This is a genomic window from Enterobacteriaceae bacterium ESL0689 (genome assembly GCA_029433525.1).
GTDB lineage: Bacteria > Pseudomonadota > Gammaproteobacteria > Enterobacterales > Enterobacteriaceae > JAQTIF01.
In genome coordinates this window covers 2,191,517-2,249,187 of sequence record JAQTIF010000001.1, presented here as the reverse complement: position 1 = coordinate 2,249,187, position 57,671 = coordinate 2,191,517, and the positions used below count along the sequence as shown (strand labels likewise).

General features: G+C 49.8%; 56 protein-coding genes, 3 pseudogenes and 1 other annotated feature (2 of these 60 running past the window's edge). Of the genes and pseudogenes, 30 read left to right on the top strand and 29 right to left on the bottom strand.

The features are described from left to right. Window positions 1-326, top strand: the 3' portion of a protein-coding gene (msrB, locus tag PT300_10845) for a peptide-methionine (R)-S-oxide reductase MsrB (GenBank protein ID MDF7681050.1). Its footprint begins 88 nt before the window's first position; only the last 326 of its 414 coding nucleotides appear in the window; its start codon lies beyond the left edge, outside the window; its stop codon occupies window positions 324-326. Window positions 327-371: 45 nt separating this feature from the next. Here msrB and pncA read toward each other — a convergent pair whose 3' ends face one another. The 3 genes from pncA to sppA form a co-directional block, all read right to left on the bottom strand. After that, entirely contained in the window at window positions 372-1,010 is a 639-nt protein-coding gene (gene pncA / locus PT300_10840; GenBank protein ID MDF7681049.1) for a bifunctional nicotinamidase/pyrazinamidase, read from the bottom strand. Window positions 1,011-1,025: 15 nt separating this feature from the next. After that, window positions 1,026-2,042, bottom strand: a complete 1,017-nt coding sequence (ansA, locus tag PT300_10835) for an asparaginase (GenBank protein ID MDF7681048.1) — start codon at window positions 2,040-2,042, stop codon at window positions 1,026-1,028. A 97-nt stretch (window positions 2,043-2,139) separates the two neighbouring features. Beyond that, on the bottom strand, window positions 2,140-3,978 hold the full coding sequence (sppA, locus tag PT300_10830; protein MDF7681047.1) for a signal peptide peptidase SppA: 1,839 nt from the start codon (window positions 3,976-3,978) through the stop codon (window positions 2,140-2,142). A gap of 161 nt (window positions 3,979-4,139) precedes the next feature. Between sppA and PT300_10825 the strand changes: the two genes are divergently transcribed. From PT300_10825 to PT300_10815, 3 genes are read left to right on the top strand one after another with little or no spacing between them, the layout of a single operon-like run. Continuing rightward, window positions 4,140-4,694 carry an NAD(P)H nitroreductase gene (locus tag PT300_10825; protein ID MDF7681046.1) on the top strand — a complete coding sequence of 185 codons (555 nt, stop codon included), beginning with the start codon at window positions 4,140-4,142 and terminating at the stop codon, window positions 4,692-4,694. Window positions 4,695-4,724: 30 nt separating this feature from the next. Continuing rightward, complete coding sequence (gene selD, locus PT300_10820) at window positions 4,725-5,768, top strand: selenide, water dikinase SelD (protein MDF7681045.1); 1,044 nt, start codon at window positions 4,725-4,727, stop codon at window positions 5,766-5,768. A gap of 4 nt (window positions 5,769-5,772) precedes the next feature. Next, a complete protein-coding gene (locus PT300_10815) occupies window positions 5,773-7,719 on the top strand; it encodes a DNA topoisomerase III (GenBank protein ID MDF7681044.1) in 1,947 nt (648 codons plus the stop codon). Window positions 7,720-7,757: 38 nt separating this feature from the next. On the opposite strand, the gene gdhA is transcribed toward PT300_10815, so the two are convergent. The 3 genes from gdhA to PT300_10800 all read right to left on the bottom strand — a co-directional run bounded on the left by gdhA (window position 7,758) and on the right by PT300_10800 (window position 11,083). Beyond that, a complete protein-coding gene (gene gdhA, locus PT300_10810; protein ID MDF7681043.1) occupies window positions 7,758-9,101 on the bottom strand; it encodes an NADP-specific glutamate dehydrogenase in 1,344 nt (447 codons plus the stop codon). 387 nt (window positions 9,102-9,488) lie between these two features. After that, complete coding sequence (gene xthA, locus PT300_10805; protein MDF7681042.1) at window positions 9,489-10,301, bottom strand: exodeoxyribonuclease III; 813 nt, start codon at window positions 10,299-10,301, stop codon at window positions 9,489-9,491. A 143-nt stretch (window positions 10,302-10,444) separates the two neighbouring features. Beyond that, window positions 10,445-11,083 carry a polymer-forming cytoskeletal protein gene (locus PT300_10800; GenBank protein ID MDF7681041.1) on the bottom strand — a complete coding sequence of 213 codons (639 nt, stop codon included), beginning with the start codon at window positions 11,081-11,083 and terminating at the stop codon, window positions 10,445-10,447. A gap of 708 nt (window positions 11,084-11,791) precedes the next feature. Here PT300_10800 and spy point away from each other — a divergent pair. After that, window positions 11,792-12,265: an ATP-independent periplasmic protein-refolding chaperone Spy gene (gene spy / locus PT300_10795; protein MDF7681040.1), complete on the top strand. Its 474-nt coding sequence runs from the start codon at window positions 11,792-11,794 to the stop codon at window positions 12,263-12,265. A 115-nt stretch (window positions 12,266-12,380) separates the two neighbouring features. Here spy and nadE read toward each other — a convergent pair whose 3' ends face one another. Continuing rightward, window positions 12,381-13,208, bottom strand: a complete 828-nt coding sequence (gene nadE, locus PT300_10790; protein MDF7681039.1) for an ammonia-dependent NAD(+) synthetase — start codon at window positions 13,206-13,208, stop codon at window positions 12,381-12,383. Between the two features lie 232 nt (window positions 13,209-13,440). On the opposite strand from nadE, the gene osmE reads away from it, so the two are divergent. After that, entirely contained in the window at window positions 13,441-13,779 is a 339-nt protein-coding gene (gene osmE / locus PT300_10785; GenBank protein MDF7681038.1) for an osmotically-inducible lipoprotein OsmE, read from the top strand. A 162-nt stretch (window positions 13,780-13,941) separates the two neighbouring features. After that, complete coding sequence (gene cedA / locus PT300_10780; protein ID MDF7681037.1) at window positions 13,942-14,196, top strand: cell division activator CedA; 255 nt, start codon at window positions 13,942-13,944, stop codon at window positions 14,194-14,196. A gap of 2 nt (window positions 14,197-14,198) precedes the next feature. On the opposite strand, the gene PT300_10775 is transcribed toward cedA, so the two are convergent. Further along, a complete protein-coding gene (locus PT300_10775) occupies window positions 14,199-14,816 on the bottom strand; it encodes a metal-dependent hydrolase (GenBank protein ID MDF7681036.1) in 618 nt (205 codons plus the stop codon). Between the two features lie 119 nt (window positions 14,817-14,935). Here PT300_10775 and PT300_10770 point away from each other — a divergent pair, with 119 nt between their 5' ends. Then, a complete protein-coding gene (locus tag PT300_10770; protein ID MDF7681035.1) occupies window positions 14,936-15,472 on the top strand; it encodes a YniB family protein in 537 nt (178 codons plus the stop codon). Between the two features lie 18 nt (window positions 15,473-15,490). On the opposite strand, the gene yciA is transcribed toward PT300_10770, so the two are convergent. The 4 genes and pseudogenes from yciA to PT300_10750 all read right to left on the bottom strand — a co-directional run bounded on the left by yciA (window position 15,491) and on the right by PT300_10750 (window position 17,676). Continuing rightward, window positions 15,491-15,910, bottom strand: coding sequence for an acyl-CoA thioester hydrolase YciA (gene yciA / locus PT300_10765; protein MDF7681034.1), 420 nt, complete (start codon window positions 15,908-15,910; stop codon window positions 15,491-15,493). Further along, complete coding sequence (locus tag PT300_10760; protein ID MDF7681033.1) at window positions 15,903-16,445, bottom strand: septation protein A; 543 nt, start codon at window positions 16,443-16,445, stop codon at window positions 15,903-15,905. The genes yciA and PT300_10760 overlap by 8 nt, the downstream gene beginning before the upstream one ends. A gap of 43 nt (window positions 16,446-16,488) precedes the next feature. Beyond that, entirely contained in the window at window positions 16,489-17,250 is a 762-nt protein-coding gene (locus PT300_10755) for a YciC family protein (GenBank protein ID MDF7681032.1), read from the bottom strand. A gap of 144 nt (window positions 17,251-17,394) precedes the next feature. Further along, a pseudogene (locus PT300_10750) lies at window positions 17,395-17,676 on the bottom strand (YkgJ family cysteine cluster protein). A gap of 441 nt (window positions 17,677-18,117) precedes the next feature. Here PT300_10750 and PT300_10745 point away from each other — a divergent pair. After that, window positions 18,118-18,591, top strand: coding sequence for a hypothetical protein (locus tag PT300_10745; protein ID MDF7681031.1), 474 nt, complete (start codon window positions 18,118-18,120; stop codon window positions 18,589-18,591). Window positions 18,592-18,727: 136 nt separating this feature from the next. Here PT300_10745 and trpA read toward each other — a convergent pair whose 3' ends face one another. Genes trpA through PT300_10720 form a run of 5 tightly spaced genes read right to left on the bottom strand, consistent with a single transcriptional unit; the run spans window position 18,728 to window position 25,253 of the window. Further along, a complete protein-coding gene (gene trpA, locus PT300_10740; GenBank protein ID MDF7681030.1) occupies window positions 18,728-19,531 on the bottom strand; it encodes a tryptophan synthase subunit alpha in 804 nt (267 codons plus the stop codon). Further along, on the bottom strand, window positions 19,531-20,724 hold the full coding sequence (trpB, locus tag PT300_10735; protein MDF7681029.1) for a tryptophan synthase subunit beta: 1,194 nt from the start codon (window positions 20,722-20,724) through the stop codon (window positions 19,531-19,533). Before trpB ends, trpA begins: the two co-directional genes overlap by 1 nt. Before the next feature lie 9 nt (window positions 20,725-20,733). Then, window positions 20,734-22,092, bottom strand: coding sequence for a bifunctional indole-3-glycerol-phosphate synthase TrpC/phosphoribosylanthranilate isomerase TrpF (trpCF, locus tag PT300_10730; protein ID MDF7681028.1), 1,359 nt, complete (start codon window positions 22,090-22,092; stop codon window positions 20,734-20,736). 3 nt (window positions 22,093-22,095) lie between these two features. Beyond that, window positions 22,096-23,691 (bottom strand): bifunctional anthranilate synthase glutamate amidotransferase component TrpG/anthranilate phosphoribosyltransferase TrpD, encoded by a 1,596-nt coding sequence (trpD, locus tag PT300_10725; GenBank protein ID MDF7681027.1) that lies wholly within the window; start codon window positions 23,689-23,691, stop codon window positions 22,096-22,098. Beyond that, window positions 23,691-25,253 (bottom strand): anthranilate synthase component 1, encoded by a 1,563-nt coding sequence (locus PT300_10720; protein ID MDF7681026.1) that lies wholly within the window; start codon window positions 25,251-25,253, stop codon window positions 23,691-23,693. Before PT300_10720 ends, trpD begins: the two co-directional genes overlap by 1 nt. Window positions 25,254-25,288: 35 nt before the next feature. Beyond that, window positions 25,289-25,377, bottom strand: a sequence feature (Trp leader region). Between the two features lie 159 nt (window positions 25,378-25,536). Here PT300_10720 and PT300_10715 point away from each other — a divergent pair. The 3 genes from PT300_10715 to rluB all read left to right on the top strand — a co-directional run bounded on the left by PT300_10715 (window position 25,537) and on the right by rluB (window position 28,071). Beyond that, a complete protein-coding gene (locus tag PT300_10715; GenBank protein MDF7681025.1) occupies window positions 25,537-26,409 on the top strand; it encodes a PHP domain-containing protein in 873 nt (290 codons plus the stop codon). Beyond that, window positions 26,406-27,026: an L-threonylcarbamoyladenylate synthase gene (locus tag PT300_10710; protein MDF7681024.1), complete on the top strand. Its 621-nt coding sequence runs from the start codon at window positions 26,406-26,408 to the stop codon at window positions 27,024-27,026. The genes PT300_10715 and PT300_10710 overlap by 4 nt, the downstream gene beginning before the upstream one ends. 172 nt (window positions 27,027-27,198) lie before the next feature. Further along, complete coding sequence (gene rluB / locus PT300_10705) at window positions 27,199-28,071, top strand: 23S rRNA pseudouridine(2605) synthase RluB (protein MDF7681023.1); 873 nt, start codon at window positions 27,199-27,201, stop codon at window positions 28,069-28,071. A gap of 36 nt (window positions 28,072-28,107) precedes the next feature. On the opposite strand, the gene cobO is transcribed toward rluB, so the two are convergent. Further along, window positions 28,108-28,698: a cob(I)yrinic acid a,c-diamide adenosyltransferase gene (gene cobO, locus PT300_10700; GenBank protein ID MDF7681022.1), complete on the bottom strand. Its 591-nt coding sequence runs from the start codon at window positions 28,696-28,698 to the stop codon at window positions 28,108-28,110. A gap of 173 nt (window positions 28,699-28,871) precedes the next feature. Between cobO and sohB the strand changes: the two genes are divergently transcribed. Further along, window positions 28,872-29,918 carry a protease SohB gene (gene sohB, locus PT300_10695; GenBank protein ID MDF7681021.1) on the top strand — a complete coding sequence of 349 codons (1,047 nt, stop codon included), beginning with the start codon at window positions 28,872-28,874 and terminating at the stop codon, window positions 29,916-29,918. Between the two features lie 164 nt (window positions 29,919-30,082). On the opposite strand, the gene PT300_10690 is transcribed toward sohB, so the two are convergent. Beyond that, window positions 30,083-30,334, bottom strand: a complete 252-nt coding sequence (locus PT300_10690; protein MDF7681020.1) for a YciN family protein — start codon at window positions 30,332-30,334, stop codon at window positions 30,083-30,085. 313 nt (window positions 30,335-30,647) lie between these two features. On the opposite strand from PT300_10690, the gene topA reads away from it, so the two are divergent. The 3 genes from topA (at window position 30,648) to PT300_10675 (ending at window position 35,310) form a co-directional block, all read left to right on the top strand. Next, window positions 30,648-33,242 (top strand): type I DNA topoisomerase, encoded by a 2,595-nt coding sequence (gene topA / locus PT300_10685; protein MDF7681019.1) that lies wholly within the window; start codon window positions 30,648-30,650, stop codon window positions 33,240-33,242. A 331-nt stretch (window positions 33,243-33,573) separates the two neighbouring features. Further along, entirely contained in the window at window positions 33,574-34,548 is a 975-nt protein-coding gene (cysB, locus tag PT300_10680; protein ID MDF7681018.1) for an HTH-type transcriptional regulator CysB, read from the top strand. A gap of 48 nt (window positions 34,549-34,596) precedes the next feature. After that, complete coding sequence (locus tag PT300_10675; protein MDF7681017.1) at window positions 34,597-35,310, top strand: SDR family NAD(P)-dependent oxidoreductase; 714 nt, start codon at window positions 34,597-34,599, stop codon at window positions 35,308-35,310. Window positions 35,311-35,353: 43 nt separating this feature from the next. Here the strand turns inward: PT300_10675 and ribA are convergent, their stop codons facing one another. Next, the gene (ribA, locus tag PT300_10670; GenBank protein MDF7681016.1) at window positions 35,354-35,941 is read right to left on the bottom strand and encodes a GTP cyclohydrolase II; all 588 of its coding nucleotides are present in this window, start codon (window positions 35,939-35,941) and stop codon (window positions 35,354-35,356) included. 164 nt (window positions 35,942-36,105) lie between these two features. Here ribA and pgpB point away from each other — a divergent pair, with 164 nt between their 5' ends. The 5 genes from pgpB (at window position 36,106) to yciH (ending at window position 39,713) form a co-directional block, all read left to right on the top strand. Next, entirely contained in the window at window positions 36,106-36,861 is a 756-nt protein-coding gene (pgpB, locus tag PT300_10665; protein ID MDF7681015.1) for a phosphatidylglycerophosphatase B, read from the top strand. 134 nt (window positions 36,862-36,995) lie between these two features. Further along, on the top strand, window positions 36,996-37,310 hold the full coding sequence (locus tag PT300_10660; GenBank protein MDF7681014.1) for a LapA family protein: 315 nt from the start codon (window positions 36,996-36,998) through the stop codon (window positions 37,308-37,310). Between the two features lie 6 nt (window positions 37,311-37,316). Next, the gene (gene lapB / locus PT300_10655) at window positions 37,317-38,489 is read left to right on the top strand and encodes a lipopolysaccharide assembly protein LapB (protein MDF7681013.1); all 1,173 of its coding nucleotides are present in this window, start codon (window positions 37,317-37,319) and stop codon (window positions 38,487-38,489) included. Between the two features lie 163 nt (window positions 38,490-38,652). After that, complete coding sequence (pyrF, locus tag PT300_10650; GenBank protein MDF7681012.1) at window positions 38,653-39,390, top strand: orotidine-5'-phosphate decarboxylase; 738 nt, start codon at window positions 38,653-38,655, stop codon at window positions 39,388-39,390. Then, window positions 39,387-39,713, top strand: a complete 327-nt coding sequence (yciH, locus tag PT300_10645) for a stress response translation initiation inhibitor YciH (protein MDF7681011.1) — start codon at window positions 39,387-39,389, stop codon at window positions 39,711-39,713. The genes pyrF and yciH overlap by 4 nt, the downstream gene beginning before the upstream one ends. 668 nt (window positions 39,714-40,381) lie before the next feature. On the opposite strand, the gene pspF is transcribed toward yciH, so the two are convergent. Continuing rightward, complete coding sequence (gene pspF / locus PT300_10640; GenBank protein ID MDF7681010.1) at window positions 40,382-41,371, bottom strand: phage shock protein operon transcriptional activator; 990 nt, start codon at window positions 41,369-41,371, stop codon at window positions 40,382-40,384. A gap of 138 nt (window positions 41,372-41,509) precedes the next feature. Between pspF and pspA the strand changes: the two genes are divergently transcribed. The 6 genes from pspA to tyrR all read left to right on the top strand — a co-directional run bounded on the left by pspA (window position 41,510) and on the right by tyrR (window position 46,968). After that, window positions 41,510-42,175, top strand: a complete 666-nt coding sequence (gene pspA / locus PT300_10635) for a phage shock protein PspA (GenBank protein MDF7681009.1) — start codon at window positions 41,510-41,512, stop codon at window positions 42,173-42,175. 43 nt (window positions 42,176-42,218) lie between these two features. Then, the gene (gene pspB / locus PT300_10630; protein MDF7681008.1) at window positions 42,219-42,455 is read left to right on the top strand and encodes an envelope stress response membrane protein PspB; all 237 of its coding nucleotides are present in this window, start codon (window positions 42,219-42,221) and stop codon (window positions 42,453-42,455) included. Then, on the top strand, window positions 42,455-42,814 hold the full coding sequence (pspC, locus tag PT300_10625; GenBank protein ID MDF7681007.1) for an envelope stress response membrane protein PspC: 360 nt from the start codon (window positions 42,455-42,457) through the stop codon (window positions 42,812-42,814). The genes pspB and pspC overlap by 1 nt, the downstream gene beginning before the upstream one ends. Window positions 42,815-42,859: 45 nt before the next feature. Further along, window positions 42,860-44,257 carry a YcjX family protein gene (locus tag PT300_10620; GenBank protein MDF7681006.1) on the top strand — a complete coding sequence of 466 codons (1,398 nt, stop codon included), beginning with the start codon at window positions 42,860-42,862 and terminating at the stop codon, window positions 44,255-44,257. Further along, window positions 44,254-45,315, top strand: coding sequence for a TIGR01620 family protein (locus PT300_10615; protein ID MDF7681005.1), 1,062 nt, complete (start codon window positions 44,254-44,256; stop codon window positions 45,313-45,315). Before PT300_10620 ends, PT300_10615 begins: the two co-directional genes overlap by 4 nt. A 129-nt stretch (window positions 45,316-45,444) precedes the next feature. Next, entirely contained in the window at window positions 45,445-46,968 is a 1,524-nt protein-coding gene (tyrR, locus tag PT300_10610; GenBank protein MDF7681004.1) for a transcriptional regulator TyrR, read from the top strand. A gap of 70 nt (window positions 46,969-47,038) precedes the next feature. Here the strand turns inward: tyrR and tpx are convergent, their stop codons facing one another. After that, a complete protein-coding gene (gene tpx / locus PT300_10605; GenBank protein MDF7681003.1) occupies window positions 47,039-47,545 on the bottom strand; it encodes a thiol peroxidase in 507 nt (168 codons plus the stop codon). Between the two features lie 248 nt (window positions 47,546-47,793). Between tpx and zntB the strand changes: the two genes are divergently transcribed. Beyond that, entirely contained in the window at window positions 47,794-48,777 is a 984-nt protein-coding gene (gene zntB / locus PT300_10600; GenBank protein ID MDF7681002.1) for a zinc transporter ZntB, read from the top strand. 382 nt (window positions 48,778-49,159) lie between these two features. After that, window positions 49,160-49,666: a hypothetical protein gene (locus tag PT300_10595; GenBank protein ID MDF7681001.1), complete on the top strand. Its 507-nt coding sequence runs from the start codon at window positions 49,160-49,162 to the stop codon at window positions 49,664-49,666. Window positions 49,667-49,800: 134 nt separating this feature from the next. On the opposite strand, the pseudogene PT300_10590 reads toward PT300_10595, so the two are convergent. From PT300_10590 to nifJ, 4 genes and pseudogenes are all read right to left on the bottom strand, one after another. Continuing rightward, window positions 49,801-50,008, bottom strand: a pseudogene (locus PT300_10590) (type II toxin-antitoxin system YafQ family toxin). Continuing rightward, a pseudogene (locus PT300_10585) lies at window positions 49,995-50,263 on the bottom strand (type II toxin-antitoxin system RelB/DinJ family antitoxin). The pseudogenes PT300_10590 and PT300_10585 overlap by 14 nt, the downstream one beginning before the upstream one ends. Window positions 50,264-50,509: 246 nt before the next feature. Continuing rightward, window positions 50,510-51,436, bottom strand: a complete 927-nt coding sequence (gene ttcA, locus PT300_10580; protein MDF7681000.1) for a tRNA 2-thiocytidine(32) synthetase TtcA — start codon at window positions 51,434-51,436, stop codon at window positions 50,510-50,512. Window positions 51,437-51,563: 127 nt separating this feature from the next. Continuing rightward, window positions 51,564-55,073: a pyruvate:ferredoxin (flavodoxin) oxidoreductase gene (gene nifJ / locus PT300_10575; GenBank protein MDF7680999.1), complete on the bottom strand. Its 3,510-nt coding sequence runs from the start codon at window positions 55,071-55,073 to the stop codon at window positions 51,564-51,566. 308 nt (window positions 55,074-55,381) lie between these two features. On the opposite strand from nifJ, the gene PT300_10570 reads away from it, so the two are divergent. Beyond that, a complete protein-coding gene (locus PT300_10570) occupies window positions 55,382-55,648 on the top strand; it encodes a DUF333 domain-containing protein (protein MDF7680998.1) in 267 nt (88 codons plus the stop codon). Here PT300_10570 and hslJ read toward each other — a convergent pair. The 3 genes from hslJ to PT300_10555 form a co-directional block, all read right to left on the bottom strand. Then, window positions 55,645-56,067 carry a heat shock protein HslJ gene (hslJ, locus tag PT300_10565; GenBank protein ID MDF7680997.1) on the bottom strand — a complete coding sequence of 141 codons (423 nt, stop codon included), beginning with the start codon at window positions 56,065-56,067 and terminating at the stop codon, window positions 55,645-55,647. The genes PT300_10570 and hslJ overlap by 4 nt on opposite strands. 109 nt (window positions 56,068-56,176) lie before the next feature. Next, complete coding sequence (locus PT300_10560; protein ID MDF7680996.1) at window positions 56,177-57,172, bottom strand: 2-hydroxyacid dehydrogenase; 996 nt, start codon at window positions 57,170-57,172, stop codon at window positions 56,177-56,179. Between the two features lie 337 nt (window positions 57,173-57,509). Then, window positions 57,510-57,671 carry the 3' portion of a type II toxin-antitoxin system RelE/ParE family toxin gene (locus PT300_10555; GenBank protein ID MDF7680995.1) on the bottom strand. 81 nt of this gene lie beyond the right edge of the window, so the window shows 162 of its 243 coding nt (coding positions 82-243); its start codon lies off the right edge, out of view — the gene reads right to left on this strand; the stop codon is at window positions 57,510-57,512.

The following is a 57,671-nucleotide window of genomic DNA, read 5'->3' as shown; positions in this document are numbered from 1 at the left end:
CATTCAGCGGGCGGTTGCTGGATAATCAGCGGGATGGGATTTATCACTGCCTGGTGTGTGACGCAGCGTTATTTTACTCGCAGGCAAAATATGCCTCAGGTTGTGGCTGGCCCGCTTTTTATGAGCCGGTCAGCAGTGACGCGATCCGTTACCTTAGTGATGATTCGCATGGCATGCGGCGCACAGAAATTCGCTGTGGTCACTGTGATGCTCATTTAGGACATGTATTTCCTGACGGGCCGCAGCCCAGCGGTAAGCGATTTTGTGTCAATTCAGCTTCGTTAAGTTTCAGTGATAATAGCAGTGATGATCGTATTAACGGTTAGTGGTGCCATCAGCCCAGCCTGCACAAAGGCAGACCGGAAATATCATCACTGTGCCGCTTGCCAGCCACTGAATGTGTACAGCGTGGCACCGGCTGCGCCCATTTCATGGAAAGCATCGGCGCTGTCCTGAGGCTGAATATTAACCCCACGGCAGCCATCGGTAATCACATTCACCTTATAGCCCAGCGATAGCGCGTCAAGCACGGTAAATCTGACACAGTAGTCAGTTGCCAGCCCGGCAATGATAAGCGTATTTATCTCCCGCTCCTGCAACCAGCTATCAAGCTGCGTTTTGTGGCGTCGTCCGTTATCGAAAAAGGCGCTGTAACTGTCAATCGCCGGATTTTCTCCTTTCCGGAAGCAGGCGATGATAGCCTGTTGATTGAGTTGTGGATGCAGCGCTGCCCCTGGGCTGTTTTGTACGCAGTGATCGGGCCAGAAGGTTTGTGCCAGCCCCTCCAGCTCTCCCTGAGAGTAAGGTGCCAGTCGGTGCTGGCTGGCAAAGCTGCCATGATTGGCCGGATGCCAGTCCTGACTGGCGATAATGGCATGACCGCGGGTGACGCACTCATCAATCAACTGGTTGGCAATAGCAATGACACTGTCACCTTGTGGTACCGCGAGCGCGCCACCGGCACAGAAATCATTTTGTAAATCAATGAGCAGCAAAGCACAATGGGTCATCGGAATTTCCTTGTTTTATTCGCCTGGGGTGAGTTCACCACGCAGGTTTTCCTGCATCAGACAGCGAATGGTTGCGGGGTCCAGTGCCTGACTTAATAAATAATGGAGTTTGGTCAGGGTGGCTTCCACCGTCATGTCAAAGCCGCTGATCACACCAGCCTGAGCCAGCGCATTACCGGTCGCGTAGCCCCCCATATTGACCTTACCAGACAGGCACTGGGTCAGATTAATGACGATAATACCACGTTGACTGGCCTCTGCCAGAACCTGAAGAAAGGCACGGTTTTGTGGCGCATTGCCGACCCCGTAAGATCGCAGGATCAGCGCTTTCACCGGCTGACGCAGAAAGTTGGATACCACATCGGCAGAGATTCCCGGATAAATCGTGATCACGCCAATGGGCTGTGGCGTAATCGGATGGGCGCGCAGTTGGCTGTCATAATCAGGGCTCAGCGGTGTAGTAAGGCGACGAATATGAATGCCTGCTTCCAGCAACGGAGGCAGATTGGGCGAGTCGAAAGCATCAAAACCATCTGCATGCACTTTTGTTGTCCGGTTTCCGCGATACAAGCGGTTATTAAAGAACAGTGACACCTCGTTAACCGGATAGCGTGCGGCGATATATAGCGCATTGAGCAGGTTGATTTGGCCGTCAGAGCGCAATTCAGCTAACGGAATTTGTGACCCTGTCACAATGACCGGTTTGCCGAGATTTTCCAGCATAAAGGATAACGCCGAAGCGGTAAATGCCATCGTATCAGTGCCATGCAGGATAACAAAACCATCATATTGATCGTAATGGTGACAGATATCATCCGCGATGTGTTGCCAGTCATCCGGGGTCATATCAGAGGAGTCCATCAGCGGTTGATATTCATGGATCGTAAAGTGTGGCATCTCCGGGCGATGAAATTCTGGCATCAATGCGAGTTGTTGCTGTAAATAGCCTGAAACCGGAATATAACCATATTGTGAATGTTGCATACCGATGGTACCGCCGGTATAGGCAACGTAAATCGATTTTCTGGACATGGGATCACTTAAATTATCTGTGGGCGTCAGTCAGTATAAAACGTCAGGGCAAAAGTGCTGCCCCGTAAAGGGGCAGCGGCGAGATAAATCGACAAGGTTAACGAATGCTGGCGCAATTCAGGCAAAAGGCATAACGATTCTGAGGATCGTTAAACTGCGCGAGCTTGTCGCTTTCGGCCTTGATTTCACTGGCGGTCACTGCTAGTGGCGCGGGCAGCCAGGCGTGAAGCATCGCGGGTAATGAGGCGCGTACCGAACCACTGAACAGGCTGAGTGCCAGCGAGGTGAAGGTCGGCGTTTCCTGATAAAACTCGATATTCCAGTGCTTGATTTTTGCCAGTTCAGCCGCTTTGGCAACGGCGTCGTCAAAGTCACCAAGGCTATCGACCAGTCCGTTCGCCTTTGCATCTTTTCCGGTCCAGACATGACCCTGAGCAATCTGGTCAATTTTTTCAGGTGTACTGTGGCGTGCTTTCGCCACCAGTTGAATAAACTGTTTATAACCAGATTCGATACTTAACTGGATCATTTGTTGCACTTCATCAGGTAACGGCTGGAATGGTGAGATATTCGCCAGCACTGATGTTGATACGCCATCGCCATGAATGCCAATGGCATCGAGGGATTTTTCGAAGGTATTGACGATACCAAAAATACCGATCGAACCGGTCAGTGTGTTGGGGTCCGCAATAATGTAATTCGCTGGCGTGGTGATCCAGTATCCCCCGGAGGCCGCCATGCCTCCCATTGATACCACCACAGGAATGCCCTTTGTCCTGGCTGTCGCCAGTGTTTCGCGAATAACTTCAGATGCCGTGACACTGCCACCCGGGCTGTTGACACGCAGGACAATCGCTTTGGTATTGGGATTCTGACTGGCTAACTGGATCTGTTCAGCGACGCTATCACCCCCTGCGCTACCCTGGCTATCTTTGCCATCGACGATCACGCCGTTGACCGCGATGACAGCAATGGTGTCTTTCTTTGCAGGCGGTGTCACCACATCATAATCGTAATAGCTGATGGAACGATAATGCTTTGTCCGCTTATTGAGCTTAAACTGTTTGATCAGCTTCTTTTCCATCTCATTGGCGGTCAACAGCTCATCAACCAGTTTATTATTGAGGGCATATTGTGCCGTATTGCCATCAGCGTTGCGTAAATCGCTAAGCATTTGCCGGGCTTCAGGGAACAGCTGTTGAGGCGTAATTTTGCGGTTAGCGGCGATGGTCTCAAGATAGTTATCCCACAGTTCGCCAATCCAACGGCTGTTGGCCTCACGCGCAGCAGGTGACATATCATCGCGGATAAAGGGCTCGACCGCAGATTTATAGGTCCCAATCCGGAAGACATGCGTGGAGATTTTCAGCTTATCGAGTAGCGATTTGTAATACATATTGTAGGCAGCGAAACCATGCAAATCGATTTCTCCGTAGGGCGTGAGCCAGATACGATTGGCAAAGCTGGCGAGATAATACTGGCTCTGATTGTAGTGCCTGCCGATAGCATAGACCGGTTTGTTGCTCTCGCGAAATTCATTCAACGCCTTGCCAATATAGTGCAGCGAGGGTTGATCGCCACCGATAAGATCCTTGAGATCAAGCACAATGCCAGTAATGCGATTGTCGGTTTTCGCCTGGCGAATAGCATCGACAATATCAAATACGGAATTTTCCTGAGGTGTATCACTGTCACCCGTTAACAGTTGCTGGCCGATCTCGCTGAATTTTGCGCTGCTTGAGGGCATGTCGACGATCACCCCCGAGATATTCAGTAATAATGCACTATCAGCGGGAACAGGCGGTGAAAATTTGCTCGCTATCCATAGACCGACAAAGATCAGAATCAATAGCAGGAACATCAGGTTGAGTACGAGTCGACGGGAAAAGTCGAGTATTCGCCATGTCCACTTCGTTATTCTGGTGAGAGGATGCATTTATTCTCCGTGAGATGATTAAAATAATGTCGCTGTGAATGTGTTGTAGCCGATATCCTAATGACACAATGGATAATTGTCAGCAGGAATGATCCGATGGCTATAACAAAATTCTGATACATGATAATTTTATGCGAAATGGTCTCACAGGAGTAATATAAATGGATGCCCTTGATCTACTGATAAATCGTCGTAGTGCTTCCAGTCTGATGGCACCCGCACCCGGCGGTGAACAACTGGAAAACATTCTGCGTGCCGGGATGCGTGCACCGGATCACGGTATGCTGCACCCGTGGCGCTTCTTCATCATTGCTGATGAAGGCCTCCAGCGCTTTAGTCAACTGTTAGCGCAAGCCGCACAGGAAGCAGGGCAGGATGATAATGGGATCGAAAAGGCACGCCAGGCTCCTTTTCGTGCGCCACTGATTATTGCGGTGGTGGCCCATTGTCAAACGCACCCGAAAGTACCGCAATGGGAGCAGGTAGTAACCGCAGGATGTGCGGTGATGGCGATGCAGATGGCGGCGGTTGCCCAGGGATTTAATGGCATCTGGCGCAGTGGCCCATTGACCGACAGCCCGCTAGTGCGTGCCGCGTTTTCCTGCCGTCAACAGGATAAACTGGTCGGTTTTCTCTACCTCGGAACACCACAACCGACCCGCTCACCCCGTAGTATTCGCCCACTGGATAGCGAATCTTTTGTGACACATTTCTGATATTTAGCCACTGTCTGACAGGAGATGCTCATGAGCGGGCAAACCATTCGTTTAACGCAATACAGTCATGGTGCGGGCTGCGGTTGTAAAATTTCCCCCCAGGTGCTGGAGACGATCCTCAAAAGCCAGCAGCAAACCTTTTCTGATCCTCACTTGCTGGTGGGCAATGAAACCAGTGATGATGCAGCGGTTTATGATGCCGGTAACGGGACATCGATTATCAGCACCACCGATTTTTTTATGCCGATTGTCGATAATCCGTTCGATTTTGGCCGCATTGCGGCGACCAATGCGATCAGTGATATTTTTGCGATGGGCGGAAAACCGATCATGGCGATCGCGATCCTCGGCTGGCCGATAAATACCCTGGCGGCAGAAATTGCAGCGCAGGTGGTGGATGGGGGGCGCTTTGCCTGTCGGCAGGCGTCAATCGCGCTGGCCGGAGGCCATTCGATTGATGCGCCGGAACCTATTTTCGGCCTCGCGGTGACCGGAGTGATCCCCACGGAACGGATCAAGCGAAACTGTACCGCGGTGGCGGGCTGTCGATTGTATCTGACCAAACCGCTGGGGATTGGCATCCTGACGACCGCAGAGAAAAAATCGCTGCTCAAACCGGAACATCAGGGCGTAGCGACAGAAATAATGTGTCAGATGAACCTGGCGGGCACCGCCTTCGCTGAGATTGAAGGGGTGAAAGCCATGACGGACGTCACCGGGTTTGGTTTGCTCGGTCATCTGAGTGAAATGTGTCGTGGCGCAGGTCTCGGCGCCCGCTTAAATTATGCCGATATCCCGAAATTAGCGGGCGTCGAAGCCTATATTGCGGCAGGCGCTGTCCCCGGTGGCACCGAACGTAATTTTGCCAGCTATGGGCATCTGATCGGAGATATGCCAGCAGCGTGGCGAGCGTTATTGTGTGATCCACAAACGTCAGGCGGATTATTGCTGGCAGTACTCCCCGAAGCGGAAGCGAAAGTGCAGGCGGTAGCCCAGACGTTTGCTATCCCGCTGGTGGCCATTGGTACGTTAGTCGCCGCGCGTGACGGACAACCGATGATCGAAGTTGATTAACGCTATGCGCTTATTTATTGCAGAAAAACCTAGCCTTGGTCGCGCTATTGCTGAGGTATTACCCAAACCGCACCGTAAAGGGGATGGTTATATTGCCTGTGGCGATGGTCAGGTGGTGACCTGGTGTATTGGCCATCTGCTGGAGCAGGCGCAGCCGGATGTTTATGATGATCGCTATGTTCGCTGGAATTTACAGGATCTGCCGATTGTACCGGAAAAATGGCAGCTTCAGCCGAAAACATCGGTGATGAAACAACTGAATACCATCCGGCGGTTGCTGGGTGAAGCGCAGGAGATCGTCCATGCTGGCGACCCGGACCGGGAAGGTCAGCTTCTGGTCGATGAGGTGCTTGATTATCTGCAACTCGCCGCGGAAAAGCGCCAGCATGTGCAACGTTGTCTGATTAACGACCTCAATCCGCAGGCGGTGGACCGCGCGATTTCACGCCTGCGTGCCAATCACGAATTTATACCATTATGCGTCTCTGCGCTGGCCCGTGCGCGCGCTGACTGGCTGTATGGCATTAATATGACCCGTGCCTATACCTTACTGGGACGTCATGCCGGTTATCAGGGGGTATTATCGGTTGGGCGGGTTCAGACCCCCGTACTGGGGCTGGTGGTGCGTCGCGATGAAGAAATCGAAAATTTTATCGCGAAAGATTTTTTTGAAGTCAAGGCACACATTGTCACCCCGCAGGGAGAGCGTTTTACCGCCATCTGGCAACCGAGTGAGGCTTGCGAACCCTATCAGGATGAAGAAGGGCGCTTGTTGCATCGACCACTGGCGGAACATGTGGTCAGGCGTATTACTGGCCAGCCTGCGATCGTCACCGCGTATCATGATAAGCGGGAAGCAGAACCGCCGCCGTTACCTTTTTCGCTCTCCTCACTGCAAATTGAAGCAGCGAAGCGTTTTGCCTTGAGTGCGCAAAATGTGCTTGATATTTGCCAGAAACTGTATGAAACGCACAAACTGATTACCTATCCGCGTTCAGATAGTCGTTATCTGCCAGAAGAGCATTTTGCTGGTCGTCAGGCAGTATTTAATGCCATCAGCGTACATGCGGCGGAATTGTTACCACAACCGGTTATCGATCTGGCGATACGCAATCGCTGCTGGGATGATAAAAAGGTCGACGCACACCATGCAATTATTCCGACTGCGCGCAGCAGTGCAGTGAAACTCACTGATAATGAAGAAAAAATTTATAATCTGATCGCCCGCCAGTATCTGATGCAGTTTTGCCCGGCGGCACAGTTTCGTCAATGTCAGATTGATCTTGATATTGTCAGCGGTAAGTTTGTCGCAAAAGCGCGCTTTCTGACCGAAGCGGGCTGGCGCACGCTGTTGGGCAGTAAAGAGCGTGATGAAGAGAATGACGGTATACCCTTGCCGGTAGTGGCAAAACAGGATCAATTGCTGTGTGAACAAGGTGAGGTGGTGGCCCGACAGACTCAGCCCCCTCGTCACTTTACCGATGCGACATTGCTCTCGGCAATGACCGGCATTGCCCGTTTTGTTCAGGATAAAAATTTGAAAAAGATCTTACGCGCCACCGATGGGTTGGGCACTGAGGCGACCCGCGCTGGCATTATCGAGCTGCTGTTTAAACGAAATTTTCTGATAAAAAAGGGGCGTTCTATCCATGCCACGAAGGCGGGGCGGGCGTTAATTCACTCGCTGCCAGAGACCGCTTCCCGTCCGGATATGACCGCTCACTGGGAGTCGGAATTAACTAAAATAAGTGAAAAACAGTGTCGTTATCAGGATTTTATGCAGCCACTGATCGATTCACTGCATCAGCTTATTAGCCAGGCGCGAAGCACGCCGACAACGCAGTTCCGGGGGATTATGGCCGCCTCCGGAAAGTACAACGCTGGCGACAGCCAACGAAAACCCCGCCGCAAGGGGAAAACGAAAAACCGCGCGGCGGGAAATTCACCCTGAACGCTGGTGATCTGGCCTCAGGGGCGATGTCTGTCTGCTTACAGCACCCCTTGTGCCAGCATCGCGTCCGCCACTTTGACAAAACCGGCGATGTTGGCACCGCGAACATAGTTGGTTTGTCGCCCCTGACCGCCATATCGCACACAGGCGTGATGAATATCTGACATAATCTGATGCAAACGCCGATCGACTTCCTCGGCACTCCAGCTCATGCGTGCCGCATTTTGTGCCATTTCCAGCCCTGATGTTGCAACACCGCCAGCGTTAGCGGCTTTGCCGGGGGCGAACAAAACGCCAGCGTCGAGGAACAGGTTGGTGGCCGCAATAGTGGTCGGCATATTGGCGCCTTCCGCCACCACTTTCACGCCATGCGCGATCAGCTGACCGGCAGCGTCAACATCCAGTTCGTTTTGTGTCGCGCAAGGCAGGGCAATATCGACAGGAACCGACCAGGGTTGTGCACCGTCCAGATAGGTCAGGCCATATTCCTGAGCGTAGTCAGCGATTCGGCCCTCGCGACGGTTTTTGATCGCGCACAGACGGGCCAGTTTTTCGGCAGTGAAACCCTCTTCGTCGACCACCGTCCCACCGGAGTCTGAAGCTGTGATGACACGTGCGCCCATCATCATGGCTTTTTCGATCGCGTATTGTGCGACATTGCCGGAACCAGACACGGCGACCCGCATCCCGTCAAGGCTCATACCGTGATGTTTAAGCATGGCATCAGTAAAGTAGATCAGGCCATAACCAGTTGCTTCCGGGCGGATCAGACTGCCACCAAACGAGAGCCCTTTCCCGGTAAAAACACAGGCGCTATTGTTGGACAGCTTTTTCATCATGCCGGCCATAAAACCGATCTCACGAGCTCCGACGCCAATATCACCAGCAGGGACGTCAGTATCCGAGCCTAAATGGCGATACAGTTCTGTCATCAGTGCCTGGCAAAAGCGCATCACTTCACCATCACTTTTACCTTTGGGATCAAAATCACTGCCACCTTTGCCGCCGCCCATCGGCAAGGTGGTCAGGGCATTTTTAAAGATTTGTTCAAAGCCAAGGAATTTGAGAATAGACAGGTTCACCGAGGGATGAAAACGCATGCCGCCTTTATACGGACCAATAGCGGAATTGAACTGCACACGCCAGGCGCGATTGACCTGCACCTGATTATGGTCATCGATCCATGCGACACGGAACTGAATAGCACGCTCCGGCTCGACCAGGCGCTCCAGCAGTGAAAACTGGCGATAGTGCGGATTTTCTTCAAGAAAGGGCCACAGTGTGGTCATCACTTCCTGGACTGCCTGGGCAAACTCAGGTTGATGAGGAGCACGTTGCTGAACATGAACGAGAAAACTTTCCAGCGTAGAGAGATTATCCATAGTTATCAATTTACCTTATGGTTATGATGTGGAATGCCTACAGGATTTTTTCCGATAATGATCGCTAACTATCTGAAAGCAACCTGACTAAGAGCCTGGTCCATCAGGCTGTTTTACTTGCTATTTTGGCCCTGGGCAGTGCCAGAAATCCTCACGTACTACCTGTACGCTGCGGTTTCTCCGCGCTGGCTGTGTTAATAACGCCTGCTGGGCCAGGCTTTAAATAGGGAGGGTATTCTACTTATTGACTTCCGGCGAAATGGCCGTTTCCTGACTATATACCAGCTGTTGCGGTGATAAAAGCAGGAAAATTATCCGGGAATGTGACAAGGTCGGGATTATTCAGCGATAACATGGTCAGCAAAACCCAGCCCACCAGGCAGTGCGTTACTCAGCGGTGTGAAAGGTGGCCCAGACGGGAGCATGGTCAGACGGTTTTTCCATGCCACGGATCGCGTAATCAATACCGGTATCAACGCAACAATGGATCAACGGCGCACTGGCCAGCAGCAAATCGATACGCAGTCCCCGGTTGTCCGCGAATCCCCGTGAGCGGTAGTCGAACCATGAGAAGCGATCCTGACATAGCGGATTGGCATGGCGCCAGGTATCTACCAGCCCCCAGTCGAGCAGACGCGCCATCCATTGCCGCTCTTCGGGCAGGAATGAGCACTTACCGGCACGCAGCCAGCGTTTACGGTTCTCTTCACCAATGCCGATATCCAGATCGGTCGGGCTGATATTCATATCGCCCATAATCAGTACCGGGTTATTTTTATTCAGTGTGCTGTGCAGATAATCCTGCAGTTTCTGATAGAACGCCGCTTTAGCCGGGAACTTAATCGGATGGTCACGACTCTCGCCCTGCGGAAAATAGCCGTTGATGACGGTGACAGGACCAAGGGGAGAGGGAATACCGGCAATGATCATGCGCCGTTGTGCCTCCGGGTCATCATCGGGGAAACCGCGATGGACAAATACGGGAACGGTTTTGCACAATAATGCCACACCATAATGGCCTTTTTGTCCATGATAAAAGACGTGATAACCGAATTTCGCCACCTCTTCGTGAGGAAACATATCATCATGAACTTTGGTTTCCTGCAGGCCAATAATATCAGGCTGGTGTTTTTCGATAATGGCTGCCAGTTGATGTAAATGGGCGCGTAGTCCATTGATATTAAAAGAGATAAATTTCATGATCGCCGTTACTGAACCAGGTAAAGTCTCATGGTAACAGAAATTGCGGTCAATGATCGTGGAAAGGTCTTACAGAAGGGGGATGACTGTCCGGATGTGACTCCAGCGATATGCCGGAGTCTGCACTGTTGATGATATGGCCCTCAGGCAGTCAGTTCTTCTTCTGTTGTGAGGATCAGCTCGGTAACACTGGCTCTGTCCTGCTCTTTAAACATATTGGCACCGCCAATAAAAACGCCGCCTTTTTTGACACAGAGCGAAGTATAAGTCAGGTTGCCGGTAATGCTGCCGCGCTCGGCAATTTCGATATCTTCTGCCAGGCACTCGCCAGTAATACGCCCATCAACGATCAGATGACTACAGACGATATTGCCCTGTACTGAACCGCTGCTCATGACCTTCACGATGCCGCCGGAGGCATGAATATCACCGGTTACACTACCATGAATATAGATTTGATCAGCGATGGTCAGATTGCCTTCAACATGGACATCAGCGCCGATAATAGTATTTTTCTGATGAGCAAACTTCGATATTTCTCCTTGTGACTCCGTCGGCTGTGGCATGGTCTCTTCTACAGGAGATTCTGGTGTTAATTTGCTTTTTCCAAACATATTCATTTTCCTTCTTTGTAATCCATAAAATAAAAATGCGGTAAGCGCCAGTGCTAAGGTCGCCAGTGAAAGCAGGGTAAAACCAAATGCCCAGCTCAGTAATGATATGAGCCAGGCCGCAGAAGCACTATAAAAAAACAGATTCTGTTTGTTGTTCTCTGAGTTCATATCGCTTCCACCAATCTGTGAAATATGTTTTCTTTGGTTTTGTAGCAGAAACTGATGTGTGAATGCTGAAAAGTAGCAGTATATTCTGGCAGCTTGTTATTTGCATACAATATCCTGTTGATCGCTTGTATATGCAATAGCTTATAATAACTGTTGCAACAATACTATGATCTTATGCACTTTTATGAGCAACCGCACAATTAATGACAGATGTGAAATTGATTCATTGTTTGAATGTCACAGTAGAACGCTGGCAGTTATTGTTGTTGTGGCGTTGTCTGTGCCAGCCTGACTGACTCTGCCAGCCGCCACGCCCGCAATTATAATCCGCACCCTCTGAGGTGTGCGGATGAAGCGAATAAAACCAAATGGCTATCAATACACTTCTCTGGAGAATGAACCGCATGGCCCTGACGCTGGCCGATATACAGAATTATCTGATAGTTATATCTTCTGTCTGGCAGATTATTACAAAGGGTAGACAGTATTTTTACTTAATCAAAACAGACAGTCATTTATTCTTACGATATATTATTACTGTTTTTAGTCTTTTATTTTTTATTATTCTTAATAATAGTTAAAAAATATTTTTATATTTTCTTTCCTTTACATATGAGCAATTGACGATAAGTCGGCTAATGTTTATCCTGTTCGTCGGTTACAGGATAGCGACCGTTTATATTAACGTAAGTAAGAGGCATCAGAATGATGAAAAAGATAACCGCACTGTTTTTTGCATCCACACTGGCATTGGGAATGACGGGCTATGCGCATGCGGTGGATGGCGATACTCCGCATATCAAAAAGGATAGCATGGAGCGCTATCATAAAGGTATGCATGGCCATTCGATTCATATGGCATTAAAAAATATCAAATTGACGGATGAGCAAAAAAAGCAGATCCACGATATTGTAAAAAATCAGGATGAAAAAAATCCGCAGCCTGCGGAGGAAGATCTACGGGCAATGCATGATCTGATTACCAGCGATACGTTCGATCAGGCAAAGGCTGAAGCACAAATTGATAAAATAGCAGCATGGCATAAAGCGGCATTGCTGCAACGTCTGCAAGTTCAGAATAAAATCTATAATATTCTGACGCCAGAACAGAAAAAAAAGTTCAGTGATAATCTAAATAAAAAAATGACAGAGCTCGAAAAGAGAGCAGCTGTCAGGAAATGATCTTTCTGTATCCTGAATAGATGGACCAGGCAGCTTAGCTGCCTGTGTTGGGGGCAGGTACTACGTCTGACGGGACATCGCCGCAGCAACAAGTGCACCGCGACAACCACGACGATTATTTTTTCCAGAAATCATCAAAGACTGTGATCGGCAAGTGGCGTTTATGCTCCGTTTTCTGATACCACGCCTCAATGCGTTGCATGATGTTCTTATCGAGTTGTTGACCTTCCAGATAATCATCAATATTTTCGTAACTCACTCCCAGCGCCACTTCATCGGGCAGTGACGGGCGATCGTCCTCGAGATCGGCGGTGGGTTGTTTATTATAGAGGTGTGGCGGACAGCCCAGAAAAGTCAGTAGCTGTTTACCCTGACGTTTATTAAGACGATAAAGGGGATTGATATCGGTGCCACCATCCCCGTACTTGGTGAAGAATCCAGTAATGGCTTCCGCAGCATGGTCAGTACCGACCACCACCCCCTGGTTCATTCCGGCAATGCTGTATTGTGCTTTCATCCGTTCACGGGCTTTCTCATTACCACGGACGAAGTCGTTCAGCTCAACCCCGGCGTCACGTAATGCCTGCTCGCTCGCCATAACCGCACCTTTTATATTGACGGTCAATACTCGGTCTGGCTGAATAAAAGCGATAGCATCCTGACAATCCTGCTCATCGGCCTGAATACCATAGGGCAGGCGGACGGCGATAAACTGCAGCTGTTGATTACCAGTTTCTGTGCGTAATTCATTAATCGCCTGCTGACAGAGTTTTCCGGCCAGTGTGGAGTCCTGACCGCCACTGATCCCCAGCACCAGTGATTTAATAAAAGGGTGGGTTTGCAGATACGACTTTAAAAAGTCGACACTGCGGCGCACCTCTGTTGCCGCATCGATTTGCGGCTTTGTTCCCAGCGTTTGAATAATTTTTTGTTGTAACGTCATTATTTACCCTCTCAGGAAAGTAAAAGCCTGCTATCCCGGATAAAACTACCTCGTTAATAATCAAACGACAAGGATCTTCCCAGTATATGATATCGAAAGGGAGTGAAATGGCTATAATCGCTGCTGACACAGAATTTTTTCTCAGATCGATCGCTGTCACGCGCTTGCTTGAAAAAGAACGTTAACTATTCCAGGCTTAATTGTCATGTTAATCGATGAGGAACAGATCAGTATGAACAAAAATATTGCAGGATTGTTAGGTGCCATGACCGTTGCCACCTTGCTGGCCGGTTGTACGGTTTATGATCGTACCGCTGACCAGTTCACCCAGCCGGTCGTCAAGGATGTCAAAAAAGGCATGTCCCGTGTACAGGTTCGGCAAATCGCGGGAAAACCCACGTCTGAAATCAGGATGATCTACGCACGCGGAACCTGCCAGAACTATATTCTGAAGCATCGGGATGGTACAGTAGATACCTATTTTGTTGCCCTGGATGATACCGGCCATGTGATGAACTCGGGCTATCAGAGTTGTGCAGAATACGATACCGATCCAGGTAGCAGTAAATAGCATAAATGTTATGCTGCTTGAGTGCAGGAATAGAGGGATATTGCAGAAAAGCGCAGACATTCGATAGCAAAAACAACAGGGTTTCATCGTGAAAATGAAACCTTTTTTAATGATTTTTTTAGCCATCTTGTTTACTGTAAAGGGCATTTCTTTTTTTATTTAGTGAATTTATCGATGATGAAGAGGTTGCGCCAACAAAATCGTCCTGTTATTAGCTATCTGCCCCGTGTGGAGCCAGCTCCTCCGGAACATGCGGTTAAAATAGAAGGGTTTTGCGATGTGTGGCGGTTAAAAGGCAAATATGTCGCTTTTATTGTCCAGGGGGAGCGTTTATGTCGTTCCCCGCCGTTTGATATACCGGAGTCAGCACAACGCTGGGCGATGCAAACGCGCCAGGATAATGAGATCGGACAGTAAAATTAATGCTGTGGGTGAGTGGCGTGGTCTTTTAATCTTTCCGTTTGCCTGAGGAAGAGACTGAACGTGTCCTGTAGCGATTGGATCATGATGGATGACCTGCGTATCACATCATTCTCAGCGAAAGTGTGAGGCATCCACAGGGTACAAACCAGCAATCCTATGCACAGGAGCCGTTCTGACTGATTGCTTTTTTGTGACATCAGAACAGGCAAACGAAAACGCCAGTGACAAGGCCACAACAGGGGGACGCCTGCTGGCGTGAGCATATCAGCAACAATGTGGCTGATATAGCCCAATACCATGCCCTGGAGTACATCGGCGGGAAGGAAGCTGCTCTCAGGCTGGTACAAATAAAAGAGTGTTAGCGCGGCAGCCACCGCAAGCAGGCTATGGGTAAAGCCGCGATGACCAAAAATACGCGCTATCGGTCTGGCTATCCAGGGCAAGCGCTGGCCCACGAATGAGTGTGGATGATCGATATCAGGGACCAGGCTGGTTAGTACGACAGAAGGAATAATATGCCACCAGTCACCTTGTGCAAGAACCGGGGTTAATGCTGCATTTTTAGCAAATACACCACAGGCGATAGAAAATAGAATATGGCCTTCCGCCGTCATAATGGTTACCTTTGACTGTTAATCTATCCAGTATATGTATTTTAGCCGATGTACGAAAGAGATGACGGTGTAACTATTTGTCACAAAAGCGATATCGCGATCGGTAATCAGGAGCATTCATGACATATCAACAAGCCCGATACTGGGCGGTAGTGAAACGGCTGGCAGGCAGCGTTATTTTTATTCTGGCTCTGGTTTCGACGCTGATATCAGTGCTGAAATTTATGTATGAACATAGCGTAAAAAAAGCCGGTATTGATGCGGTAATGATGGATTTTTTCCATGTACTGATTGATATGATCCGTGTCAATACGCCGTTTCTTAATTTTTTCTGGCATCATTCACCGCTGCCAGATTTTGCACACAGCCTGAATCCACTATTCTGGATCATCTATATGCTGATATTTATCGGTCTTGCGTTACAGGCATCGGGTGCACGTATGGGACGACAGGTGAGGTTCCTGGGTGAAAGAATCGAAGATCAAATGATTCTGGAACAGGCACAAGGTACAGAAGGATTAACTCGTGAGCAATGGGTACAACGCATTATCATCCCCCGTCATACCCTTCTGGTACAGTATTTTCCGCTATATATCTTGCCGGTGATGATATTCATTGTCAGCTATATCTTTTTCTCGCTATCGGGTTTTATCTGAATAAAGCCGCCGGCCAGTTTACTGGCCGGGGAGAGCACGCGGTTTGCCGTTATCGTCTACTGCAACGTAGATAAACAGAGCTTCCGTGGCTTTATAACGTTGTCCTCCGTTATCAGACGCCACTTGTTTTACCCAAACCTCAATATTAATGGCCACCGATGTGGTTCCGCGCCGGACGCAGTGCGCATAACAGCACACCACATCGCCAACTGCCACCGGACGTAAAAAGGTTATCCCGTCAACATGCACGGTGACAACACGACCATGAGCAATCTCATAGGCCATAATCGCACCACCGATATCCATTTGTGACATTAACCAGCCACCAAAAATATCCCCATTGGCATTGGTATCGCCAGGCATGGCGAGCGTGCGCAGAACCAGTTCGCCAGCCGGAGCCGACGCCGTTGCTTTGATGTTATGACTGTTTTTATTCATGATGATCGTCTTGTGGCATATGGCGATAAATATAAATGCCACTCACCAGGGTAAAAACCAGCGTCAGCGCGGTCAGACCGAAAACTTTGAAGTTGACCCAGATGGCCTGTGGCAACCAGAAAGCGACATAGATATTCGCCAGGCCACAAAAAATAAAAAAAAGGGCCCAGACAAAATTCAGGCGTAGCCACACGGTATCTGGCAGCGTTATCTCTTTGCCCAGCATGCACTGGATCAGCGGCTTTTTCATCACCCATTGGCTGAACAGTAACCCAGCGGCGAACAGCATATAGATAACCGTCACTTTCCATTTTATAAATTCATCATTATGGAAAAAGAGGGTCATTCCGCCAAAGATAACGACTACCGCAAAGGTGATCAGCGCCATTTTTTCAATTTTACGATAGCGTACCCAGCAATAGATCAGCACTATCGCCGTGGCGATAATCAGTGCCTCCGTTGCCACATAGATATCGTATAATTTGTAAAAGATGAAAAAGACAACTAATGGTAAAAAATCAAGAAACTGTTTCATATATCTGGTCCGTGGTTCAGATGAGTCAGGATAGTGGCTGGCTTCAATAAAGTGAGTGGCGAATCAGCATGTATAAGCGAAACAGGTAGATCAGCAACAGCGCGGAAATCAGATTATTGATAGTATTGACGGCGGCTGTCCCAATGCCGGGGGTCAGCATCATAAAGCGGGATACCGACAAAAGCAGTAGCATTTTCGCCAGCAGCCAGCCAAGAACAGCTGGTGTCACCAGACGCATATTAGCCCACGACAGCCGGATACTGCGCTGTATAACATTGAAAATTCCAGCTTTGTCCTGCACCAGCATCACTGGCGAAAAGGCGAGGACAATCATCAGCAATACACCGGGTATCAGTAATAGCATCATTCCCAGCTGGATGACAAAAGTGGTCATCAGGATAAGCAGAAATAATTTGGGTAAAAAAGGGACGCAATGACCAATAGCCTGTAATGCGCTGACCCGTTTGCCTGCCGAAACCATTTGTGTCATCAGCAGGGTGCCGCCGATGAGCATGATATTGCCCATCAGGCCAGAAAAACTGGCAGCTGATAAAGCGCGTAGCAGGATTTGCTGCTGTTCGACAGTCATAGACTGCAGCAGCTCAGGCAAGCCGATCAAGCCGATATTGTTGCTTTGATTTATCGCTTCCTGCAGAATCAAAAATTGTTCTCTGTCAGGAGATAAAGCCAGGTTAAGCACTGTCGTAATCAGTGCACACAGCAAGGCGATCAACAAAATGGTTAAAAACTGATTCCGGAAAAAATTTCCAGTGTCACGGTAGACGGACTGCGCCGTGATAGACATGTATTCTCCTCGGGTCTTGCGGATAATAACGGGCTGGCTATTGTAGCGCAGATTTTTCCCTGGTAGCACTCCTGTTGTTGTCAGCGAGATCTTTACCGGCAGCGGCGGCAGACCATAGTGTATTCTGGCCCGGTTGCAGGCATCGTTAACCACCCCCTGTTCACCGGTGACCGCAAACTGGCGACAGGGAGAAGGGCATTGTGGATAAATGGCACAGTGTACCGTTTGGCCAATTTCGCCTTGCAGCGCCACACAGCGCGCCTGGCGCTGGTTAGTCCCCGCCATGCAGCAGAGAAACGGTGTCAGCTGTTCAGTGAGTTGAGCAGGGACGACACCACCTGCATCGTCTCCTTCTGCCCAGTAGAAAGAGACACGAAAATAGGCGCAACAGGCACCACAGGTCACGCACGGGTTAATGTCACTCATCATGGCGTTTCCGATAAAAACACATTAGCATCAGCGTCTGCTCCTTTATTTATCATTCTGGCGCAAGGTCGCGCCAGGCATTTCCATTGGTTACAGCGATTTTTTACTTGTTGGTAAACCGCTACCAGTTAAAATATCCGGATTAATCAGGACAGACAACAGACAACAGACAACAGACAAGGGATAATTTTTTTGTCATAACATGGCTGTGTTTATGTAAATAAAACGTTTCAGTAAAGTATTAATATAATAAAAACAGGATTTTTAATCGCTATGATGGCATATGGATAATAAGAGCAGGGCTTAGTCACGGTGTGAAGAGTTAAATGATATATTTACATATTTCTCACGACCATTTATACTAAAGAAATATATCTATTCTATCATTATAATAAGTAGTGTAATTATTTTACTCAGAACCTGGCCTGTCAGGCGTTATTGATGCTGCCAGTCTGGACGCGGACTGCGCCAGCAAAAGATGGCGTGCCGCTGCGCAACAATACAGATAACAGAAGGGTTGGTAACGTGTATATATACAAAAAGCCATCGTTGAAGGCGCGGGTGAAATCCAGAACAGAATGCCGCATTGTGATGTCGGTCATTGCGCTGATGCTGCTACATCTTATTGGTTTTTATATATATAAAGAATCTGACACGCTCACTCTGTTATCGGCTTTGATCATTCTGGCCTTATTTGTATTCTGCCTTTTTTTATTTTATGTGATAATTAGAAATCATTTAATCTGGAAAAGACTGACGAAAAAAGATATTCCGCCACCCAGGACAAAGTACGGGAAAATTAGTGACATAGATACAAAAGTACAAGCGTGGTTTTATATACCAATGATTATTATCTATGATTATATCGTGATGAGTGCGGTGATTAAAAAAATCTATCTTAGTTTTCTCCTGTAATTATATGGAATCCATGAGTTATTTTTCATATTGATCTCCCTTTTTCGCTATGACCCGCATGCTGACATTATACAGTGAAAGAGGGGATAGAGCGTCATCTCAAGCACCTGGTCGCCAGGTGCTTGAGGGGCAATCTTTACCGTGTCGCCGCTTTCATATTTTGGACAAATATTTTCAACGTGGTCAGCATTTTTTGTGGATCATCAACATGGTTTTCAATAATTTTAACAATGGCAGAACCGGAAATCGCCCCGGCGGCTCCGGCGTCAATGGCGGCGACCACCTGTTCTGGGGTTGAGATACCAAACCCCTGTAATGGTGGCACCGCATGGTATTCAGTCAGTTTTTGTATCAGATGTGGCAGGGGACGGGCGGCGCTGTTTTCAGCACCGGTAACGCCAGCGCGTGATAACAGGTAAGTATAACCACGCCCCCGCGAAGCTATCTCCCGCAGCAGCTCATCATCGGCATCAGGTGGACAGATAAAGACGGGCGCGATATGGTGGCGCAAGGCGGCCTGGTGGAACGGCGCCGACTCTTCGATCGGCACATCGGCTACCAGAACCGAATCGACACCGCTCTCGGCACATTGTGCATAAAACGCATCGATGCCAGGGTTGAACACCAGATTCGCGTACATCAACAGACCTATCGGGATCGTCGGGTGTTGATGACGGATGGCAGATAGCATTGCAAAACAGCGTTCAGGAGTAATGCCGGCAGCAAAAGCGCGCAGATTGGCATTCTGAATCGTCGGGCCGTCCGCCAGTGGATCAGAAAACGGGATACCCAGTTCGAGGGCATCGGCACCGGCGGCAATCAGGGTATCGATGATTTTAAGTGACAATTCAGGTGTCGGGTCGCCGAGCGCGACGAAAGGCACAAATGCCCCTTCCTGACGTGCTTTCAGTTGGGCAAACAGTGTTTCATAACGTTCCATCAGATTTCTCCGCGTGATTGCAGAATATCGGCGACAGTAAAGATATCTTTATCGCCCCGGCCAGAAAGATTGACCACCAGCAGTTGCTCTTTTTGCGGATTTTCACGCATCATTTTCAGTGCATATGCCAGTGCATGGGAAGACTCCAGCGCCGGAATGATGCCTTCATAACGGGAGAGCGCCTGAAAAGCGTCCAGTGCTTCATCATCGGTGATGGAGACATAATCTGCGCGACCGATGCTGTTCAAATAGGCATGTTGTGGGCCGACCGAAGGGAAGTCCAGCCCGGCGGAAATCGAGTAGGATTCTTCAATCTGGCCATCAGCGGTCTGCATCATCGGGGATTTCATGCCAAAATAGATGCCGATCCGCCCATGTTTCAGCGATGCGCCATGTTTTCCGCTGGCAATACCGTGTCCCGCAGGCTCGACGCCAATAAGATTGACGCTCTGCTCGTCGATAAAGTCGGCAAACATCCCGATAGCATTAGAGCCGCCCCCCACGCAGGCAATAAGCGCATCCGGCAGACGCCCCTCTTGTTCCAGGATTTGCCTTTTTATCTCTTCACCAATAATGCGCTGAAATTCACGCACAATCGTCGGGAAAGGATGGGGGCCAGCGGCGGTGCCCAGCATATAGTGTGCGGTTTGATAACTTCCTGACCAGTCACGCAGGGCTTCGTTACAGGCATCTTTGAGTGTCGCGGAGCCACTTTCAACCGGGATCACTTCTGCCCCCATCAAACGCATACGAAAGACATTAGGCGACTGTCGCGCAACATCTTTGGCCCCCATATAAATGCGGCACTTCAGACCCAGCAACGCACTGGCGAGCGCGGAAGCGACGCCATGCTGCCCCGCGCCGGTTTCAGCAATAATTTCTTTTTTGCCCATCCGTTTGGCCAGCAGTGCCTGACCGAGCACCTGGTTGGTTTTATGCGCGCCGCCGTGGAGTAAATCTTCACGCTTGAGATAGAGTGTGGTACGGGTACCGGCGGTCAGGTTACGACAGCGGGTTAATGCTGTAGGACGACCGGCGTAATTGTTGAGTAAATCATGAAATTCAGCCTGAAACTGAGGATCTTTTTGTGCGCTGACAAACGTTTCTTCTAGCTGGCGCAGCGCTGGCATCAGGATTTGTGGAACATACATTCCACCAAATTCGCCAAACCAGGGATTGAGTAACATGCCCATCATTGCTCCTTAATACGCACGTAGCGTTTGAAATACTGAGGCCAGCTTACTGGCATCTTTTATTCGTGGTTGTGTCTCAACACCGGAATTAAAATCAAGCCCGCGACAGCCGGTGTTGATTGCTGCCAGACAGTTACCGGCATTCAGTCCCCCTGCCAGCATAACATTATGCAGGTCTTCACCCTGCAGTAATCGCCAGTCAAATGCCTGGCCGCTGCCCCCCTGACCATTATCAAACAGATAGATATCGACATGGTTGAGCTGACGCGCTGGCAGCTGATCGGTCACACTCAGCGCCTTCCAGATCGCGACATTATCGGCTAGTCGGCGGCGTAAGGTATCGATATAGATCTGATCTTCATCACCATGTAGCTGAACTGCGGCAAGATGCAGATTTTCTGCGCGCGCGACGACTTCGTCGATCGGTGCATTACGGAAGACGCCAACATAGCGCAGCGGGGCGGCCTGAATAATGGTTTTCGCCTGCGCTTCGTCAATGGCTCGCAAAGAGTCGGCAACAAAGATCAGCCCGCCATAAATGGCTCCGGCATCACAGGCGGCGCGGGCATCCCCGGGACGGGTCAGGCCACAGACTTTATGTTCACCGAACAGCACCCGCTTGACGGCTGCATTGAGATCCGCCTGTGCCATCAGCGCAGAGCCAATCAGGAAGCCGTTGACAAACTGACTGAGCTCGCGCACTTCACGGTGATGATAAATGCCTGACTCGCTGATCACCGTGACATCCGGTCCCAGACGTGGTGCCAGTTGCCGGGTACGATTGAGGTCAATCGACATATTACGTAAATCGCGGTTATTAATACCGACCACTTTTGCTTTCAGGGCGATGGCGCGTGCCAGCTCTTGTTCATTACTGACTTCGGTCAATACCCCCATATTCAGACTATGGGCGACAGAGGCCAGTTGACAATACTGATCATCATCAAGCACCGACAGCATTAACAGACAGGCATCCGCCTGATAGTAACGCGCGAGGTAAATCTGGTAAGGATCGATAATAAAATCCTTACATAAAATCGGCTGTGGTGCGACCGCACTGACGATGGACAGAAAATCGAAACTGCCTTCGAAGTATTTTTCATCACACAACACCGAAATCGCGGCAGCATAGTTTTTATAAATTTCGCCGATCGCCGCCGGATTAAAATCCGGACGAATCAATCCCTTTGACGGCGATGCTTTTTTACATTCCAGAATAAACCTGGTGCCAGTACCGGCAAGCGCCGCATAAAAACGGCGTTGTGTCGGCACAATCTGATGCGCAAAATCCGCCAGTGGCTGTTGTTGCTGACGGGCGGCCAGCCATTGTGTTTTATCAGCAATGATTTTGGCTAAAATGGTTTGCATGATTTACCCTCGTGCCGCTAATGCGGTGACTTTGTTATAGGCGCTGCCACTGCGGAGTACCGCTATCACGCGTTGCGCATTAGCGCGCAGATCTTCATGGCCAAACAGACGCATTAACATGGCGACATTCGCGGCGACAGCTGCCTCATGCGCGGCCTCACCGTGACCCTGTAACAAACGGGTCAGCAGGGTACGATTCTCTTCCGGTGTGCCACCCGTCAGTTGTTGCTGATGATAAGGTGCCAGACCAAAATCCTCAGCGGTCAGCTGATAATTGCGGATTTGATTCTGATGCAGTTCCGCCACTATCGTCGGTGCATGTAACGACACTTCATCCATTCCGCCACTGTGAACCACCGCCGCCCGCTGGTAACCCAGCATGCGCAGGGTTTCGGCGACAGGCTGTACCAGCTGTGGGCTATACACGCCAATCAGTGCCAGCGGCGGATGTGCAGGGTTGATTAACGGGCCCAGCACATTGAACAGTGTGCGGGTTTTCAGTTGCTGGCGGACGGGCATCGCGTGGCGAAAACCGCTGTGATACTTCGGCGCAAACAGGAAGCAAACCCCCAGATCATCCAGTGCATCACGTGACTTTTCAGCACTCATATCGAGATTGATCCCGAACGCCGCCAGCAGGTCAGAAGAACCCGATTTACTTGATACACTACGATTACCATGCTTAGCGACCTTCAGGCCACAGGCGGCGGCCACAAAAGCGCTGGCGGTAGAGATATTGATACTATTACTGCCATCGCCGCCGGTTCCCACGATATCGGCAAACAGGTAGTCCGGGCGTGGAAAAGGTGCCGCATTTTCCAGCAAAGCGGTAGCCGCACCGGCGATTTCCTGCGGTTGTTCGCCGCGCACTTTCATACTGATCAGCGCGGCGGCCAGTTGTTCTGGTTTCACTTCTCCCTGCACGACGGCGGAGAATAGCTGGTGACTCTCATGCTGACTCAGTATTCGTGCCTGATACAGATTCTCAAGCACCGGCTGGATCAGCGTGGACGCTTCGTTTTTTTGCTGTGCCCATGTCAGGGTGTTTTCCAGCAATCGTCCCCCTTCCGGGGTCAGAATGGACTCCGGATGAAACTGAAAGCCACAGACACGATCAGCATCATGACGCACCGCCATCACGATGCCATTAAAGCTGGCATTAATCGTTAATCCGGCCGGAATATTGCTGCCGACCAGCGAGTGGTAACGCGCCACCGGCAGCGGGTTGCTGAGTCCCGCAAACATCGCCTGACCATCATGTTCAATCGGGGAAGATTTACCGTGGAGGATCTCGCCCGCCTGGCCAATATAGCCACCATACGCTTCGACGATCGCCTGATGACCGAGACAGATACCAATGATCGGAAGTTTGCCGCGTAAGCGAATCAGTAATTCCGGCATACAGCCCGCCTCACTGGGCGTACCAGGCCCAGGCGACAGCATTAAAATCGGGTTATCCATCGTCGCGATCCGCTCAATTAATGCCTGTGCAGGCACCGAATTGCGGTAAATCACCACGTTATGGCCATGAGCACGTAGCTGATCGGCAAGGTTATAAGTAAAAGAGTCAGTATTATCGAGCAACAGAATATCGGCCATCAAAACATCTCCTTTGCATGGTGCGCCTGAGCGATGGCGTGCAGCACCGCGCGTGCTTTATTGCGGGTTTCATCCGCTTCAGATTGGGGAACGGAGTCGAGAACAATACCTGCGCCTGCCTGGACGGTAGCGATACCATCCCGTACCCAGGCGGAGCGGATCACGATGCAGGTATCGAGATCACCGTGAGCGGTAAAGTAGCCCACAGCTCCGCCATAGCTGCCACGGCGCCGACCTTCCGCCTCGGCAATCAATTGCATCGCCCGGACTTTAGGCGCACCGCTGAGTGTTCCCATATTCATACAGGCACGATAGGCGTGCAGTGCGTCGAGATCATGGCGCAGTTCGCCGACCACCCGCGAGACCAGATGCATCACGAAGGAGTAACGGTCAACTTTGGTGAGATCCGCAACATAGCGGCTGCCGGGGGTGCAAATCCGCGCGAGGTCGTTACGGGCGAGATCGACCAGCATAAGATGTTCGGAAAGCTCTTTATGATCACTGCGCATTTCCAGTTCGATACGACTGTCAAGATCGCGATCGAGCGAACCATCGGCGTGACGGCCACGCGGACGCGTACCGGCAATCGGGTAGATTTCAATCTGGCGGCTTCTGGCATCATATTTCAGTGAGCTTTCCGGCGATGCGCCAAACAGCGTGAAATCATTATCCTGCATAAAGAACATATACGGGCTGGGATTGCTCTTTTTCAGCACATCGTAGGCAGCCAGCGGAGAAGGGCAAGGCAGTGAAAAACGACGCGACGGCACGACCTGAAAAATTTCGCCCGCGCGGATGGCTTGCTGCATTTTACGCACCACCGCCGCGTATTGTTGATCACTTTGATCGCAATCGCAGTGCATCGTCTCAACGGCGATAACCGGTAGCGGAACAGGGGGTTCGCTCATCTGCTGGCACAATTGGGCAATACGCTGAGTCAGGCGCTGCTTTTCACTCTCCAGTGGGGTGAACAGACTTGACTGGATACGGGTCGTTTTGCGCTGATGGTCGACAATGATCAGCGTTTCTGCAAGATAAAAGCAGTAATCGGGGCAGGCGTTATCATTCTCCACCGCAGGCAGATTTTCAAATCCCGCGACCAGATCATAGGCAAACAGCCCACCGAAGAACATCGCTTCGCGTTGATCTTCAGGTACGGTGACCTGTTGTTGTAATAAACGGAAAGCATCAAACACCGATAAAGAAGATAAACGGGCGTCTTCATCCAGCAATTCACTCACCGGTGGAAATGTTAGCAGCCGCAGATTGGGCTGGATCTGATACTCAATATCGGCGGGCACAGCGTGATCAAGACACTCAAGGAGTGCTTCGCCATTCGCTGACAACGCCTGTATTGTGACAGTGTCACCTGTTGCGGTTATCCGTAGCGCGCTATCGACTAACAGCCAGCTTTGTAAATTATCTTTGCTCTCGATATCCGCCGATTCCAGTAACAGGGTTGCCGGACGCGCTCCGCAGAGCTGGTGAAACAATGCGGCTGGATCGGGCTGGTAAGTGGCGTCGCTGCTAAGCAGTTCGAGCGCCGGTTGGGTTGTTTGCATTGTTATTCTCGCTTTTTGGTCATCATTTCCTGGCCAGTAAAAAGCCCGCTGATCAGCGGGCCAGGTATCGGTATACAGAACGCGATCACACCGCCCGAATGCAGGAGGTGTGCCGCCAGTGATGTAATGTGATAAATAGCGTTTTCATCATGATACCGCATCGTATGAACTTGTGTACTAGTTAACTAGTTCAGTAAAATAAAGTCAACCCCTATTTGCAGATATTTGTCATCACTCGTTATGATACGCATTCCGTTTTATGACCTCGCCCCCAGGAGCTTGCTTGAGCGATACCAATTATGCGGTGATTTATGATCTCCATAGCCACACCACGGCTTCCGATGGGCTGTTGAGTGCAGAGGCGCTGGTTCATCGTGCCCATCAGATGCGGGTCGGAACGCTGGCGATTACTGACCACGATAGTGTCGCGGCGATCCCCGCCGCCGGTGCAGAAATTGCCCGATCGGGATTACCACTGACGCTGGTGAACGGTGTAGAGATATCGACCCTATGGCAAAATTTTGAAATCCATATTGTTGGCCTGAACATAGCGACTTCGCATCCGGCGATGACGACACTGCTGGCAGCACAACAGGGCCGCCGCTATCAGCGAGCGCAAATGATCGCCCAGCGGCTGGAGAAAGCGCAGATCCCCGGCGCCTGGGAAGGTGTGCTGAAACTGGCTCATGGCGGTGGGATCACCCGGGGACATTTTGCCCGCTTTCTGGTCGATGCCGGTTATGCCAGCACCCTCGCGGGCGTTTTTAAGAAATATCTTGCGCGCGGTAAAATCGGCTATGTTCCGGTGCAGTGGTGTACAATAGAGCAGGCTATCGATGCCATTCATCAGGCAGGGGGAAAAGCGGTGCTTGCTCACCCTGGACGTTATGATCTTTCTGCAAAATGGCTGAAGCGTTTGCTGGACTATTTCAGCCAGCACGGCGGCGATGCAATGGAAGTGGCGCAATGTCAGCAGGCACCCCAGGAGCGGACTCAACTGGCGCAATATGCGATGCAGTTTGGTTTGCTGGGATCACAAGGTTCAGATTTTCATCAACCCTGTTCGTGGATCGAACTGGGGCGCAACCTCTGGCTCCCCGCCGGAGTGGAAGGGATCTGGCATAGCTGGGAAAATAACCAGAAGAGGGCAGTATGAGCCAGTTTTTTTATGTTCATCCGGACAACCCACAGCCGCGATTAATCAATCAGGCGGTAGATATTGTGCGCAAAGGTGGGGTAATCGTCTATCCTACTGATTCCGGTTACGCGCTGGGATGCCAGATCGCCAATAAAGAGGCCATCGCCCGGATTTGCCGTATCCGGCAATTAGAGGAGGGACATCATTTCACCCTCATGTGCCGTGATCTGTCAGAACTATCGACTTATGCTTTTGTTGATAACGTGGCCTTCCGGCTGATAAAAAATAATACACCGGGAAACTATACTTTTATTCTGAAAGGAACCAAAGAGATCCCGCGTCGTCTGCTACAGGAGAAACGGAAAACCATCGGTATGCGAGTGCCCTCTAACCCTATCGCACAGGCACTGCTGGAAACGCTGGCTGAACCGATGTTATCAACCTCATTGATGTTACCAGACAGCGATTTTACCGAATCTGATCCCGACGAAATTAAAGATCGGCTGGAAAAACAGGTTGATTTGATTATTCACGGCGGGTATCTGGGGCAGCAACCGACCACCGTTATCGATTTAACCACAGAGACGCCTGTGGTACTGCGCAGTGGGGCTGGCGATATCACGCCCTTTGTATAAGTCTGGTGTGACTCATCCGATTATTGGATGCGACACGTCAGCGGGCGGATAAAGCGGATTACAACCGCGCGAACATCGCGTATAATGGCTGATACTAAAAACAGTAACATATTGATTTTTATATGCTTTCATATCAACGACGCCTGGGAAGGCGACATCCTGAGGAAGCGCCATGAGCGAGAAATTACAGAAAGTACTGGCCCGTGCTGGCCAGGGTTCCCGTCGTGAACTTGAAGCGAAAATTGCCGCCGGGCGGGTGAGTGTTAATGGCAAAATAGCGACTCTCGGCGATCGTATAGAGCTGGTGCCGGGTTTAAAAGTACGCATTGATGGTCATGTGATCCCCCTGAAACAGACGACAGAACAGCTTTGCCGCGTACTGGCCTACTATAAACCAGAAGGTGAACTCTGTACCCGGCATGATCCGGAAGGGCGTCCAACCGTGTTTACCCGTTTACCTAAATTGCATGATGCGCGCTGGATAGCTGTAGGGCGACTGGATGTTAATACCTGTGGTTTATTACTGTTTACCACCGATGGCGAACTGGCAAACCGTCTGATGCACCCAAGCCGCGAAGTTGAGCGGGAATATGCCGTGCGGGTGTTTGGCGTGGTTGATGATGATAAGCTGCGTCAACTCTCCCGTGGGGTACAACTGGAAGATGGCCCGGCGGCGTTTAAATCGATTAAGTTTGCTGGCGGTGAAGGAATGAACCAGTGGTACAACGTCACCTTAACAGAAGGGCGTAATCGTGAGGTACGTCGCTTGTGGGAGGCGATCGATGTCCAGGTCAGCCGCCTGATCCGCGTCCGTTATGGTGATATTCAGCTCCCCAAAGGGCTGCCGCGTGGTGGCTGGAGTGAGCTGGATCTCCAGCAGACGAATTATCTGCGTGAGCTGGTAGGTTTACCAGCCGAAAAGAGCTCCAGAGTGGCGGTTGACAAAGATCGTCGGCGGATGAAGGCGAATCAGATCCGCCGGGCGGTGAAACGCCATAGTCAGATGAGTAGCTCCCACAACCGGCGTTCTGCGGGTAACCGCTGATAGCCTGATGTCCGGCCGCAGAACGCCGGACATCGATCAGTAATCGATTCCCTGCTGTGCTTTAATTCCGGCATTAAAGGCATGTTTTACTGGCCGCAGTTCGCTGACGGTATCGGCCAGTTCGATGATCTCACGATGGCAGCCACGTCCGGTAATAATCACGGTTTGCTGTACCGGACGATGGCGTAGCGCAGACAATACCGCTGACAGGGGCAAATAATCATACTTCACCATGTAAGTCAGCTCGTCAAGCAGCACCATATCCAGTGCCGGATCACGCAGCATACGAAGGGCATGTTGCCAGACAGCGAGACAGGCAGCGGTGTCGCTTTGCCGATCCTGGCTATTCCAGGTAAAACCGGTATTCATCACCTGAAACTCCACCCCCTGTGGCTCGAGTAAATTGCGTTCACCATTGGGCCATTTGCCTTTAATAAACTGGATAACCCCTGCCGTTTTGCCATGCCCGACCGCCCGGCAGAGCGTACCAAAAGCGGCTGTGGTCTTACCTTTCCCATTTCCGGTAAAAACGATAACAATACCGCGTTCCTGCTGTGCGGCGGCTACCCTGGCGTCAACTTTCTCTTTTATCCGTTGCTGGCGCTCACGGTAACGTTGTTGATTCATGATTTTGTTCCTGTTTTTCTTTCTGTCTGTCGCTATCCAGACGGTTTCGTCAGCAGCGCCTGGTGGGGTAGACGCTCAGGCAAGAAATGCCACCCGAAAAGGAAGTATTTTTCATCATCCCCGGCTGATGTACACTGTGTACCAATATTCAGCATGTTATACAAGGTGAAAAGGTGGAGCTACTGACACAATATGGTCTGTTTTTAGCAAAAATCGTGACAATCGTTATTGCGGTTGCCGCGATCGCGACAATCATCGTTCATTTCAGCCAGCGTAAGAAATTGCGCGGTGAACTGCGGGTGATTAATCTGAGTGAACAATATAAGGAAATGTGCGAAGAACTGACAGTAGCACTGCTTAATGAGACACAGCAGAAACTGCGCTATAAAACGCAGAAGAAAGCGCGTAAACAGGAGGCTAAAGCGGCAAAAGCACGTGCTAAGTCAGGGAATGATATACCCGATAACAAACCACGGGCATGGGTCCTCGATTTTAAAGGCAGTATGGACGCCCATGAAGTTAATAGCCTGCGGGAAGAGATAACCGCGGTACTGGCGGCAGTAAAAGCACAGGATCAGGTGATTGTTCGTCTGGAAAGCCCGGGGGGGGTGGTTCATGGTTATGGTCTGGCTGCCTCGCAGCTTCAGCGCCTGCGCGATAAGCAAATTCCGCTAACGGTCACCGTCGATAAAGTCGCTGCCAGTGGTGGCTATATGATGGCCTGTGTGGCAAATAAAATTGTCGCAGCTCCCTTCGCGATCCTCGGTTCGATCGGCGTAGTCGCGCAGATCCCCAATCTCCATCGCTTTCTGAAGAACAAAGATATTGATATTGAGCTGCATACCGCCGGTCAATATAAGCGCACCTTAACTCTGCTGGGAGAAAACAGTGATGAAGGTCGACGTAAGTTCCGCGAAGAGTTAAATGAGACGCATCAGTTGTTTAAACAATTTGTGCATAAAATGCGGCCACAACTGGATATCGAACAGGTCGCGACCGGTGAACACTGGTATGGCGTACAGGCACAGGAAAAAGGGCTGGTTGATGCGGTGTCAACCAGCGACCAGTTAATTCTTGGCTTGATCGATAGTCACAATGTGATTAATGTGCGTTATCAGCAACGGAAAAGACTGATCGATCGCTTTACTGGCAGTGCGGCAGAAAGTGTGGATCGCCTGCTGTTACGCTGGTGGCAACGCGGGCAAAAACCGCTGATGTAAATTCCGATGACGCACAGGGCATTGCTTGTGCGTCATCGGTGCCCAATTAAAATCGCCAGACGCTTAATCGATAACTGACGGGTGAATGCCGCGCCAGAAACAGAGCCTTAGCGGCATATAACAGGTGATAAAATAGACAGTTATTATCAGTCAGCAGAGGGATGTTAATCGATCAGCTGATACTGCTCAGATAACGTATGAGCAAGATATTTAAACATATTGAATACGGCAGTACTTTTCGCGGTGGGTAACCCTTGTGCGTCAAGATAAAACTCGCCACTAAATACGAGGATACCATCGCGTTGTACAACATCGGTGGCTTCGATCCCGGCAAGGGTATCTTCATGTTCACGAATAAGTTTATTGGCTAATATCAGTAGCGCCTGTCGATCGATAGGTTGAGCACTATTTTGCATAACGGACTCCTGTATTTTATCTGGCATGAGTTTACGTTGCGTGATTGCGGGGCGCAAATTGAAAATTCACCCTGGTTTTTTATAAACCAGACGAACAGTGCGTAACTGGCGCGATACGTTTTTACATGCTAATTAAAGTTGCGTAACGAATATTATCAGGTACAGTGTGATGTTTTCGATGATATAGCAGCAGATTCGCTTGACATTCGGCTAAAAATTCATCGTGCTATATCATGTGATATCAGGCGCCAGTGGAGGGTGGAGCAATATGAACGATATATTCCGGGATCAACCCAATCAGGTAAAGGTGAATATGAGTAAAGCACTCGTTATTGTTGAGTCCCCGGCAAAAGCAAAAACGATCAATAAATATCTGGGTAAGGACTATGTAGTAAAGTCCAGCGTGGGCCATATTCGTGATTTACCGACCAGTGGTTCAGCGACTACAAAGAGCGTTGATGCCACTGCGCCCAGGGGGACGAAAAAACCTAAAAAGGATCCGCGTAGTGCACTGGTCAGCCGTATGGGCATCGACCCCTGGCATAACTGGAGTGCCGATTATGAAATCCTGCCCGGTAAAGAAAAAGTCGTTGCGGAACTCAAAACTCTGGCGGCAAAAGCCAGCCATATCTATCTCGCGACCGACCTTGACCGTGAAGGAGAAGCAATCGCATGGCATCTGCGGGAAGTGATTGGCGGTGATGAAAAACGCTACAGTCGCGTTGTGTTTAACGAAATCACCAAAAATGCGATCCGCCAGGCATTTGAAAAACCGGGTGAGATCAATATCGATCGTGTTAATGCCCAACAGGCACGTCGTTTTATGGATCGCGTCGTCGGCTATATGGTTTCACCGCTACTGTGGAAAAAAATTGCCCGCGGGCTTTCGGCCGGGCGCGTCCAGTCTGTTGCTGTCCGACTGGTGGTTGAGCGTGAGCGCGAAATTAAAGCTTTTGTACCCCAGGAATACTGGGAAATTGACGCCAGTACCACCACCCCGAAGGGGAGTGCATTAGCGCTGCAGGTCACTCATAAAGAGGATAAACCGTTTCGTCCGGTCAATCGTGACGAAACGATGGCGGCTGTTGCACTGCTGGAAAAAGCCAGCTACAGCGTGCTGGAACGCGAAGACAAACCCACCAGTAGCAAGCCTGGCGCCCCCTTTATTACTTCGACATTACAACAAGCTGCCAGTACCCGCCTCGGATTTGGCGTGAAAAAAACCATGATGATGGCGCAGCGTCTTTATGAGGCAGGCTACATCACCTATATGCGTACTGACTCCACCAACCTGAGTCAGGATGCGTTAAATATGGTGCGTGGTTATATCGGCGAGCACTTTGGCAGCCAATATCTGCCAAAGGCAGCTAACCAGTATGCCAGCAAAGAAAATTCTCAGGAAGCGCATGAAGCCATTCGTCCCTCTGATGTCAATATCATGGCCAATGATCTGCAAGGTCTGGAAGCGGATGCCCTGAAGTTATATGAACTGATCTGGCGCCAGTTTATTGCCTGTCAGATGACTCCCGCGCAGTATGATGCTACCACGCTGACGGTTAAAGCAGGCGAATTCAAACTCAAAGCGCGTGGCCGGACTCTACGCTTTGACGGCTGGACTAAAGTCATGCCCGCATTACGTAAAGGTGATGAAGATCGGACGTTACCGGTAGTCAATCAGGGCGATAGCCTGACACTGGTCAGTCTCGATCCACAACAACACTTCACTAAACCGCCAGCGCGTTTTAGTGAAGCATCTCTGGTTAAAGAGCTGGAAAAACGCGGGATTGGTCGTCCGTCCACCTATGCGTCGATTATTTCCACGATCCAGGATCGGGGATATGTGCGGGTAGAGAACCGGCGCTTCTATGCCGAGAAAATGGGTGAGATCGTCACCGATCGTCTGGAAGAAAACTTCCGCGATTTGATGAATTATGATTTTACGGCCCAAATGGAAAATAGCCTTGACCAGGTCGCCAATCATCAGGCGGAATGGCATAAGGTTCTTGATCACTTCTTTGGTGATTTTTCTACCCAACTGGCCACGGCGGAAAAAGATCCGCAGGAAGGGGGGATGCAGCCTAACCCGATGGTGCTGACCAGCATCGAATGTCCAACCTGCAGCCGTAAAATGGGCATTCGTACCGCCAGTACCGGCGTATTTCTCGGCTGTTCAGGCTATGCGTTGCCGCCGAAAGAGCGTTGTAAAACCACGATCAATTTGATACCTGAAAATGAAGTGCTTAATGTGCTGGAAGATGATGCTGAAACCAACGCATTGCGCGCGAAACGGCGTTGTCCGAAATGCGGTACGGCGATGGACAGTTATTTAATTGATCCGACACGTAAATTACATGTTTGTGGTAATAATCCGATCTGCGATGGTTACGAAATAGAACAGGGTGAGTTTCGTATCAAGGGCTATGACGGCCCGGTGGTGGAGTGTGATAAATGTGGCTGTGAAATGCACCTGAAAATGGGGCGTTTTGGTAAATATATGGCCTGCACCAATGAGGAGTGCACCAATACACGTAAAATTTTACGTAATGGTGAAGTTGCACCGCCGAAAGAAGATCCCGTTCCGTTACCGGAACTGGCATGCGAAAAGTCAGACGCTTATTTTGTCTTACGCGATGGCGCCGCAGGGATATTTCTGGCTGCCAATACCTTTCCGAAATCGAGAGAAACCCGCGCACCCTTAGTGGAAGAGCTGCATCGCTTCCGTCATTGTCTGCCGGAAAAGCTGCATTATCTTGCCGATGCTCCCCAGCGCGATCCGCAGGGTAATAAAACACTGGTACGTTTTAGTCGTAAAACAAAACAGCAGTATGTTGCTTCAGAAAAAGAGGGCAAAGCCACGGGCTGGTCAGCTTTCTATATCGATGGACAATGGACTGAAGCGAAAAAATAGCAGGATATTCTCCGTAAAAGGGCCGCGATGCGGCCTTTTTTTACTATTTTTTTCATCCTCACGTTCCTGATAGCCATGCAACGCAGCATCATGAAATCGTCCTCTCTATATAACTACTTTATTAATTTTCACGACTGGCTATACACAGGAGATATAAATGATATAGTGATTGTCATTAGTCCGGTTTTTATAGTGACATTCTATCTGTCATTATTTTCAGGATGTGCAGCGGCGCAATTAAAGATAATCTCCAGCGATAGCAGGTGGGTATCACCTCCCTGTAAGCGGCCTGATTCGCTGGATTCTTTGCATGTGTTAACGGATATCAACCATGAAATTACAGCAACTGCGTTATATTGTTGAGGTGGTTAACTATAATCTGAATGTCTCCTCAACAGCCGAAGGTCTTTATACTTCACAACCTGGTATCAGCAAACAAGTCCGTATGCTGGAAAATGAACTCGGTATTCAGATTTTTTCCCGCAGCGGAAAACATCTGACGCAAGTAACACCAGCAGGTCAGCAGGTGATCCGGATCGCCCGTGAAGTGCTGTCAAAAGTTGATGCCATCAAATCGGTCGCGGGTGAACATACCTGGCCGGACAGAGGCTCACTGTATGTCGCCACCACCCATACCCAGGCGCGTTATGCATTGCCGGAAGTCATTAAAGGCTTTATCAAACGTTATCCGCGCGTCTCGTTGCATATGCATCAAGGTTCCCCGGCACAGATAGCTGACGCAGTATCCAAAGGTAATGCTGATTTTGCCATTGCAACAGAAGCGTTACATCTTTACGACGATCTGGTCATGCTGCCTTGTTATCACTGGAACCGTTCGGTTGTTGTTACGCCAGAACATCCACTGGCTTCCCGACACTCCCTGACGATTGAAGAGCTGGCAAAGTATCCGCTGGTAACCTATACATTCGGCTTTACCGGCCGCTCTGAGCTGGATACTGCCTTTAATCGTGCTGGCTTGACGCCGCATATTGTTTTCACTGCGACGGATGCCGATATTATTAAAACCTACGTCCGTCTGGGATTGGGCGTCGGGGTTATTGCCAGTATGGCGGTCGATACGTCTGCTGATCCTGACCTGATTAAGCTGGATGCCAGCGCTATTTTCAGTCACAGCACAACCAAAATAGGTTTCCGGCGCAGCACTTTTATCCGCAGCTATATGTATGATTTTATTTACCGTTTTGCACCACATTTAACCCGTGATGTTATCGATTCAGCCGTCGCGTTACGTTCGAATGAGGATATTGAAATGATGTTCAGGGATATTACCTTACCAGAGAAGTAACATTTAGCGCCTGGCTCATCAGGCGCTTAAAATCAGGGAGTTTAAATAATGAGTGGTTCATCTAACGTGATAGTTATCACCGGCGCGTCTCAGGGGATTGGCGCAGGCCTGGTTCAGGCTTTCCTGGCTAAAGGTGATAATGTTGTCGCTAACTCAAGAAATATTAGCGGCAAAGAAACTGAGCAACTGATCACTGTATCCGGTGATATTGCACAAAGAGAAATAGCGCAAAAAGTGATTGCAACGGCAATCAATAAATTTGGCCGGGTTGATACGCTCATCAATAACGCTGGCATTTTCATTCCTGGGGCTTTTACTGAATATACTGAACAGGATTTAAAACGAGCACTCCATGTTAATATCGAAGGCTTTTTCCATGTCAGTCAGTTCGCTATTAGCGAGATGCTTAAACGACAGCATGGCCATGTTGTTCAGATCACCGCCTCACTGGTGAAACAGGCACTGGCAAAGGTACCGAGCGTGCTGGCGGGATTAACCAAAGGTGGCCTTGATGCCGCAACGCGTCAACTGGCTATTGAATATGCTGGTCAGGGGATTCGGATCAATGCAGTGGCTCCGGGGATTATAAAAACCCCTATGCATACACCCGAGTCAATAGATGCGCTGAGAAGCCTGCAACCGACAGGGGAAACAGGGGATATCGCGGATATTGTCGAAGCGGTGCTTTACCTTGACAGAGCCGGATATATTACCGGTGAAACCTTATATGTCGATGGTGGTGCACAGGCAGGATGCTGGTGATCGTGCATAAAAAGACCAGCGATAAGCTGGTCTGAATTTTTATTTATTTGAGGATATGCCCCATTTTAGCGGCTTTCGTATCAAGATAATGGCTATTCTGGTCATTGCGTCCTACCAGTAAAGGGACGCGCTCGGCGATATTAATTCCTGCCGCCGTGAGGATTTCTACTTTTTTCGGATTATTGGTTAACAGACGGATCTGACTGACATCCAGTAGTTTTAACATATCGGCACACAAGGTAAAGTCGCGCTCATCGGCGGCAAATCCGAGATAGTGGTTTGCTTCTACGGTATCGTAGCCTTGATCCTGCAATGCATAGGCACGGATTTTATTCAGTAAACCGATATTACGTCCTTCCTGACGATGGTATACCAGGATACCCCGTCCTTCTCTGGCGATCTGTGACAGTGCGGCTTCCAGTTGAAAACCACAATCACAGCGCAGACTAAAAAGCGCATCACCGGTTAAGCACTCAGAATGTATGCGGGTCAGAACGGGGTCGTGGCCGGATATATCACCGAATACCAGTGCGGCATGATCCTGTCCGGTTGCCAGCTCTTCAAAACCGACCATCAGAAAATGACCCCAGGGGGTTGGTAGTCTGGCTTCTGCCACACGTTTAAGCTGCATGTGATTTTCCCTATACTATCAGCACCTGAATGTGCTTATTATCACTCTCTCTATTTTGCCATAATACCAGGATAATCTCCTAATTTGTGCGACGGCCAGTGTATAAAGCACACAAACGGGCATAATTTCGTTATGATGGCTGAGATACACCCCCGGGAGATGAAATGCAGTCAATTGTCACACGAACCACTATTGCGACAGCATTATTATTGATCATGCCGGTGATACTGTGGTTATCGGGCTGGCGATGGCAGCCGGACTTGCAGGACAACAGGATAGTCATCTGGTACTGGATAACGCAGAGCGTAACCCGACCGTGGGGTATCATTACCCATGTTCTCTTATGTTGCTGGTTCTGCTGGTGTCTGCGTTTACCTCTGCGGGCTGCTATTGTCATGTTGGTGATTATCAGTAGTGTGATTTTACTGGGACAGAAGGTGAACGCTTCAATCAAAAATGTCATCCAGGAACCACGACCTTTTATATTGTGGCTGGAAGATGGCCGTGCTGCCTCTGTGACGCAATTTTACCACTTAAAACGCAAACAGCGCGCTAAACGGGTAGCGGAACATCTGGCACAGAGAGCGTCCGTCCCTCCTTTTCTGGGGCAACACTGGCAAAATGAGACCGGGTTTGCTTTCCCGTCAGGACATACAACATTTGCGGCCAGTTGGGCGTTACTCGCGGCAGGCGTTCTGCTTCCACGGCGACGCCGATGGACAACGGTTGTCTTACTGGCATGGGCAATAGCGGTGATGGCGAGTCGCCTGATGCTGGGCATGCACTGGCCGCAGGATTTAGTTTCAGCTACATTTATCTCCTGGCTATTCGTTATGCCGGCCAGCTGGATGATACAACGTTTATCGGGGTCACTGACGCCTCCCGGGCAGACCATGCCGGAACCAGATAACACCCCATAACGTTGAATTTTTTATGTGATGCCTGCATATTCTCTGGCAGCCTTATATTTTCCATTTCGCCACTGAGGTGAAAATGTTATTTTATAAAGCAGCTTGTGGCGTCTTTTCGCTCAACCCACTTAACGGGACATCGTGTGAAATATATACTTATTTTCTTATTGATATTAACGGTTTTTGTCATTGCTGTGACTTTAGGTGCGCAAAATGATCAGGTCGTCACATTCAATTATTTGCTGGCACAGGATAGTTTTCGCCTCTCAACATTACTGGCAGAACTCTTTGCCGCAGGATTTATCATTGGCTGGTTAGTTTGTGGCTTATGCTGGTTACGGCTTCGTGTGGCATTGATCCGTGCTGAACGTAAAATTAAACACCTTGAACAACAGATTGCTGCAAAAGATGCTGTCTCAGATGACGCCGATACGTCTGCAATAGCAATAAAGGAATAGTGTTATATGCTGGAGTTGTTATTTCTGCTTTTGCCTGTTGCCGCAGCATATGGCTGGTATATGGGTCGCAGAAGTGCACAACAATCAAAACAGGATGATGCCAACCGCCTGTCGCGTGATTATGTTACGGGCGTTAATTTTCTTCTCAGTAATCAACAGGATAAAGCGGTAGATCTGTTCCTTGATATGTTGAAAACAGATACCGGTACTGTTGAAGCCCATCTGACGCTAGGGAATTTATTCCGCTCCCGTGGTGAGGTTGACCGGGCTATTCGGATGCACCAAAGCCTGATGGAAAGTGCATCATTGACTTACGATCAACGGCTGCTGGCTGTTCAGCAACTAGGGCGCGACTATATGGCTGCCGGGTTATATGATCGTGCGGAAGATATGTTCAAACAGTTAGTCGAAGAAGTTGATTTTCGTCTCAGTGCATTACAACAACTGCTACAAATTTATCAGTTTACCAGTGACTGGCAATCGGCTATTGATGTTGCAGAACAGCTGGTGAAGGCGGGGAAAGTCCAGCATAAAGGAGATATTGCTAATTTCTGGTGTGAACTGGCGTTGCAACAGATAGCGATGAATGACATAGATAAAGCCATCTCATTACTGAAAAAAGGTGCGGCGGCCGATCGTAATAGTGCGCGGGTCTCTATTATGCTTGGCCGGATATGGATGGATAAAGAGGACTATGTCAAAGCCGTTGAGTGTCTGGAGCGGGTGATTCATCAGGATAAAGACCTGGTCAGCGAAACCCTTGATATGCTGCAGATAAGTTATCAGCAGCTAGGGAAAAGCGATGAATGGCAAACCTTTCTTCGCCGTTGCTCGGATGAAAATACCGGCGCCAGTGCTGAGTTGATGCTGGCACAACTTATTGAGCAGCAAGAGGGGACGGAAGCGGCGCAGAACTATGTTATCCGACAACTGGAGCATCATCCGACGATGCGAATGCTACATAAATTGATGGACTATTATCTGGATAGTGCTGAAGAAGGGCGTGCGAGAAAGAGTCTGTCGATGCTGCGTGATCTCGTCGGTGAACAGATGCGCAGTAAACCCCGTTACCGCTGCCAGAAATGTGGATTTACTGCCCAATCACTCTACTGGCACTGTCCTTCCTGTCGTTCCTGGGCGACGGTTAAGCCAATCCGTGGCCTTGATGGGCAGGAATAAAAAAAGCCACATTAGTTACAACATACTTATTGATGATAAACAAACAGCCGAAAACTTAACCTCCTGTCAGAAAATCTGACGAAGAGGACTTATTTATTTTTCTTTAATGCAGGTAGAATGCTTCCTGTTTCTCTTTCAGCGATTAATCATTAAGGTCTGATTTATGCCATCTACTGTATCTGCGCCTCACACCATCACTTCCTCACCGCTGATTGTTGCCCTTGATTATGATAATCGTGATAAAGCGCTGGCGTTTATTGATCAAATCACCCCCAAGGATTGTCGGCTGAAAGTCGGGAAAGAGATGTTCACCTTGCTGGGGTCATCGTTTATTCGTGATCTGCATCAGCGAGGCTTTGAGGTATTTCTTGATCTGAAATTTCACGATATCCCTAATACTACCGCACGTGCTGTGGCGGCTGCGGCGGATCTGGGGGTCTGGATGGTCAATGTGCACGCTGGTGGTGGTGCCCGGATGATGGCCGCCGCGCGTGAAGCGCTGTTACCCTTTGCCAGTGACGCGCCACTACTGATTGCGGTGACCGTATTAACCAGTATGGAAGCGGGAGATTTACAGGATCTGGGGATAACCCTTTCACCGGCCGATTATGCTGCAAAACTGGCAACATTAGCGCGGCATTGTGGCCTGGATGGTGTGGTATGTTCCGCACAGGAAGCAAAACGTTTTAAACAGGAGCAGGGCAGTGCATTTAAGCTGATCACTCCCGGCATTCGTCCACAGGGGAGTGATAGCGGAGATCAACGACGGATTATGACGCCAGAACAGGCACAAGAAGCTGGTGTTGACTATATGGTCATTGGCCGACCTGTGACACTGTCACCTGATCCAGCGCTGACCTTACGAAAAATCAACACTGCACTACAAAGGACAATATCATGACAGATTCGAACAGCCGTCTGGTCTATTCAACCGATAGCGGGCGCATACAACCAGCAAAAGTGGTCGCTGAACGTCCCAAAGGGGACGGTATCGTTCGCATCCAGCGTCAGGTCAGTGGCCGTAAAGGTAAAGGGGTCTGTCTGATCACGGGGATTGATGCGGATGATAACACGCTGGCAAAGCTGGCCGCAGAACTGAAAAAAAAGTGTGGTTGTGGTGGTTCAGTAAAAAATGGTGTCATTGAAATTCAGGGGGATAAACGCGATCTTCTGCAATCCCTACTGGAGGCGAAAGGCATGAAAGTCAAGCAGGCGGGCGGTTAAAAATCATCAAACAACAGCAGGCGACATGACCGTACAGGACGTTCCTGTGACTGGGGCATATCGCGTTAATCCTGAACTGACGTACAATTTGAATACACACAAGAGTGGGATATTTTCCGTTTTCCAGACGGCCCCCACCTTGAAATGCTCAAACTCATAACCATATCCTGAATGCGGAATAGGCCGCATTTTTCAGGAAAGAAGAATGGCCTTTTACTGATCATAAAACCATTAACTTTACAGCGCCCAGCACTCATGAGCCGGAGTATATTCTTTATAAACAAATGGATAAGAGGGCAACTAAAGAAAATTTAGCGATTTTGAAACGCATTGGCGATGATTATAAAGCTGAAAATGATGTAACCATCGTCTAACCATCGTCACTGACCGCCCGGACTTTTATGCTTATGCCAAAAAACATAAATTGTATAAAACAATGGAGGATAAAAAGCCTGATAATAAGTGATAACTTGCGGAGTGTCGTTTTCTTCGCTTTATCAAAGTCCGCCAGAATTATCTCATCAGTCACTCGTTAGGTTAGAAGCCAGAAATGCCCAGATGTTGATAAGGCCGCTGCGAAATAATCGAATCCTGCAGCGGCCTTTTTAGCATAATATTCTTAAACGCTATGCTGAATTTTCCGCTCCCCAAACCAGGCGCTAACTGGCTTATAACTGGTGTTTTTTTAACAGCGCCCGGAACTGATGATAAGTGAGCCCAAGACGTTGTGCCGCCAGCTTCTGATGATAGTTTGTCTGTTGCAGACTGGTCTGGAGCAGCTTTTTCTCTTGCTGAAGCTGAAAAGCACGCAAATCAATGGGTAATACCGGGTCATCGGTCACGGCAAGCGGAGCCGTGGCGGCAGGAGAGGTGTACGGAAATGGGTTAATGATAATGTTATGTAATTCATGGTGACTCATACCATGACGATAAACAGAACGCTCCACCACATTCTTGAGCTCACGAATATTACCGGGCCAGTGATAGCCGAGCAGTGTCTGTATCGCATGCTCACTAAAACCCGGAAACAGGGGAAGCCCCAGTTCCCGACACATCTGAATAGCAAACTGATTGGCCAGTAACATAATATCCCCGGGTCGCTGACGCAGTGGCGGCAACGAGACGACCTCAAAAGCCAGGCGATCAAGTAAATCAGCACGAAATTGCCCAGTCGCCACTTGCTGCGGCAGGTCTGCATTGGTGGCACAGACCAGCCGGACATTCACCTGTAATGGCCGTCTGCCTCCCACACGTTCCAGCTCACCATATTCAATCACCCGCAATAATTTTTCCTGTACCGGCATGGGGGCAGTAGCCAGCTCATCGAGAAAAAGCGTGCCACCATCGGCACGTTCAAAACGCCCGGGATGATGCTTGCTGGCACCGGTAAACGCCCCTGCCTCGTGACCAAATAGTTCATTATCCAGCAGATTGTCATTAAGTGCAGCGCAGTTAAGCGTGATAAATGGTCCCTGCCAGCGGGTTGAGAGAAAATGCAGACGTTTTGCGATCAGCTCCTTACCGGTTCCCCGCTCACCGATGATCAGAACCGGTTTTGCCAGCGGGGCCAGCCTCGACACCTGCTCGAGGATCTCAAGGAAATGATTGTCTTCACCTGGCAGATTATCCTGATATTGCGTCATGATGAATTTCACCATTAAATCGTTTAATTGACCATTTTACCGTGAGCACATAACGGAATAAATACAGTTATATCTTTTAAAATCATAGAGATAAAAAACTGGCATAGTATTTGTATTTAATCAGACCGAAACTAAACACTGAGGATAAAAATCATGGGTATATTTTCTCGTTTCGCCGACATCGTCAATGCCAATATCAATACATTACTGGAAAAAGCAGAAGATCCGCAGAAGCTGGTACGTCTGATGATCCAGGAGATGGAAGAAACGCTGGTTGAAGTGCGTTCGACTTCAGCACGCGCACTGGCGGAAAAGAAGCAGCTCAGCCGTCGTATTGAGCTGGCCTTTAGCCAGCAGGCGGAATGGCAGGAGAAAGCCGAGCTGGCTTTGCGTAAAGAAAAAGAAGATCTGGCACGTGCCGCATTGGTTGAAAAACAGAAACTCACCACCCTGATTACCCAGCTGGAAAACGAAGTCCAGTTAATCGATGAAACCCTAAGTCGGATGAAAAATGAGATCACCGAACTGGAAAACAAACTGAGTGAAACCCGCGCGCGCCAGCAGGCACTGGCATTACGTTATCAGGCCGCCCATTCCTCCTGTGATGTGCGTCGCCAGCTGGACAGTGGTAAGCTGGATGAAGCGATGGCCCGGTTTGAATCTTTTGAACGTCGTATCGATCAAATGGAAGCGGTCGCAGAAAGCCATCGTTTTGGTAAGGAAGCGTCACTGGATCAGCAATTTTCCGAACTGAAAGTGGATGATGAAATCAGTGAGCAACTGGCGGCGCTAAAGCACAGGATAAATAATAATCAATAAAATCAAATAATAATGCAATAATTACTATGGTTAAGGAGTATCAATGGGCATGCTGGTTCTTATCATCCCACTCACGCTATTCGTCTTATTATTTGTCTTATTCATAGTGCCGGTCTGGCTATGGTTGCATTATAAAAACCGCTCGGCGAATGGCGCGCTATCACAAAATGAGCGGCAGCATCTGCAGCAACTACTGGATGAAACAAAGCGCATTCGTGAACGGATACAGTCACTGGAAGCCATTCTTGATGCTGAAAATCCGAACTGGAGAAATCATTGATGGATAACCAGACGCAGCATAAAAAACTGTGGCGTATTCCACAACAGGGGATGGTAAAAGGGGTTTGTGCTGGTATCGCACAATATCTCGACGTACCGGTAAAGGCCGTCCGACTCATTACACTACTGGCAATGGTATTAGGGCTGTTTTTGTTTGTCCTGGTGGTCTATATCATTCTGGCATTTACCCTCGATCCACTCCCTGAGCAGGAACTTCATCGTGAAAAAACAGCCTCCGCAGAGGAGATATTGACGCTCGCCGATCAGCAACTGGCTGCCAGTGAGCGTCGCTTACGCGAAATGGAGCGTTATGTGACTTCCGAAACATTTACATTGCGTCGCCGTTTTCGCCAGTTGTAAGTGAGTGGTGAGTCGAAAATCATCCATTTACATAACAGGATAGTAATGAAGCGAATCCAAAGTGAATTAACCGCGCTGGTCAATCGGGGGATTGACCGCCATTTGCGCCTGGCGGTCACCGGCCTTAGTCGTAGTGGTAAAACCGCTTTTATTACCGCACTGGTTAATCAACTGCTGAATATTCATACTGGCGCACGTCTGCCATTATTCAGTGTGGTAAGAGAAGAGCGTCTGCTCGGTGCCAAACGGATACCACAACGGGATTTTGGCATTCCACGTTTTCACTATGACGAAGGGCTGGCACAGCTTTATGGCTCACCACCACAATGGCCAACGCCTACACGCGGTGTCAGCGAAATCTGCCTCGCACTTCGTTACCGCTCCAGCGAATCGTTATTGCGTCATTTTAAAGAGACGGCCACTTTATTCCTTGAAATTGTCGATTATCCGGGGGAGTGGCTGCTTGATCTGCCGATGTTATCGCAGGATTACTTTAGCTGGTCGCAGCAGATGACTGGCTTGCTCAAAGGGGATCGCGGAACATGGGCGGCGCATTGGCGTCAGTTGTGTCATGATCTCGATCCGCTGGCCCCCGCCGATGAAAATCATCTGGCGGACATCGCGGCGGCATGGACCGACTACCTGCACACCTGTAAACGTGAAGGTCTGCATTTCATCCAGCCTGGCCGTTTTGTGCTGCCGGGGGAAATGGCCGGTGCGCCAGTATTGCAGTTTTTCCCCTGGCCAGAGGTCGCCCCCGGTGATCAGGCAATACTGATGCAGGCCGATAAATACAGTAATGCAGGCATGTTGCGTGAACGTTTTAACTACTATTGTGACAACGTGGTAAAAGCGTTTTATCAGCAGCATTTTCTCCATTTTGATCGTCAGATTGTGCTGGTAGATTGCCTGCAACCTTTAAACAGCGGGCCACAGGCTTTCGCTGATATGCGTCTGGCGCTCAATCAACTGATGAAGAGCTTTCACTATGGTCAACGGACGCTGTTTCGCCGCCTGTTTTCCCCGGTTATCGATAAACTGCTGTTTGCCGCGACGAAAGCCGATCATATTACTTCCGATCAGCACGGCAATATGGTCTCTCTGTTACAGCAGTTAATTCAGGAGGCCAGACAAAATGCCGCTTTTGAAGGGATCAGTATGGAGTGTCTCGGACTGGCATCGATTCAGGCCACCCAAAGTGGCATGATTAACCTCAATGGTGAGAATCTTCCTGCCTTACGTGGTGAGCGACTTGACGACGGGCAATCACTGACGCTCTATCCCGGTGACGTCCCGACACATTTACCCGATCACATTTTCTGGTCACAACAGGGATTTCGATTTGAAAATTTTCGCCCGCAGGTGATGGATGTCGATAAGCCATTGCCACATATTCGCCTCGATGCGGCGCTGGAGTTTCTGCTGGGAGATAAATTACGATGAACCAATCGTTAAAACCACGTATTGATTTCGACGTGACGCTGAACAGTGACCCCGCTCAGTCACTGAAATCAGCCCATACCTTTGCGCAAAGCGAAGCAGAAAATTTTTTCCCACTCCCCGATGATGCAGCAGAAACACCGCAAAGTGCAGAAACGATGGTTGAATCGGCGTTAGGGGGAAAACGCAGTTTATGGCGGCGAATGGTCGTTGCCGGGCTGATGATTTTTGGTATCAGTGTGGTCGTGCAGGGGGGACAGTGGATACACACCGCATGGCAGCAGCAGGACTGGGTTGCGCTGGGCGGGGGGATCGCCAGTGTCCTGATCGTCGGTGCGGGAGTGGGCGCGATTATCAGCGAGTGGCGACGACTCCGGCACCTGCGTCAGCGGGCAGATGAGCGTCATGAAGCTCAGCAGTTGTTGCACAGTCATGGTACAGACCAGGGGCGTGCATTTTGTCAAAAACTGGCTCGTCAGGCGGCGCTTGATCCGGCACACCCGGCGTTACAACGCTGGCAGGCGGCGCTGCACGAAACACAAAATGATCGTGAAATCATCATGCTGTATGCCCAGTTGGTGCAGCCGATTATCGACGGTCAGGCAAAACGTATCATCAGCCGCTCAGCGGCGGAATCGACGCTGATGATTGCGGTCAGTCCGCTGGCCATAGTCGATATGGCCTTTATTGCCTGGCGTCATTTACGTTTGATTAATCGCATTGCCGCGCTATATGGCATTGAGCTGGGGTATTACAGTCGCCTGCGTCTGTTTCGGCTGGTGCTGCTCAATATCGCCTTTGCCGGTGCCAGCGAACTGGTACAGGAGGTGGGTATGGACTGGATATCCCAGGATCTGATGGCGCGATTATCCGCGCGTGCGGCTCAGGGGGTTGGCATCGGATTACTAACGGCACGTTTAGGAATTAAAACGATGGAGTTATGCCGCCCACTGCCGTGGCTGGCACATGATAAACCGCGGCTGAGCGATTTTCGCCGCGATCTGATCAATCAATTGCAGGAGATACTGAAAAAAAAACCGCCGGTTGACCGTACTGACTGATAACTGACGCTTGATTCCTGTCAGCGCTAACGGTGGCAAAGTGTCAATAATTGTTGACAGCCATCTTCACGCCAGCCAGCAACTATCCTATTATGGCTCCGTCATTAGCCTTTTAGGGTAAAAACTCCCATGCGTCTGGAAGTGTTGTGTAAAGATCGCCTTGGTCTGACTCGTGAGCTCCTTGATTTACTGGTTCTGCGTAGTATCGATCTCCGGGGGATTGATATTGATCCTGAAGGCCGAATTTATCTTAATTTTGCGGAACTGGAGTTTGCCAGTTTTAGTCGTCTGATGGCGGAGATCCGCTCTATTTCTGGCGTCATGGATGTGCGCACGGTGCCGTGCATGCCCTCTGAACGTGAGCATCTGGCACTGAACGCTTTGCTGGTAGCGATGCCGGAACCGGTGTTATCGCTGAACAGCAAAGGCAGAATAGAATACGCTAATCCCGCCAGTTGTCAGTTGTTCGCGCAAAGTCAGCAACAGCTATACCATTATCCACTGGCACAATTAATCAGCCATTTTAATATTCAGCGCTGGCTGGAAACGGTGCCGCAGCAGGTTCATCGCGAAGCGCTAGTCATCAACGGACAAAACTTCATGCTGGAGATCACTCCGGTCTCTTCTGGCCATCAATATGGCGAATCAGTTTTCATGGGGGCGGTAGTGATATTGCGCCCCACCGGGCATCATTTCCCCTCCCGGACAGCACAGCAGAGCGATGCTTTTAGTCAGATCATCGCCATCAGCCCGAAAATGCGCCATGTGGTTGAACAGGCACGTAAACTGGCAATGCTTAACGCACCGCTATTAATTAGCGGTGATACAGGAACAGGGAAAGATTTACTGGCTAACGTTTGCCATCAGGCCAGCTCACGATCCCGACATCCTTACCTGGCGCTGAACTGCGGTTCGATCCCGGAGAATGCGGTAGAAAGCGAACTATTTGGTGATGCGATCCAGGGGAAAAAAGGCTTCTTTGAGCAAGCCAATGGCGGAACAGTACTGCTGGATGAAATTGGTGAGATGTCCGCGCAGATGCAGACAAAATTACTGCGCTTTCTCAATGATGGATCTTTTCGCCGCGTGGGTGAGGAGAGTGAAGTACATGTCGATGTCCGGGTCATTTGCGCAACGCAAAAAAATCTGGTGGAGTTAGTACAAAAAGGGCTGTTTCGTGAAGATTTGTTCTATCGTCTTAATGTCCTCACGATCTGTTTACCGCCGCTACGTGACTGCCCACAAGATATCATCCCGCTGACAGAACACTTTGTCGCCACACTGGCTGATGAGCAAAAAATAGCCACACCGCGGCTGGCGGCTGATCTCGGCAGCGTATTAATGCGTTATAACTGGCCAGGTAATATCCGCCAGTTGAAAAATGTCGTTTACCGCGCGCTGACACAACTGCAGGGCGATGAGATCCGCCCACAGGATATAATGTTACCGGATTATGACGCTGTGACATTTTCACCCGGAGAAGAGGCGCTGGCTGGCACGCTGGATGATATTATTCACCGTTTTGAGCACAGCGTATTGAGCACGCTTTATCAGCGTTTCCCCAGTACACGTAAGCTGGCAAAACGGCTTGGTGTTTCACATACCGCGATTGCTAACAAGCTGCGGGAATATGGACTGAATCAGAAGAAATAATCAGATAAGGCCGCTCAGTCTGCCACGTCAGACTGAGCGCACTGAACGGCAATATGACGATATCATGTTGTCAGTTCTTTAATGCAGCCAGCGCCGCGTCATAATCCGGCTCTTCAGTAATTTCATTGACCAGCTGGCTGTAAATCACCTGATCCTGCTGATCAATAATCACCACCGCACGCGCGGCAAGACCGGCCAGTGGGCCTGTTGTTATCGCGACACCATAATCGTTCATAAATTGTGGGCTACGTAATGTTGAGAGGGTGATGACATTATTCAGCCCCTCTGCGCCACAGAAACGTGCCTGGGCAAAGGGCAGATCAGCAGAAATGCATAATACCACGGTGTTATCCAGTCCGGATGCCAGTTGATTGAACTTGCGTACTGAAGCGGCACAAACACTGGTGTCAATGCTGGGGAAAATGTTCAGAACTTTACGTTTGCCGGTAAACTGACTCAATGAGACATCGCTGAGATCTTTAGCCACCAGGGTAAAGGGTTTGGCGGCGGTGCCTGGCTGGGCAATCAGGCCGTTAACAGCAACAGAACTGCCCTGAAAATGTACGGTTTGTGACATAACGCTCTTCCTGTCTATCGTGTTGATATGATAGCCAGTGTATGCCATTCGTTATCACTTCGGCAAATCCTATTGCGGGAGCGGGATGATCGAGCCAGTATACCAGCAACCATTTGATTAAAGCGTGGATAAAAGGGTCATCAGGGACTCCTCCAGCAAGCGTTGTTTATCATCGTAACCGCTAGAATATTGCTGGCATCAATATGATTGACTAGACTACGGAATAAGCATTAACGGATGGAGGCAGGGTGGACGCCATTAAAGGATCGGAATTAAATGTACCGGATGCCATTTTTGCATGGCAACTTGATGGTCATGGTGGGGTAAAACCACTGACAGATAATGACACGATTGATAAAAGTTGTCCTTGCTGGCTGCATCTCAACTACACCGAAGTGGACAGCGCAAAATGGCTGGCTTCTACGCCGTTATTACCCAATAGCATACGCGATGTCTTATCCGGCGAAGATACACGCCCGCGGCTTACCCGCGTCGGCGATGGCGTACTTATTACGCTCCATTGCATCAATGGCAGTACCGACGAACGTCCGGATCAACTGGTCGCGATGCGCCTGTATATCGATGAGCGTTTCATTCTCTCTACCCGCCAGCGTCAGATACTGGCGCTGGATGATGTTCTTGGCGATCTCCGGGAGGGCACTGGCCCGACGGATTGCGGCAGCTGGCTGGTAGAAACCTGCGATATTCTGACCGATCATACCAGTGAATTTATTGAGCAGTTACACGATCAAATTATCGATTTTGAAGATAATTTACTGGATCAGCAAATACCACCACGCGGTTCGCTGGCACTATTGCGCAAACAACTGCTTGTTATGCGCCGCTATATGGCACCCCAGCGGGATGTATTCTCACGCCTGGCGACCGAGCATTTGTCGTGGATGAGCGATACTCACCGTCAGCAAATGCTGGATATCGCTGATCGTCAGGGCAGAGGACTGGATGAGATCGATGGTTGTATTTCGCGTACCGCCATTATCAGTGATGAAATTGCCCAGATTATGCAGGAAGGATTATCACGGCGGACTTATATGATGTCGCTGATGGCGATGGTTTTTCTGCCCTGCACATTTCTCACCGGACTCTTTGGCGTCAACCTCGGCGGCATACCGGGTAATTCGTCGGATGCCGGTTTTTATTTATTTTGCATTATGTTGGTTTTTTTGATTTTTATTGTTGCATTATGGTTGCATCATAGTAAGTGGTTATAGATATTCTGCCTTTCATATTTCCCCCAAGGTAAAACCATGATGGTTTTTGAGCAAAATCAATAAATCATCTGGTTATTCAAGGCAATATCTTCGGGCAGGTAAATGCAACGTTAAGCGATGAACGTTGTACTCCATAATTGATTTACTTCCTTTTAGTTTATTGTGCAAATTTATTATTATTTATAATACCGGCTTAGTCAGGCCGGTTTTTTTTACCATCACCCAGCGGCTCGGTTGTCGGGCCATTTTTCCAGGTGCCTGTCCCATCAGGACTGAAGATGATTGATGGAAGTCATTCCCGCTCACTGTCTGGAAACGTCATTCTGCCTCAGCACGATAAGACTTTTGTTGTCTTAGGCTCTGGTAACAACAGGATGGGTTTATGAGACGAAATATCATTATTCTGCTCAGTGTTACTGTCATGGGTGTTTTTGCGCTGGCGGTCGTATGGACGCATATACAGATGGGGGTTGCCAGTAGCGCCAATTATACCCAAATGGACACTCGTGAGTACGAGTATTACACGCCAGATTTATTGAAAAGAATGCCTCGTATCTCTGACAATTACGAGTTCAGTTATAGCAATATCAGTGGTCCACAAGCTTTTGTCTATGGTATTCAGTTCAATGGCACGACTGATACCCGTAAAATTCGTGAATACCTGATAGCCGAAGGATATGAACAGCAAAAACAATGTCAAACAGAAGCTGAATGTTGGCGATCGCCACGAAGTAAAGATGTTGTATCGTTTTACAGCTTGTCTAAATTAAGTTTGGTTAGTGTCGAAATTTATCGGCGTGAACATGCTGATTCAATTAATAATCTCGGGAATGGAAAGGATCTTTTTTCTGCGCGTAATTTTTTGCCCTGTAAACAAAAACACCGCTAACAACGATGGATTCAGATCTACCGAGACTTTGTTCCGAAGGCTGCTGCCCGTGGGTGGCGCTTTGTCGTGTCTTTCCAGGTTGGACTCAAGACGATAGTTGTTTCTCAATATCCATATCAGCACATCAGCTCTGCTCATAACCCAAGTTCACTATGTGACCTAATGCGCACAAGTTGCAGCACATCATCAGGTTTCCTGTAGATCAGCACCAAATCTGGCTTGATGTGGCAATCACGGTGGTCTTTCCAGTTACCGGTAAGCGCGTGATCGCAGTGTTTATCAGCGTTTGGCCTCACATTTATAGTCGCGTTTGAACTGGCCAGTTCGCTCAATCTTCCGCATTTAGATCCATCATCAAGTCCTCAACGGTAGCGAACGACGTCAATCCGCCCCGTCGTGCTTCCTTCATTGCCTCCAGGGTGGTGGCATTCGGCACCAGTGGCTCGAAAGGCAAGGCTTTCTCACGGGCAACGCGGGTCAGCATAATACGGAATGCGTCGGATACGGTCAGTCCCATCGCGGCCAGTACAACGGTCGCCTCTTCTCTTCTTTAATATGCGCGTCGATGCGGGCACGGACTACTGCATTTGCAGACATAATTTGATTCTCTTTCATATATCTGAGCTACATGTTAGGGGTTGCAAGCCGGAACCCCATTCTGGTTACCTGTTGTCACATGAATGGCGGCTTAGAGTCTGGCCCACCAGGCGTTATTGGCGCAGCCAGTTTGGACACGGACAGCGCGGAGAAACCGCAGCGTACACGGAGTACGTGAGGATTTCGAGCACTGCCCAGGGACAAAATGGCAAGTAAAATAGCCTGATGGGCCAGGCACCTATTGCTTTATTTTAATTCCCGTATATCAAGGCGTTGTTCACGCTTTTCTTCCACTTGCCGCCAGCCAGCGGGCTGGAGCGGGATGTCTTCACGATCAAAGGCCAGATCACCGCCATCAACGACCGCAGAATGATGATTAATCGCTTTAAAGTTGAACAAATTAACATCGCTGAGATGTGATGGCACCACGTTTTGCATCGCACTGAACATGGTCTCAATCCGCCCCGGATAACGTTTATCCCAGTCACGCAACATTTCGGCAATCACCTGACGTTGCAGGTTGGGTTGCGAACCGCACAAGTTACAGGGAATGATGGGAAACGCTTTGGCTTCAGCAAAGCGTGCAATATCCTTTTCACGACAGTAAGCCAGCGGACGAATGACGATATGCTGACCATCATCGCTCATCAGTTTCGGCGGCATGCCTTTCATTTTTCCGCCATAAAACATATTCAGAAACAGCGTTTGTAAAATATCATCACGATGATGGCCAAGCGCAATTTTGGTTGCGTTTAATTCACTGGCTGTCCGGTAAAGAATGCCACGACGCAGGCGGGAACAGAGCGAGCAGGTGGTTTTGCCCTCGGGTATTTTCTCTTTAACAATGCCGTAGGTATTTTCTTCGACAATTTGATACTCAACGCCACGCTGGCGGAGATACTCCGGCAGAACATGTTCCGGAAAACCCGGCTGTTTCTGATCGAGATTCACCGCCACCAGCGAGAACGACACCGGGGCGCTCTTCTGTAGACTCAGCAGGATCTCAAGTAACGTGTAGCTGTCCTTGCCACCAGAAAGGCAAACCATAACCCGGTCACCCTCTTCAATCATATTAAAATCAGCGATCGCTTCCCCGACATGACGGCGCAAGCGTTTTTGCAGTTTATCGCTATTATATTTTTCTTTTTTGTTCATCTTTTGATTTTGCGGCATGAAATAAAGAATCAATTTAATCAGTTATCACCTGACCGGTCGCACCATGAATGCGACCAGAGGGTGGCGAACATCACCAGCGCTGTCCCTAATCCCGCCAGTAATGTCTGTTTTCCTGTTACCAGGACTATTCTGACTTACCGGCCATGTGTGCCAGAAAATCGTAGCGTTTTTGCAAATTCACTGCCGCATCCTGCCATAGCTGTTGTGCCACTTCCGGCTGTTGTGTGTTGAGGCGCCGGAAACGCTGTTCATTCAGCAACGTCTCGGCCAGCGCCTCTGATGGCGGCCGTGAATCCAGCATCAGTGGTGGTTTTCCTGTTGCTGCCCGTTGTGGATCAAAGCGATACAGGGGCCAGAAACCGGCGGCGGTCAGGCGGCGCATCTGATCGTGACTGAACGCCAGGTCATAACCGTGTTCTTCACAGGGGCTATAGGCGATGATCAGCGAGGGGCCGGGATAGGCTTCCGCTTCCTGAATGGCTTTCACCGTCTGATTTAATTGTGCCCCCAGCGCAATCTGGGCGACGTAAACATGGCCATACATCATCATACTGACGCCAGGATCTTTTCTCGCCCGCCGCTTACCATGCTCACTAAACTTCATCACCGCCCCCAGCGGGGTCGCTTTTGAGGCCTGGCCACCGGTATTCGAGTAACATTGGGTATCCAGCACCAGCACATTGACGTTCTCTGTCAGACTCAGAACATGGTCAAGGCCGCCATAACCGATATCATAAGCCCAGCCATCGCCGCCGATGATCCAGATCGATTTTTCCACCAGCGCATCGGCATCGCTCAACAGCTGTTCCGCCCCGGCGACACCAGTGAGCGCCTGACGTAACGCCTCGACTTGTTTCCGGCGCACATCGACAGAGGCTTCACTCTGCAAAGCCGTATACAGGTCAGCGGGGATTTTATCAGTAAACTGAGCCAGTAAACGCAGGACCCGCTGGCGATGCTGATCAACCGATAAACGAAAACCGAGGCCAAACTCTGCGTTATCCTCAAACAGTGAATTTGCCCACGCAGGCCCGCGACCATGTGCATCTGTCGTATAAGGCGTCGAAGGTAAATTCCCGCCGTAGATGGATGAGCAGCCAGTCGCATTGGCGATCAACATCCGATCACCATACAGTTGGGTCAGTAATTTAATATAAGGTGTTTCGCCACATCCGGAGCAGGCACCTGAATACTCAAACAGCGGCGTAATTAATTGTGAGGTACGGATATCAATACGATCCAGTTGACTGCGGTCAATTTCCGGTAGCCGCTGGAAGAAGTTATAGTTGTTTTTCTCTTCCGCAAGATATTCAAGGCGTGGCTTCATGTTAATCGCCTTGATTTGCGGATCTTCACGATCTTTCGCCGGGCAGACTTCGACACACAGGCGACAGCCGGTGCAGTCTTCCGGGGCAACCTGCAGGACATACTTTTGTCCACGCATATCGCGGGATTTGACATCCAGTGAGTGCAAGGTTGCCGGTGCATCAGCCATCGCGGCGGCCGGAACCACTTTGGCACGTATCGCCGCATGGGGACAGGCGGCGACACAGTGGTTGCATTGTGTACACAGCGTTTCCTGCCAGACAGGGATCTGATCAGCAATATTCCGTTTTTCCCAGCGCGTAGTTCCCAGCGGCCAGGTGCCATCCGGGGGCAGGGCAGAGACGGGGAGGGTATCTCCGAGACCCGCCAGCATGGTAGCGGTAACCGTTTTGACAAAATCGGGGGCGGCATCCGAGACAACAGGAGGACGGCATGCGCTGGTGCTATTCACTGGCTGTAATGGAATTTCAGCGATACATTCACGAGCCATTGCCAGCGCCTGCCAGTTACGTTCAACAAGATCCTGCCCTTTACTCGCGTAGCTTCTGGCGATCGCCTCGCGCAATTCATGCTGCGCGCTATCGTCAGGCAAAATGTGTGTCAAATGGAAAAAGGCCATCTGCATCACCGTGTTAATGCGTGCGCCCAGCCCACATTCGCGCGCTATTCTGGCGGCATTAATAATAAAAAAGCGTGCCTGTTTCTGATTGAGCGCCCCCTGAACCTCTTGGGGTAACCGAGACCAGGCTTCATCACTCCCATAAGGTGTATTGAGCAGAAAGATACCACCGGGTTTCAGATGTTCAACAATTTGATATTTATCGACAAATTGCAACTGATGGCAGCCAATGAAATCGGCCTGTGCGATCAGATAAGAGGAGCGAATCGGCTTTTCGCTGACACGCAAATGCGAAACGGTCAAACCACCCGCTTTTTTGGAATCATAGACAAAATAACCTTGTGCAAACCACGGTGTTGAATTGCCGATGATCTTAATATTATTTTTGGTCGCGGATACGCTACCATCGCTGCCGAGGCCATAAAATAACGCTTCCAGTTTCGCTTCCGCAGGTGGCGCACTTTCTGTCAATGGCAGAGAGAGATGCGTGACGTCATCGTAAATTCCGACAGTAAAGCGCGGTTTCGGTTGAGCCGCCTGCAGTTCACGAAAAACCGCCAGCACACATTGCGGACCGAACTCTTTCGATGACAAGCCATAGCGTCCGCCAATGGTGCGTGGCAGGGTCTGGCGTTCACCACGATTAAACGCCTCGGCCAGTGCGGTCATCACATCGAGATACAACGGCTCTGCCTGAGCGCCAGGCTCTTTGGTCCGATCGAGTACCGCAATATGACGCACGCTTTCGGGTAATGCGGCCAGCAAATGGCTGGCAGAAAAAGGACGATAGAGCCGGACTTTCAATACCCCCACTTTTTCACCGCGTTTGAGCAGTTCATCAACCACCTCTTCACAGGTGCCGATAGCCGAGCCCATAATGACAATCACCCGCTCTGCTTGTGGATGACCATAAAATTCGAAGGGCTTATAGTGCCGTCCGGTCGCGGCAGCGAAATCGTTCATCGCGGTTTCAACGTGGTCATAAACCGCGTCATACCACCGGTTAGTGGCTTCACGGGACTGGAAATAGGTATCCGGATTAGCGGAGGTTCCCCGAATAACCGGATGCTCCGGATTCAGTGCCCGCTGACGATGGGCGTCAATGGCCTCCTGCGGTAACAGACGCTGAAGGGTTTCGTCGCTCAGTGGCGTGATTTTATTGACTTCATGCGAGGTGCGGAAACCATCAAAAAAGTGAATAAACGGCACCCGGCTTTTCAGGGTGGCGATGTGGGCAATCAGCGCGAAATCCTGCGCTTCCTGGACGCTACTGGCACACAGCATCGCGCATCCGGTCTGGCGTACCGCCATCACGTCAGAGTGATCGCCGAAAATAGAGAGGGCGTGCGTGGCAACGGTACGGGCAGCGACATGCAGAACAAATGGCATCAGTTGTCCCGCCAGCTTGTACAACGTCGGGATCATCAGCAACAACCCCTGCGATGAGGTAAACGAGGTGGCAAGCGAGCCGGTTTGTAGCGCGCCATGTACAGCAGCGATAGCGCCCGCTTCTGACTGCATCTCTACCACGCGCGGAACATCGCCCCAGACGTTTTTTAACCCATTGCCAGCCCAGCTATCGGCCTGTTCTGCCATCGTTGAACTTGGAGTGATCGGGTAAATAGCGATAACTTCACTGGCGCGAAAGGCCACGGAAGCGACTGCGCCATTACCATCGATAGTAATCATAAAAAGAAACCCCAACATTGCACAAAAAGAAGGAGCCCGCAAAATAACCGCAGGTTCTGTCGCTGTATGTTACCGATTTTAGCAAACCCGTCCTAAAAATATTTTTGCATTTGTGTCTCTGATAACGTTCATATCGCCAGGCGAGCCGGGAAGCAAAATCGCGACAGACTATTACTCCGTGAGGAATTTTATCAGAACAGATAACGGGCGGGCATTAACAGAATGTCTCCTGGCTCGACATCGGATACGGTGCTGCCTATTATATTTATGATCTGTTTATTTTTCGATGCTTCTGAGAGGGAAAGAGGATGCGAGCGACTTTTTGGCTGGCGTGTACCACGTTACTATTGTCAGCCTGCCATCAAGAACCGATGCAACAGGGCACCGCCGCCTACGTACCGCCGGCAATGCGTAGCACCATGAGTGATGAAGGGCTGGCGAATTGCGCAATGCTGGGCGGGGCATTATCGATCGCGCGGCAGCTTGATGGTTCATCAACCGGTGTCTGTGCATTACCGAACGGCAAACGTTGCAGCGAACGGGCATTAACCGAAGGGGGTTGCGGTAGCCGTTAATTCATCCGATCAGCCAGTTTATAGATCAGGGTCTGATTCGCGGTCGTGAGTGTCAGCTGACCGGCGGTCAGATCCACCTGTGCGCCCTGTTGTAACATGCTGGTAAGAGTCACATCCAGCTTGTTCAGCTTCGCATCGGGGCAGAGCATATGGGTCATCGCCAGATCCTCGACTTTCAGTTCACCGTTGCTGATTTTACCATTGCCGCGAAACTGGTTGCACATCTGGCCATAGATCGACATATGTTCACCAAAACTGAGTTCCGGCGCCTCTTCGCCGCTGTTTAACGGCTGACCATTGACGTGCGTGAGCACAAAACGGTGATGCTGCAGCTGTTCGGCACCGATGACCGTTTTATGGTTATTGATGCAACCGGATACCAGGGCGGTAGCGACCAGCAGTGCTGCATATTTCTTCATTTATTCCTCCGGATCATTAATAAAAAGCAAATAGTGTCATGCTCTGGCAGATAATGGCTGCCAGAGTTGTCTGATTATGCCCATCAACGAGATGAGCATAAAAATAAAATTACACTAATTCATTCGGGCAGGGTTCACCGCTCGACACCTGATGCAGATTATCGAGCGTGGTTCTGGAGATAGCGATCAACGCTTCGGCGGTCAGAAAAGCCTGGTGTCCGGTAAAGAGCACGTTATGGCAGGCAGAAAGACGGCGGAACACATCATCCTGAATCACATCATTGGATTTATCTTCAAAGAAAAGGTCGCGTTCGTTTTCATACACATCCATCCCTAATGCGCCAATCTTCTGATGTTTCAGGGCTTCAATCGCGGCCTGTGAATCAATCAGTCCGCCACGGCTGGTATTGATGATCATCACACCATCTTTCATCTGATCAAATGCCGCCTTGTTGAGCATATGGTAATTGTCTTTTGTTAAAGGACAGTGTAACGAAATAATATCCGACTGAGCATAGAGTGTCGGCAGGTCAACATACTCCACACCAAGCTCCAGCGCGGCGGGAGAAGGATAGGGATCGAATGCCAGCAGACGCATCCCGAATCCTTTCAGGATACGTAACAGCGCGACGCCAATTTTGCCAGTACCAATAATCCCCGCTGTTTTACCATGCATTGTAAAACCGGTTAAGCCTTCGAGGGAGAAATTGGCATCACGGGTACGCTGATAAGCGCGGTGAATACGGCGGTTCAGCGACATCATTAAACCTACTGCATGTTCAGCGACCGCTTCGGGAGAGTAAGCGGGAACATTGACCACATGCAGCCCGAGTTCTCTGGCGGCGTTGAGATCAACGTTATTAAATCCGGCGCAACGTAAGGCGATATATTTCACACCACACGCCTTCAGCTCTTCCAGCACCGGACGGCTGCCGTCATCATTGACGAAGATGCACACCGCCTGACAACCATGCGCAGTGGTGGCGGTCTTTTCTGTCAGCATGAAATCGAAAAACTCAAGCTCGAATCCATAATTATCCTGCTCATTCACATGCTGAAGGTATTTTTTATCGTACTGTTTCGTGCTGTATACAGCGATTTTCATAATAATTCTCTTTAGTGATTACATCATCACGGTATCATTTCTAAAAATGTTCAGATCAAGACTAAGCGCCTGGCGCAGCCAGTCTGGCCAGGCGCTAAAAATCAGTGGCCACAGACTGTTTGTAATAATTCTAGATCATCTCATTGGTTTGAGGTAACAGTTTAAAAGATAATATATTTATCTCTGTAGAGGCCGACGGGCCTTCACTGTCAGCTACCGTGTTAAGTCAAAAAAATAGAATAGCATCCTGTGCACTGAGGGACTGTCAGCAAACCTGCGCCAGACGCAGCCGGGCGGCCATAAAGTTGTTAAGCGGAGGCCGTCAGGCTGACCTGCCTTATTGCTGTTGGCTGAACATGATGAAGGAGCAGCAGACCAGCCGGTAATGTTCATGGAGCACCAGTTCGCGGGTTCCTGCTATCTGGCCTGCTGGCCCCATCAGCAGGTGCTCTGCGAGTCCCGCCGCCGATTCACTGAACAGTTCATCCAGTTTCAGCGC

What these genes read in the sequence shown, in the direction of transcription:
- pncA (MDF7681049.1), bottom strand. Translation starts at nt 1,010, where the DNA reads ATGACCCATTGTGCTTTGCTGCTCATTGATTTACAAAATGATTTCTGT.
- ansA (MDF7681048.1), bottom strand. Translation starts at nt 2,042, where the DNA reads ATGTCCAGAAAATCGATTTACGTTGCCTATACCGGCGGTACCATCGGT.
- sppA (MDF7681047.1), bottom strand. Translation starts at nt 3,978, where the DNA reads ATGCATCCTCTCACCAGAATAACGAAGTGGACATGGCGAATACTCGAC.
- PT300_10825 (MDF7681046.1), top strand. Translation starts at nt 4,140, where the DNA reads ATGGATGCCCTTGATCTACTGATAAATCGTCGTAGTGCTTCCAGTCTG.
- selD (MDF7681045.1), top strand. Translation starts at nt 4,725, where the DNA reads ATGAGCGGGCAAACCATTCGTTTAACGCAATACAGTCATGGTGCGGGC.
- PT300_10815 (MDF7681044.1), top strand. Translation starts at nt 5,773, where the DNA reads ATGCGCTTATTTATTGCAGAAAAACCTAGCCTTGGTCGCGCTATTGCT.
- gdhA (MDF7681043.1), bottom strand. Translation starts at nt 9,101, where the DNA reads ATGGATAATCTCTCTACGCTGGAAAGTTTTCTCGTTCATGTTCAGCAA.
- xthA (MDF7681042.1), bottom strand. Translation starts at nt 10,301, where the DNA reads ATGAAATTTATCTCTTTTAATATCAATGGACTACGCGCCCATTTACAT.
- PT300_10800 (MDF7681041.1), bottom strand. Translation starts at nt 11,083, where the DNA reads ATGAACTCAGAGAACAACAAACAGAATCTGTTTTTTTATAGTGCTTCT.
- spy (MDF7681040.1), top strand. Translation starts at nt 11,792, where the DNA reads ATGAAAAAGATAACCGCACTGTTTTTTGCATCCACACTGGCATTGGGA.
- nadE (MDF7681039.1), bottom strand. Translation starts at nt 13,208, where the DNA reads ATGACGTTACAACAAAAAATTATTCAAACGCTGGGAACAAAGCCGCAA.
- osmE (MDF7681038.1), top strand. Translation starts at nt 13,441, where the DNA reads ATGAACAAAAATATTGCAGGATTGTTAGGTGCCATGACCGTTGCCACC.
- PT300_10775 (MDF7681036.1), bottom strand. Translation starts at nt 14,816, where the DNA reads ATGACGGCGGAAGGCCATATTCTATTTTCTATCGCCTGTGGTGTATTT.
- PT300_10770 (MDF7681035.1), top strand. Translation starts at nt 14,936, where the DNA reads ATGACATATCAACAAGCCCGATACTGGGCGGTAGTGAAACGGCTGGCA.
- yciA (MDF7681034.1), bottom strand. Translation starts at nt 15,910, where the DNA reads ATGAATAAAAACAGTCATAACATCAAAGCAACGGCGTCGGCTCCGGCT.
- PT300_10760 (MDF7681033.1), bottom strand. Translation starts at nt 16,445, where the DNA reads ATGAAACAGTTTCTTGATTTTTTACCATTAGTTGTCTTTTTCATCTTT.
- PT300_10755 (MDF7681032.1), bottom strand. Translation starts at nt 17,250, where the DNA reads ATGTCTATCACGGCGCAGTCCGTCTACCGTGACACTGGAAATTTTTTC.
- PT300_10745 (MDF7681031.1), top strand. Translation starts at nt 18,118, where the DNA reads ATGCTGCCAGTCTGGACGCGGACTGCGCCAGCAAAAGATGGCGTGCCG.
- trpA (MDF7681030.1), bottom strand. Translation starts at nt 19,531, where the DNA reads ATGGAACGTTATGAAACACTGTTTGCCCAACTGAAAGCACGTCAGGAA.
- trpB (MDF7681029.1), bottom strand. Translation starts at nt 20,724, where the DNA reads ATGGGCATGTTACTCAATCCCTGGTTTGGCGAATTTGGTGGAATGTAT.
- trpCF (MDF7681028.1), bottom strand. Translation starts at nt 22,092, where the DNA reads ATGCAAACCATTTTAGCCAAAATCATTGCTGATAAAACACAATGGCTG.
- trpD (MDF7681027.1), bottom strand. Translation starts at nt 23,691, where the DNA reads ATGGCCGATATTCTGTTGCTCGATAATACTGACTCTTTTACTTATAAC.
- PT300_10720 (MDF7681026.1), bottom strand. Translation starts at nt 25,253, where the DNA reads ATGCAAACAACCCAACCGGCGCTCGAACTGCTTAGCAGCGACGCCACT.
- PT300_10710 (MDF7681024.1), top strand. Translation starts at nt 26,406, where the DNA reads ATGAGCCAGTTTTTTTATGTTCATCCGGACAACCCACAGCCGCGATTA.
- rluB (MDF7681023.1), top strand. Translation starts at nt 27,199, where the DNA reads ATGAGCGAGAAATTACAGAAAGTACTGGCCCGTGCTGGCCAGGGTTCC.
- cobO (MDF7681022.1), bottom strand. Translation starts at nt 28,698, where the DNA reads ATGAATCAACAACGTTACCGTGAGCGCCAGCAACGGATAAAAGAGAAA.
- PT300_10690 (MDF7681020.1), bottom strand. Translation starts at nt 30,334, where the DNA reads ATGCAAAATAGTGCTCAACCTATCGATCGACAGGCGCTACTGATATTA.
- topA (MDF7681019.1), top strand. Translation starts at nt 30,648, where the DNA reads ATGAGTAAAGCACTCGTTATTGTTGAGTCCCCGGCAAAAGCAAAAACG.
- cysB (MDF7681018.1), top strand. Translation starts at nt 33,574, where the DNA reads ATGAAATTACAGCAACTGCGTTATATTGTTGAGGTGGTTAACTATAAT.
- PT300_10675 (MDF7681017.1), top strand. Translation starts at nt 34,597, where the DNA reads ATGAGTGGTTCATCTAACGTGATAGTTATCACCGGCGCGTCTCAGGGG.
- ribA (MDF7681016.1), bottom strand. Translation starts at nt 35,941, where the DNA reads ATGCAGCTTAAACGTGTGGCAGAAGCCAGACTACCAACCCCCTGGGGT.
- pgpB (MDF7681015.1), top strand. Translation starts at nt 36,106, where the DNA reads ATGCAGTCAATTGTCACACGAACCACTATTGCGACAGCATTATTATTG.
- lapB (MDF7681013.1), top strand. Translation starts at nt 37,317, where the DNA reads ATGCTGGAGTTGTTATTTCTGCTTTTGCCTGTTGCCGCAGCATATGGC.
- pyrF (MDF7681012.1), top strand. Translation starts at nt 38,653, where the DNA reads ATGCCATCTACTGTATCTGCGCCTCACACCATCACTTCCTCACCGCTG.
- yciH (MDF7681011.1), top strand. Translation starts at nt 39,387, where the DNA reads ATGACAGATTCGAACAGCCGTCTGGTCTATTCAACCGATAGCGGGCGC.
- pspF (MDF7681010.1), bottom strand. Translation starts at nt 41,371, where the DNA reads ATGGTGAAATTCATCATGACGCAATATCAGGATAATCTGCCAGGTGAA.
- pspA (MDF7681009.1), top strand. Translation starts at nt 41,510, where the DNA reads ATGGGTATATTTTCTCGTTTCGCCGACATCGTCAATGCCAATATCAAT.
- pspB (MDF7681008.1), top strand. Translation starts at nt 42,219, where the DNA reads ATGGGCATGCTGGTTCTTATCATCCCACTCACGCTATTCGTCTTATTA.
- pspC (MDF7681007.1), top strand. Translation starts at nt 42,455, where the DNA reads ATGGATAACCAGACGCAGCATAAAAAACTGTGGCGTATTCCACAACAG.
- PT300_10620 (MDF7681006.1), top strand. Translation starts at nt 42,860, where the DNA reads ATGAAGCGAATCCAAAGTGAATTAACCGCGCTGGTCAATCGGGGGATT.
- PT300_10615 (MDF7681005.1), top strand. Translation starts at nt 44,254, where the DNA reads ATGAACCAATCGTTAAAACCACGTATTGATTTCGACGTGACGCTGAAC.
- tyrR (MDF7681004.1), top strand. Translation starts at nt 45,445, where the DNA reads ATGCGTCTGGAAGTGTTGTGTAAAGATCGCCTTGGTCTGACTCGTGAG.
- tpx (MDF7681003.1), bottom strand. Translation starts at nt 47,545, where the DNA reads ATGTCACAAACCGTACATTTTCAGGGCAGTTCTGTTGCTGTTAACGGC.
- PT300_10595 (MDF7681001.1), top strand. Translation starts at nt 49,160, where the DNA reads ATGAGACGAAATATCATTATTCTGCTCAGTGTTACTGTCATGGGTGTT.
- ttcA (MDF7681000.1), bottom strand. Translation starts at nt 51,436, where the DNA reads ATGCCGCAAAATCAAAAGATGAACAAAAAAGAAAAATATAATAGCGAT.
- nifJ (MDF7680999.1), bottom strand. Translation starts at nt 55,073, where the DNA reads ATGATTACTATCGATGGTAATGGCGCAGTCGCTTCCGTGGCCTTTCGC.
- PT300_10570 (MDF7680998.1), top strand. Translation starts at nt 55,382, where the DNA reads ATGCGAGCGACTTTTTGGCTGGCGTGTACCACGTTACTATTGTCAGCC.
- hslJ (MDF7680997.1), bottom strand. Translation starts at nt 56,067, where the DNA reads ATGAAGAAATATGCAGCACTGCTGGTCGCTACCGCCCTGGTATCCGGT.
- PT300_10560 (MDF7680996.1), bottom strand. Translation starts at nt 57,172, where the DNA reads ATGAAAATCGCTGTATACAGCACGAAACAGTACGATAAAAAATACCTT.